The sequence below is a fragment of the Streptomyces sp. Root1304 genome (genome assembly GCF_001426405.1).
Lineage (GTDB): Bacteria > Actinomycetota > Actinomycetes > Streptomycetales > Streptomycetaceae > Streptomyces.
Window position 1 is genome coordinate 575,834 of sequence record NZ_LMEP01000012.1, and the last position, 57,511, is coordinate 633,344.

A 57,511-nucleotide genomic window follows, 5' to 3' on the forward strand; every position below is an offset into this window, starting at 1 on the left:
ACCGGGTCCGTTCGGTGCAACGCAGCAATCCCCTGTAGCTCAATTGGCAGAGCAGCCGGCTGTTAACCGGCAGGTTACTGGTTCGAGTCCAGTCGGGGGAGCGCGATCCCCTGTAGCTCAATTGGCAGAGCATTCGGCTGTTAACCGGAGGGTTGCTGGTTCGAGTCCAGCCGGGGGAGCGGAACGAAAGAGGACCCTTCGGGGTCCTTTTTCGCGTCTCCGGGAACCATGCGCGGCGCGGCGAGGTCTTCATGGTCAGCAGAGCCGATCTTCCGGAGCAGGAGATCGTATGAGCGGCTATGCTGCGGCAGACGGCGCGCACACATGTACGCGCCTCACCGTTCGGGGCGGTAGCTCAGCCGGTTAGAGCAGCGGACTCATAATCCGTCGGCCGTGGGTTCGAGTCCCACCCGCCCCACCGAAGAAAAACGTTCTGACCTGCGAGAACACCCCTGAAGGGGCGCTTTCGCGTGCGGCGAACGCCTCCCATCGGTGCGGCGAAACGCGCGCCCCTGGCCTGCCTCACCGGGCCCTGACCTTCTTGACCTGGGGTTCTGGGCGGAATGTGGGTGTGAGGTCATGACGATGATCCCACGGCGATCCCACGGCCCCTGCGTGTGACACGCCGCACACTCCCGAATCTTCTGCGCCTCTGCGATGGTCGGATTCGGGAAGAGCGGATGCCAAATCGCTGGTCTCCGGTTGCCGGCGACGATCTGAGGCCACAGGGGCAGCCGGGGACGTGCCCGGTGCGTCCGTTCCCGGCCGCCGATGACGTGGGAGACGCCGAGAGCGTCGGCCGGTCATCGGCACCGACCACGTTGTCGGCGTCGCCGGTCACACGGTCGCGGGCATCGTCTTCGTCGAGGTGAAGCTGTGCGCGAGGTGCGCGGTCGACGTGGCGACGTCGACCGTGTACGCGTCGAACCCGACCGTGGTCGCCGACACCTTCATGATCATGAAGCCGCGCTGGGAGAAGTTCTGCCACCGCGCCGGGTGACTGCCGTGCTGCTGCCCGTCGCCCGCCTTGCCCGCCGCGCCGCAGACGATCTGGCGCGTGCCCCGGCTGCGGGTGTTCGGCTCCAGGATCTGCTGCGTGTGGTCGTGCCCGGAGAGGATCAGGTCGGCGCGGCCGCAGACGACCTCCTCGTACAGCTCCTTGAGGTGGATTCCGCTGGTGTAGTCGCCGGTGGTGAAGCCGTCGAACGATCCCGCGCTGCCGTGGTGACCGTTGTTGATGTACGGATGGTGACCGAGGGCGATCTTCCACGTCGCGCGCGAGGTGGTCAGCCCTTTCTCCAGCCAGGCGCGCTGCTCCCGCATGTACTGGCCGTTCCACCAGTAGTACGGGGCGACCTGGGCCGTCATCGAGGCGACCGGGTTGGTGTCCATCGCGAAGAACTCCACCAGCGGCACGGTCGGGTCCGCCCCGGACGGCAACGTGGCACCGTAATAGCGCCAGGGCATGTACCAGCGGGGCGAGGTGGCGGCGTACGCGACCTCGAAGTCCCCGCGCTCCGGCATTCCGCCGGAGCCGAGGATCAGGCCCGAGCAGTCGTGGTTGCCCAGGACCATCAGCCAGGGCACGTCGATCCCGGCGTTCGGGGTCTCGAACTTGGTCGCGAACTCCGAATCGTCGCTGCTCTCGGGGCCGTTCTCGTAGAGGTTGTCGCCGAGGCCCACGGCCAGACCTACACCCTCCGCGGCGCAGATCTTGCGGGCCGCCGCGGCCACCGCGTACTGCTCCGCGGCGCCGGTGCCGGCGTCCCCGGTGATCAGTACGCGGTACTCGCTGGCGCTGTTCGGCCCGGAGGGGAAGGGGAACTTGGCGGCTCCGGCGGTCGTCGCCCGCTCGGCGGCCTGCGCGCGGCCCGCGGCGGGCGGAAGTACGGCGAGCGCCGCCCCGGCCGCCGCGACACCCAGTACGGCGCGTCGGCTGAATCCGGCGGTGGCTGCGGGGAGTTCGGTCGGCAGCGCGGCGGCACGCGTGACGGACGGATCCAGTTTCGTCCACTGGTCGTCGGTCAGGTCGGGGCGAGGGGGAATGAGGTCCTGATCGCACATGCCGTGATTTCTAAGGGAGTTGAGCCACATGGCGGTGACGGGGCGGTGAATCACGCATGCACATGACACGTGTAACCGATCGCTTCGGAATGAGGCTCGCAGGCGGCGGAGGCATACGAGGTCGTGGCCCCCTCGATGCGCAGCAGGTCGCAGTCCCCGATCGCCCGACGCGGCCGTGCCCGGTCCTGCCGCGCTGCGGATTTCGCGGCACCCGTTCGGCTCCGGGCGAGACCCCCGGCACTCCCGCCCGACCGGCAGGGGGCACGGCTGCGCGGGGCGGCGGCGCCACGTCGCCCGCGTGCGGAGCCGTGCCGTGCCGGGCGGAACCGGATATGCGGAATCTATTCTCCGCTTCTGTTAGCCTCAGATGCGGAACTTAATCTCCGCTTACGTTGCTTTCCGCTGGAGCCCGCACCCATGCCCCGAACAAGCCCCCGCCCCCACTACAACCGGACCTTCGCCGTGCTGCTGCTCGGCGTCGGCGCGTTCTCGCTGCTGCAATCGCTGGTGGTCCCGGTCCTGCCGACCCTCACGGAGCACCTGCACACCACCCAGGACACCGCGACCTGGCTGATGACCGGCTACCTGCTGTCCGCGTCCGTGGCCACCCCGATCCTGGGCCGGATCGGGGACAAGGCAGGCAAGAAGCGGATGCTGATCGTCACGCTCGTCGCCCTCGCCGCCGGATCCGCACTGGCCGGCTTCTCCGACTCCATCGGACCGATGATCGTCGCGCGGGTCATCCAGGGCATGGGCGGCGCCGTGGTGCCGCTGGCCTTCGGCATCATCCGTGACGAGTTCCCCGCCGCGAAGGTCCGCAGCGCCGTCGGCGTCACCGCGGCCCTGACCGCGGTCGGCGCCGGGCTCGGGCTGATCCTGGCCGGGCCGATCGTGGACCACCTGGACTACCACTGGCTGTTCTGGGCCCCGATGATCCTCATCTGTGCCGCCGCCATCGCGACCTACCTGTTCGTCCCCGAGTCGCCCGTGCGCACCCCGGGACCGATCAACTGGGGTGCCGCGCTGCTGCTCTCCATCTGGCTGGTGGCCCTCCTGCTGGGCGTCAGCAAGGGGTCGACCTGGGGCTGGGGCTCGCTGCGGACCGCGGGTCTGTTCGCGACCGCCCTGTTCTTCTTCGGCTACTGGTTCCTGGTCGAGGCGCGCTCGAAGGCTCCGCTGATCGACATGGCCATGATGCGCATCCCGGCCGTGTGGACCGCCAACCTGGTCGCGCTGCTCCTCGGCATCGGGATGTACACCTCGATGACCTTCCTGCCGCAGCTGGTCCAGACGCCCGAGCGCCTAGCCGGCTACGGCTTCAGCGCGAGCGTGACCCAGTCCGGTATCTACATGCTGCCGATGACGGCCGGCATGTTCGTCCTCGGCGTGCTGGCAGGCCCTCTGGCCGCCCGCTTCGGCTCCAAGCGCGTACTGATCACCGGCAGCCTGATCACCATCGCCCCGTTCGCGATGCTGGTCGCCGGCCACGACCAGGCCTGGCAGATCTACACCGCTTCCGCCCTGATCGGCCTCGGCCTCGGCCTCGCCTTCTCCGCCATGTCCGCCATCGTCGTCGAGGCCGTCCCCCCGGCCCAGACCGGGGCCGCCAGCGGCATGAACGCCAACATCCGCACCATCGGCGGCGCCATCGGCAGCGCGATGGCGGCCAGTATCCTGTCCTCCGGGGTCACGGCCGCCCACCCGTTCCCCCAGGACTCCGGTTACACCAACACTTTCTGGTTCCTGACCGGCAGCGCCGTGCTCGCCGCCGCCGCGGCCTTCGCCATCCCGGCGGTCAAGCGCGGCCGGAGCGACCAGAGCGTGGGATCGCCCCGGCACGCCATGGCCAGCCGGTGACCGAGCGCAAGGACCCGACCCTCGCATGACCACACCCCACCGGCCCGCACCGAACCAGCCCAGGACCATGCGCCGCGACGCGGCACAGAACCGGGAGCGGCTGCTGCGGGCCGCGTGGGAGGTCTTCGCCGAACTCGGCCCCGACGCGGGCGTCGAGGTGATCGCTGCCCGCGCCGGCGTCGGCATGGGAACCCTCTACCGCCGCTTCCCCACCAAGGAAGACCTGCTCGCCGCACTCAGCGACGAGATCCTCGACTCGATCCTCGCCGCGGTCCGCCGCGCCGCCGCAGAGCCGCCCGTCGCCCGCGGCCTGGAACGGGCCCTGTGGGACACCGGCACGGTGCTGGCCGCCCACCACGGCTGGCTCACCCGCCTGTGGGCGGCCATCCCGCCCGAGGCCGACGAACGCCGCGCCGAACTCCTCTCCCTCCTCGACGGACTCCTCATCCGCGCCCAGGACGCCGGCGAGGTCCGCGAAGAGATCACCCTCAGCGACGTGTACGCCAGCCTTCTCGCGCTGCGCGTCCTGATCGACGACACCGAAGGCCGCACCCCCGACGTCTGGCGCCGCCATCTCGCCATCGTCCTCGCCGGCTTCCGCCCGGCCACCGAACCCCTGGCCCACCCCGCGACCGACGACACCCTGATCCGCGCCAACACGCCCAAGCCCCTCGCGGAGTGATGCGGCACCACACCAGGTGATCTCGACGCGTCGCGAAGGTGAAGCCCCCCACCCGACCAGCATGCGCCGCTGGCGCTGGTCGGGTGGGGGGAGTGGAGGTTTCTGTCAGCCGATGCGCGGGATCTGCTGGGTGACGCAGTGCAGTTGGCCGCCGTTCCAGGCGAGGGTGCGGGCCGATACGCCCACCACCTCGCGGTCGGGGTACAGACTGCCGATGAGGCTCAGCGCCGTGCTGTCCTCGGGCACCCCGGCGAGCGGGACGATCACTCCGCCGTTGACGGGGTAGTAGTTGGTGTAGCTGAAGATGACGACGTCCCGGCCCGACTCGAACCATCGGGGCTGGGCATGGATCTCGGTGAGTTCGAATCTGCGGCCCCGGGCGTCCGTGCTTGCCTGGAGCACCGCTTTGTTGGCTGCCATGCGCTGCTCGTTCGGGCTGCCGGTGCCGGGCTGGGTGAGGATCAGCAGTTTGGCCGGTCCGATGTACGAGGCGCACAGGTCGACGTGTCCGTCGGTGTCGTAGTCCCCGTCGAGGCCGTAGGGGAGCCAGATCACCTTCTGTGCTCCGTACGTGTCGAGCAGGGTGCTCTCGATCTGGGCCTTGCTCATGGTGGGGTTGCGGTTGGGGTTGAGCAGGCATTCCTCGGTGACGATGAGGGTGCCTTGCCCGTCCTGGATGACCGAGCCGCCTTCCAGCACCATGTCGATCGGCTTGCGGGGGACTCCCAGATAGTCGCAGGCACCGGTGGGCAGGTGGTCGTCGTTGCCGTAGGCGTACTTGTTGCCCCACCCGTTGAAGACGAAGTCGAGCCCGATCATCGCGGTGCGTGAGGTGTTGACGGTGAAGACCGGGCCGTTGTCCCGGGTCCAGCAGTCCCAGACGTCGTACTCGGTGACCTCGACGGTCGGCCCGCAGTGTGCCCGGGCGTCGTCGGCCGTGCCGGGGTGGGCGACCATGATGACGCGTTCGAACCGGGCGATTGCCCTGGCGAGTCCGGCTATCTCGGCCTGGGCCTCGAGCATGTGCCCGCTCCAGCCGGCGCCGCCGGTCTCGTGCGGCCAGGCCATGAGGGTGCCGGCGTGCGGTTCGAACTCGCCGGGTACCGCGTAGCGTTGCGCGGCGGGCGCCGCGCCGGTCGCGGCGGCCGCGCGGCCGCCGAGCGCGACGGCCGATGCGGCCATCAGGGCGGCGGCGCCGAAGCCGCGCCTGGACATCGATGATGTGGGCATCTGATCGATCCTCTTCCGAAGTGTGGACATGACGCGCGTGCTCCGTGGCCGTTACAGGTCGGATCGGGCCGCGGCAAGTTGGGTCGCGTACAGCCGCTTGAACAACACCGCGTACAGACCCGCGCCGATGACGGGACCGACGAGTGCGGACAGGTCCGCTCCCCCGAGTGCGACGGCGAGGGGTCCCTGGAAGTCCGTGGAGTTGATGAACAGCAGCGCGGTGGTGGTGCCGAGGATCTGCGCGGTGATGCCGGCCATGTTGACGCCCCCGTGGTACCAGTAGGCACTGGTGGGGGTCTCGTTGTGCAGTCCGGGGCCGCTGTAGCGGTTGCGGCGCAGGATGAGGTCCGTGACGCTGATGGCCAGGCCGGGGCCGAGTATGGCGACGGTGATCTCGAGGATCTGGCCGAGGGCGTCGATGAAGTCGGTGACGAACAGGGCGTACGCGGCGATGGCGACGCTGGCGACGCCGTCGAGCAGGACGGCGGCCCACTGCTTGATCGGCAGGCCGACGGCCTGCAGGGCCAGGCCGGAGCTGTACATGGTGAGGATGTTGCCGGCGATCGAGCCGATGACGATGGCCAGCAGGAAGAGCGGGTAGAACCAGCCCGGCACGATCTCGCTCAGGGAGACCTGGGGGTCGGTCATGTCGACGGCGGTGCCGGCGAGGACGCCGACCGCGCCGAGCAGGACCGAGGGGATGAAGCCGCCGAGTGCCGTCCATCCGGCCACCGCGCGAGGTGAGGAGTCGGCGGGCAGGTAGCGGGAGTAGTCGGATCCGGTGCCCCAGGACAGCGGGTTGGAGGCGATGATGGTGAAGCCGAGCAGCGCCATCGCGAGCAGGCCGTCGCCCTGCGGGGCGTCGACGGGCTGCTTTCCGGGCTCGGCGTCGGCGACGACGAATCCGGCGAGCACGGTCAGGGTGATGGTCAGCATCCAGGTGAATGCCGGGCTCAGGCGCAGGATGAGGGCGTGACCGAAGACGCTGACGACGATGGTGAGGATCGCCAGGACCAGGACGACGGCCCAGCGGGTCGCGGTGGTGACGGTGACGCCTAGCTGGTCGAGGAGCGCGAAGCTGGCGAGTGCGCCCATGGCGAGGTTGATGGCCCCGTACGCCACGCACACCGACCAGTTCGTGAGCACCGTCGATACGCGGTTTCCGCGGATGCCGAAGATGGCGCGGGTCTGAACGCTGGAGGGGGTGCCGGCGACCGGGCCGCTGACGGCGAGGATGCCGTTGAACACCCAGAACAGGTTGCCCAGGACGACGACGAGCAGTGCTTGCCAGGTGTTGAGCCCGAGGAGGACCAGGGTGCCGCCCAGGACGACGGACAGGTAGTTCACGTTGGCTGCGGCCCAGACGAAGAGCAGGTCGCGGGGGCGGCCGTGGCGCTCGTCGTCGGGGATGTGGTCGATGCCGCGGGTCTCGATGTGCACCGCGTCGGGAGAGGTGGGGGGCGGCGCCTGGTCGGTCGCGGTTCTGGTGGGTTCAGCGGGGGTCACGGGGTTCTCCGGTTCATACGGGTCGAACGGGCCGAGAAGCGTCGCGGTCCAGGAGGGCGTTGCGGTGCTGGTGGTGCGGTCGGGCCGTACCCGGGGGCCGGCATGGATATGGATGCGGGAGCTGGAGGGCGGTCGCTGTCGCGGTGCGACGTCCGCCGCCGCCGCGACGGCGCGAGGCCATGCCGGACAGGACTGCGAGGGTGAAGCGGCCGCCCAGGAAGCGATGTGGTCGCCGCGCGGCGTGATCGGGACCGCGCCGGACGCCGCGATCGTCGCGACGGGTCTTCGATCGTCTCGACATCACCCGCGGACATCTCGACGTCACCCGTGTCCCGTGCACGCCGCCGGGCTGAGCGTCACGCCATGGTGATTCATGAGTGTTGCCCTCCCGGCGTTCCCTGATGTTAAAGTCAGTGGCAGGTGGCTGACTTTAAGGTCAGCTAGAGACCGAGGACAAGACCTGTGACAGGATCGATGCCGTGACCGAGCAGGAAACCAGGACCGACGACGTGGCACCGGACTCCGTCGGCGGCGCGCGGGAGGGCATCCTGCAGGCCGCCGTCGAGCTGATCGCCCGGGACGGCTTCGACGGCGTCCGCATCGCCGACATCGCCGCCCGCGCCGGTGTTTCCAGCGCGCTGGTGCATTACCACTTCACCGGCCGCGACCGGCTGCTGACCGGCGCGCTCGCGTACTCCCTCACCCGAGCCGAAGCCCGCCTCCCGGGCCGCACCCGACACGCCGACCGCGACACCCCGCCGCAGCGGCTGGCCGACCTCATCGACTTCGGACTCCCGCTCACCCATGACGACGTCCTCGAATGCCGTCTGTGGGCCGAGCTGGAGATCCGCTCCTCCGGATCACCCGAACTCGCGGCCACACTCACGGAGTTCCGCGCACGCATGCTGCGCCCGCTCGTCGCTGTGGTCGAGGACGGGCTGCGCTCGGGAGACTTCCGCGACTGCGACCCCACTGACGTGGCCACCGTCGCCCTCGCACTGCTCGACGGCCTCACCACCCGGCTGATCACCGAGACGGCCACATCCACGCTCGGCCTGGCCGACGCCCGCCGCCTCGCCGCCGGACAGCTCACTCTCGCCGTCCACTACGACGGCGACCTGCCCTTCCGCCCCCTGCCCGACCCCGGCCTCCCGTCCGTCGATCTGACACCACAGCGCGCCACCCCCCGCCGCCGCCGCGCACCGCGCGCCCCGGCCCGCCCCTGAACGGCGCCTGACTCGGCGGGGCGCTCGCCTTGCCCGCGCTCCGACGTGATCGGTTGGATCCACGACGAGACCGGTCACACCGGGAGGGCCGACGGGGCGAACCCGCCGTCGAACCTGCCCTGGCCCCGGCCGCCGATGGGGCGTGCGTCGGAGCCCAGTCGTCGCCCTGGTGATCGACGGCGGCCTCGATCGTAGTGAGTCGCCCCGAGGCATCACGCGCGCTGTCGCGCCGCCGGGAACCCCGAATACATGCGGCGCACCTCCTTCTACGTCAACGGCGTTGATGTTTCTTCGCGACGCCCTCTTGCCTTGACCGGCGCACCAACCGGAGGTTCCATGCGACTCACCCCGACCGAGCGCGACCGGCTGCTGATCTTCACAGCAGCCGAGCTCGCGCGTGCCCGCCGCGCCCGCGGCCTGCGGCTCAACGTCCCCGAAGCCCACGCGCTGATCGCCGACACCGTCTGCGAGGCGGCCCGCGACGGCAGGCGCCTCGTCGAGGCCATCGACCTCGCACGCAGCGTGCTCGGCCCCCACGACGTGTTGCCCGGGGTCGTCGACATCGTCGGCGACATCCAGGTCGAGGCGGTCTTCGACGACGCCACCCGGCTCGCCGTCGTCACCGACCCGTTCCGGTCAGCCGAAGAAGCGGGTACGCCGCCCACGCCGATCGACCGGGCCTGCCACACCGGCGGTTCGCGTACCGGCGGCTTCGCCACAGCCCTGCCCGACGGGGCCGGGCCCGGCTCGCTGGGTGACGAGGCGCCTGGCACGGTGCTGTTCGGGGAGGCCCCGAACGATCCGTTCGCCGGCGCCGACGTGGTGAGCGTCGAGGTGCGCAACACCGCGGAGGTGCCGGTCAGCGTCACGTCGCACTTCCACTTCTTCGAAGCCAACCCCCGGCTGCTGTTCGACCGTTCGGCCGCCTACGGGCGTCGCGCCGCGATCCCGGCCGGCGCCACGGTGCGCTTCGACGCGGGCGCGACGGTCTCGGTCGGCCTGGTCCCGATCGGCGGGACGCGCATCGCGATCGGTTTCGCCGGACTGGTCGACGGGCCGTTGGACGCGCCCGGCACGAAGAGCGAGGCACTGCGCCGCGCGCACGCCTGCGGCTACCTCGACACCGGCACCGACGTGCCGGCAGAGCCCCGGATCTACAAGGAAGGTGCGGTCTGATGACTGCCGCGACCGGGGGATTCCTCGATCCCCGCGACTACGCCTCGACGTACGGCCCGCGCGCCGGCGACCGGATCCGGCTCGGCGACTCCGGGCTGATCATCGAGATCGAGTCGGACGCGCAACAGCACGGCGAGGAGTTCCTGGCCGGGTTCGGCAAGACCGCACGCGACGGGCTGCACTTGAAGGCGGAGACCGTCCGCGAGACGTGCGACGTCGTGATCAGCAACGTCGTCGTCATCGACGCCGTGCAGGGCATCCGCAAGGTGTCCATCGGCATCCGCGAAGGCCGCATCGCCTCGATCGGCAGGGCCGGAAACCCCGACACGCTCGACGGCGTGGACGTGGTGGTCGGCACCGGCACGACGATCGTCTCCGGCGAGGGCCTGATCGCCACGGCGGGCGCCATCGACACGCATGTCCACCTGATGAGCCCGCGGATCATGGAGGCGTCGCTCGCCGCGGGCGTGACGACGATCGTCGGGCAGGAGTTCGGGCCCGTGTGGGGCGTCGGCGTCAACTCGCCATGGGCGCTGCGGCACGCCTTCTCCGCGTTCGACGCGTGGCCGGTCAACATCGCCTTCCTGGCCCGCGGTTCATCCTCCGACCGCGGCCCGCTCGACGAGGCGCTCATCGAGGGCGGCGCGTCCGGCTTCAAGGTCCACGAGGACATGGGCGCACACGCGAGGGCACTGGACACCGCGCTCCGCGTCGCCGAGGACCACGACGTGCAAGTGGCCCTGCACACCGACGGGTTGAACGAATGCCTGTCGGTCGAGGACACCCTCGCGGTGCTCGAAGGCCGCACCATCCACGCGTACCACATCGAGGGCTGCGGTGGCGGGCACGTACCCAACGTCATGCGCATGGCCGGGGTCGCGAACGTCATCGGCTCGTCGACGAACCCGACGCTGCCGTTCGGACGCGACGCGCTCGCCGAGCACTTCGGCATGATCGTGTCCGCGCACGACCTCAAGCCGGACCTGCCCGGCGACGCCGCGATGGCGCGTGACCGCATCCGGGCCGGGACGATGGGCGCCGAGGATGTACTGCACGACCTCGGCGTCATCCCCATCACGTCGTCCGACGCCCAGGGCATGGGCCGCGCGGGCGAGACCGTCCGCCGTACGTTCGCCATGGCAGGCAAGATGAAGGCCGAACTCGGGCCCCTGGCAGGCGACCCCGCCGACGGACGGCACGACAACGCCCGAGTGCTGCGCTACATCGCCAAGCTCACCATCAACCCGGCGATCGCGCACGGACTCTCGCACGAGGTCGGGTCGATCGAGCCCGGCAAGATGGCCGACCTCGTGCTGTGGCGGCCGGACCACTTCGGAGCCAAGCCGGAGCTCGTCCTCAAGGCCGGGTTCCCCGCGTACGGCGTCGTCGGCGACCCCAACGCCTCCACCGACACATGTGAACCACTGGTACTCGGACCGCAGTTCGGCGCACACGGCGGAGCCCCGGCGGAACTGTCGGTCGCGTTCACCAGCCAGGCAGCCGCCGAGACCGGCGGCGACCTGATGCCCACCAAGCGGCGCCGCGTCGGAGTACGCGGCACGCGCGGGATCGGGCCCGCGGCGATGCACTTCAACAACCGCACCGCCGAGGTCCGGGTCGCCGCCGACACCGGGCTGGTCACCCTCGACGGCGACCCGGTCATGTCGGAGCCGGCCGACTCGGTCTCCCTCAACCGCCTGTACTTCCTCTGACCCACGACCCCCGCCCTCACCGAGCACCGGACAAGGAACTCCCGACATGACGAACACCCCGGCCGCAGACGGCTTCTCGATGCCCGCCGAATGGGTCGAGCACGAACGGACCTGGATGGCGTGGCCCACGTCCAACGCGACGTTCGAGGGCGCCAACCACGACCTGCACCACGCCCGCGTCGCCTGGGGCAAGGTCGCCGAGACCATAGCCCACTACGAACCGGTCACCATGGTCGTCAACGTCGGCGAGGCCGACACCATCGCGCCATACGTCGACACGCCGCTCACCGTCGTCGAACGCCCGCTCGACGACGCATGGATCCGCGACAGCGGCCCGACCTTCCTCACCGACGGCGCGGGCAACCTGGCCGCCGCGGACTGGATCTTCAACGGCTGGGGCGCCCAGGACTGGGCCACCTGGGAGCGTGACCAGCACACCGCCGAGCAGGTCATCGAACTGTCCGGCGCCAAGCGCTACGCGTCGCGCATGGTCAACGAGGGCGGCGGCATCCACGTCGACGGCGAGGGCACCGTCATGATCACCGAGACCGTGCAGCTCGACAAGGGACGCAACCCCGACTGGACCAAGGATGACGTAGAGGCCGAACTGCGCGCGTACCTCGGAATCGAGAAGGTCATCTGGCTGCCGCGCGGCCTCACCCGCGACTACGACGTCAACGGGACCCGCGGACACGTCGACATCATCGCCTCCTTCGCCCGCCCCGGCGTGGTCCTGTGCCACACCCAGCCCGACCCGGCGCACCCGGACCACGAGGTCGGCAAGGAGAACCTCAAACTGCTGCGCTCCGCCACCGACGCGCGTGGGCGTGCCCTCGAGGTCGTCGAGATCCCCGCGCCGACCGTACTGGAGGACGACGGCCACGGCTGGGTCGACTACAGCTACATCAACCACTACGTCGCCAACGGCGCGGTCGTGCTGTGCGGCTTCGACGACCCGCGCGACGAGGAGAACGCCGCGACCTTCGCGAAGCTCTTCCCCGGCCGCAAGATCGAACTCGTCGACGCCCGCGAGATCTTCGCGAACGGCGGCGGCATCCACTGCATCACGCAGCAGCAGCCGCGCGTCTGACGGCACGCGCGCGAGTGTCGAACTTCCCCCCATCTCCCGCGGGAGCTTCCACTCGTGCGAAGCGTGATCGCGGGGAGCACCCGCGATCCACTGCTCGGCAAAGCAGCGTTCGCGGTGTGCTCGGCCTGCCCATCACACCGCGAGCGCGGCCCCCGCTCCGGGGCTGGCCGGCGAGGGCGATTCGATGTCGGCGGCCGCCCGCAGGACCGGCCCGCCTGTCCGACCGGACAGCGGAGGTCTTCATGCCGCCCACCCGCCGGCCGGGAGCCGCAGCCCCGTACGGGCCTGAGGCGGGGGCTGTGACTGTACGGCCTCCGGCCCGGTCGCGCCGCAGCCGGCGGCGGGTATGAGGACGTCCTCACCATCGACGTGTTGGACGCCCGAGCCCACAGACTCGGCACTACGCGCCGTAACTGCACGCAGGGTGTGAACGTAGGCCAGGGCGTGGGGAGCCCATGGCAACCTGCGCAGTGATGAGGGGATGCTGATGGGTAGAGGTTTCCCCAAGCTTCTCGGGTGCGACAGGGCGCCGGGACGCAGAGGAAGCGGTGCAGCGAACGCTGCACGGTCCCTCGATCGAGCAGGATCGAGGGGGATGCAGCCGGATGGAAACGGATAGATATGTCCGGCTCTTTTGCATCGTCGCAGGTGAGACGCGTCACTGAAATGGGTTCGAGTCCCACCCGCCCCACCATAGAAAAACGTTCTGACCTGCGGAAGCGCCCTCGGAAGGGCCTTCACGGACAGTGCTTCTCCGGTCTGCCATGCCACATGCACAGCGCTTTGACCTGGGGCTTCGGGCGGAACGTGAGGGTGGAGACGCCATGATGGTCCCACGGTGACCCTGCGACCCCTGGGTGTGACACGCCGCACACGGTGCCGAATTCCTCGGTTCGCCGACAGCCCTCCGCCCGCCGCCGCTCGCGAGACCCACCCCATCGGGATGTGCCGGTGATCACAGCGCGGACCCGTGATGATCCGGGGCCCGGTTCCGCTGAGCCGGACGTCGGCGGCTGACCGCCGGCGAAGGCCCGGAAGGACTGGAAGTGGGCAGCGTGAAGTTCGACGTACGTCGTATCGGTGCGGGTCTCGCGACTGCCGGCCTGACGGTGGTCGCCTCGACCGCCTGCGGGACGAGCGGACCCCCCGTCGTCACTCCGAAGGCCGTGCGCCATTCCGAGCTGGTCGGCCGATGGGACGGGACGGGGGAGTGCGGATCGCCGGTCATCCGGCTGCGTGACGACTACACCTTTTCCGCCAGGGACGTTCCGGTCGCTTGGGACGGCCCCGGTCCGGACTCGGAGGTGACGCGCGGTTCGGGCGACGGGGAATGGCACGGGGTCAACAAGGACCCCGGCCTGACTCCCTACCTGGTGCTCAGTTTCGGGGATCGGAACGACATCCAGACGCTCCCGTTCGTCCTGAAGCAGGGAGAGCTGTGGATGAGTGGGGACATCGCGGCGGACGGAGGGGATCCCTACATCCTCGACTGCGCCTATCGACGCACCTCCGCCGACCCCGGCTTCGGCCGGTAGCGGCTCCGCCGCTGTCACAGGGGAAGGCCGGCCGTCGGAACGGACGCATCGGTGTGCTCGTCCGTCCCGGCGGCCGGGTCGCGTCAGTACGTCAGGATGCCCGGGTCCGAGACGTCCGGGGTGCCCGTCTCGATGTGGCCCGCGAGGCGGCGGAGGTAGTCCGTGGACGTGGACGAGGTGATCGTCACGTCGTACCAGCGGTGGCCCGCGGTCGGGGCGACGGTGTGGGTGGCCGTGGCGCCCTTCGCGACGGTGAGGGTCTGGGTGGTGCCGTAGGCGTTGGCGACCGTGAGGGTCGCCGCGGCCGCCGTCGGGTTGGTGAACGTCAGGTCCAGGCTGCCCGTGCCCGCGTTGTGCCGGGCGGTCACCTCCGGGGCGGCCGTCTTGCCGGGGGAGCGGAAGCGGCGGAGGAAGCCGTTCGGGCCGTGGACGGTGAGGTCGGTGAGGCCCTTGGAGTACTTCGTGTTCCAGGTGTCGGCGATCGACTTGTTCGCCTCGGCGGTGTAGGTCCACGGGACGTCGGTGCGGTTGGCCGAGGTCACGTAGAACTGGGCGCCGGCCACCGGGCCGCCGCTGAACGTGAGGCGGTAGGTGCCCGCCGCCACGTCCGCCGTGCCGTCCACGTACGGGGCGTACCTCAGCGGGCGGGTGGGCTTGGAGCCCGGCTCCTGGCGGGGCATCGTCCCGACGGCCGGGGCGGTGGCCGGGAAGTCGGGGTGGCGGTTCCGGTCCGGCGGGTAGTAGCCGGCCGTCGGCGGCAGCGGGGCCGCCGAGGTGTCCGCGCGCGTGAAGTCGAAGGCGGAGGTCAGGTCGCCGCAGACCGCACGCCGCCAGGGCGAGATCTGCGGCTCGCGGACGCCGAAGCGGCTCTCCATGAAGCGGATGACCGAGGTGTGGTCGAAGGTCTCCGAGCAGGTGTAGCCGCCCTTGGACCAGGGCGAGACGACGATCATCGGGACGCGCGGCCCCAGGCCGTAGGGGCCGGCCGCGTAGCCGACCTTGCCGGGGAACCAGTCCAGGGTCGTGGCGGTCGTGGACTTGCCCCATGAGGCGTCGCCCGGGACGAACGGCGGGACGACGTGGTCGAAGAAGCCGTCGTTCTCGTCGTACGTGATGAACAGCGCCGTCTTCGCCCACACGTCCGGGTTCGAGGTCAGCGCGTCGAGGGCCTGCGCGATGTACCAGGCGCCGTAGTTGGAGGGCCAGTTGGCGTGCTCCGAGAAGGCCTCCGGGGCGGCTATCCAGGAGATCTTCGGCAGTGTGCCGCCCTGGACGTCGGCGCGGAGCTTGTCGAAGAGGCCCTCGCCCGCCTTCGCGTTCGTCCCCGTGCGCGCCTTGTCGTACAGCGGGTTGCCGGGCTGGGCGTTGCGGTAGTTGTTGAAGTAGAGCAGCGAGTTGTCGCCGTAGTTGCCGCGGAAGGCGTCGTTGATCCAGCCCCAGGAACCGGACGCGTTCAGGCCGTCGCCGATGTCCTGGTAGATCTTCCAGGAGACGCCCGCCGCCTCCAGGCGCTCGGGGTACGTGGTCCAGCCGTAGCCCGCCTCGGCGTTGTTGAGGACGGGGCCGCCGCCCGTGCCGTCGTTGCCGACGTAGCCGGTCCACATGTAGTAGCGGTTGGGGTCGGTCGCGCCGATGAACGAGCAGTGGTACGCGTCGCAGACGGTGAAGGCGTCGGCGAGCGCGTAGTGGAAGGGGATGTCCTCGCGGGTGAGGTGCGCCATGGTGGCCTTGGTCTTGGCCGGGATCCAGTTGTTGTACTTGGCCTTGTTGAAGGCGCTCTGGCCGCCCTGCCAGTCGTGGTTCAGGCCCTGGAGGTACTCCATGCCCAGCTTGTCGCTGGTCGGCCGGAAGGGGAGCGTGACGTTCCCGAAGTTGTCCTCCTGGTTCCAGACCGACTTTCCGCTGGGCAGGGTGACCGGGCGGGGGTCGCCGAAGCCGCGTACGCCCTTCATCGCCCCGAAGTAGTGGTCGAAGGAACGGTTCTCCTGCATCAGGACGACGATGTGCTCGATGTCCTGGATCGTGCCGGTGGAGCCTTGCGCCGGGATCGCGGCGGCGCGGGCGATGCTCTCCGAGAGCATCGTGAACGCGGCGGTGCCGCCCGCCAGTTGAAGGAAACGGCGACGGTCGAGATCGGCCATGGGGGGAGTTCCTCCGGTGTGAGTGCGAGCGCGGGGGCGCGGGCGCGACGGTGGGGGGTGCTGTGGTGCGGCGGCCTGGCGTACCGGCCGACGGGCGCCCCAAGGAGAGCGCCCGTGGGCCACGGCCCGGCGGCCGTCCCATGACTGCCCGCCGTACGGTAGACGAATCCCCCGTGCTCGAACGTGAAAACTCACAACTCAACGCACCCGGTGGCCAGATGGCCACCGGGTGCGGGCAGAAACCAACAGAAAACTACTCGACGACGAGGTCGACCGTGATGTTGCCGCGGGTCGCCTTCGAGTAGGGGCAGAAGGCGTGGGTCTTCTCCAGGAGGGCCCGGCCGGCCTCGCCCTGGAGGTGGTCGGGGAACTCGGCGCGCATCACGACCGCGAGGCCGAAGCCGCCGTCCGCCGCGTCCTTGCCGATCGAGACCTCGGCGGTGACCGAGGCCTCGGAGATGTCGATCTTCTCCTGGCGGGCGACCAGGTTCATCGCGCTCGCGAAGCAGGCCGCGTATCCGGCAGCGAAGAGCTGCTCCGGGTTGGTGCCCCGACCGTTGCCGCCGAGGGCCTGGGGGTGGGCGAGGGGGAGGTCGATGTGGCCGTCGGAGCTGACGGCGCGGCCCTCGCGGCCGTTGGCGGTGGCGACGGCGGTGTAGATGGCGTCCATGGGTCTTCCGTTCCTGTCCTCGGGGGGTGGTGCTGCGGGTGGGGAGTCTGTGGGTGGTGCTGCGGGTGGGGCGTCCGTGAGCGGCGCCCTTCCATTAATAGCGCACGATTAAGTTGTGTACAACTCAATCGCGTGTGAGCTGTCCTCGCGTATCCTGGTCCCATGGAGACGCTCGACACCGTCCCGGAAGAGGACTTCCTCCGGCTCGACCACCAGATCTGCTTCTCGCTGCACGCGGCGACCCGCGCGTTCAACGGCGTGTACCGCGAGGCCCTCAAGGACCTCGGCCTCACCTACCCCCAGTACCTCGTCATGCTGGTGCTCTGGGAGCACGGCGAGCTGCCCGTGAAGGGGATCGGGGAGCGGCTGCGGCTCGACTCCGGCACCCTGTCGCCGCTGCTCAAGCGGCTGGAGGCGGCCGGATACGTCGAGCGGCGGCGCAGTCCCGAGGACGAGCGGTCCGTCACCGTGCGCCCCACCGCCGAGGGGGCCGCCCTGAAGGGGCGGGCGCGCGGCGTCCCGCGCCGGATCGCCGCCGCGACCGGTCTCGGCCTCGACGAGATCCGCGAGCTGCGGGAGCGGCTCGACGCGCTGGCCGCCCGGCTCGACCGCGTCGACCCGGACGACCTCGCCGCCTGCGCGAGCGTCTAGGCGCGCCTTGCGGGGTGCGCGCCGCGCGCGTGGTTCAGGCCCAGCAGGACGCACACGTCCGTGAGGAGCGGTACGTGGTACGGGAGCGGCCTCGGGCCCGCCTGGTCCGGGCGGGAGACGAAGCCCCCGTCCGGGAGCTGCCGCTCCAGGAGGTGGCGCACCGCGCGTTCCCTCGCGCCCACGGCCGACGGCACCTCCGGTGTCCTGGCCACCGCGATCAGTGCGTACGCGGTGCTGATCGGGTCGCTCGCGTCGCTCGGCACGTGCCCCCAGCCGCCGTCCGCGTTCTGGGTGTCGATCAGCCGCGCGACGGCGCGGGCGCGGGCCCGCGCGACCGCCGTGCCCGCCGGATGGCCGGGCGCGGCCGCCCGGAAGGAGTCGTAGGCGAGGACCGTGCGGAACAGGGCGTTGCTCTCGTTGAGGCTCCAGCTGCGTTCGAAGGGTCCGGCCGCCTCCTGCCGTGCCACCAGGAGGCGGACCGCGTCGGTCACCGCGGGCAGATGGACGGGCTCGGGAGCCAGGGCGTTCACGGCCGCCGCCGTTATCGCCACCTCGGAGGCCGTGCCCGGCTCGAAGGTGGGGAAGCCGCCGTCCTCGCCGCGCCGGGCGAGCAGATAGCGCTCACCGGCCGCCACCTCGGCGCCGAGTCGTTCGGGCGCGACCGCCCGCAGGAATTCCACGCAGTACGAGGTGTCGTCCACGTCGCTCTGGGTGACGTGACGGTCGAAACCCCAGCCCCCGTCCGGGTTCTGGCGATCCGTCAGTGCCGTGGCGAGGGCCCTCAGGGTGTGCGCCGGGGCCCCCGCGCCCGTCAGGGCGAGGCCGCCGGTCGCCGTGGCGAACACGCCCAGGCCGGTGATGAACGGGAGTCCGCCGTCCTCGCGGAGCATCGTGCGCAGCTCCCGGGCCCGCGCGGTCACGGCCGTCGCGGAACCCGGCCGGTGCCGCAGCGCCAACAGGGCCAGGATCCGGGCCAGATGGGAGCCGTCCGGGGGCGGTCCCGGCAGTGCGCAGGGGGTCAGGGCGTGCCAGTCGTCGTCGGTGACGAGCCGGGGCGAGCCGGTGCCGAAGGCGTACAGGACCTTCAGGGCGGCCATCTCCGTGATCAGCCACCGCTGTTGGCCGCGCGCCTCGAAAACCGTGCCGGGGGAGGGGAGTTCGGGGAATTCGTGGGCGCCCAGCTCCGCCAGGACGGTCTGGAACATCAGCCGCTTGCGGCCCGCGGTGAAGTGGTCGAAGCCGCCGAGCAGCCGGGTCAGCGCGGCCGGGCCGTCCACGTACTCACCCAGCGCGGCACGGGCCGCCGCCTCCTGTACGGGGTCGGGGGCGCCCTCGTCCAGGGCGGTCTTCAGGCGGCGCGTCAGCCGTTCCTGCGCGTCCGGGTCGACCCCGGTCACCGTGAGCAGCCGCAGCGCCAGGGCGGATTCCAGGACGCGACTGTCGCAGGGCGCGCGGAGAAGACCGTCCGGTCCGGCCGCCGACAGCAGCCGGGTGGCGAGCCGGGCGCGGGCGCGGTCGAGGGGGCCGGCGGCGGGCGCGGGGGCCGGCCTGGGGCCGGGGACGGCGAGGGAGACGCCCGGTAAGGGCAGCGCGCAGTACGTCATGGGGGAGGTGACTTTCGTGAGGTGCGGAGGGGTGGAACCGGGGCTGGGTGGGCCGCCGGAACGAGGGATCAGGGGGGATCAGAAGGGGAAGAGGCGCCGTACGGCGTCCGCGCCGGCCGGGACCAGTGGGGTGTAGCCGCCGGTCGCGACCGTGAGCGGCGCGACGAAGGCGCACCAGGCGATCTCCTCCGGATCGGGCCGGGGCGGCCGGTCGGCCACCCAGCTGTGGACCGTCAGGAAGCAGGCGCCGCTCGGGTCGTCGACCCGGAGCCGGTACGCCTCCACGAGCCCGGTCGCCGTCTCCCAGCCCAGCTCCTCGCGGAGTTCCCGCAGGGCGGCCGCGCGGTACGCCTCGCCGGTCCGCACCGCCCCGCCGATCAGCACGTCGTAGTGGTCGGGGTAGACCGGGGCCGAGGGCGTCCGCCGGTAGAGCAGGACCCGGCCGGCGTGGTCGGTGCAGACGGTGGCGGCGTAACGCCGGAGCAGGCCGGCGGGGGGCCCGGCGGACCGCCGCCCCTGGGCGACGACCCGGTCCCGGGGGTCGACGAAGTCGATGCGCTCGTGCGCGTGGGCGCTCATGTCCGCTCCCGCACGCGCGGGTGCGACGGGCGGGCCGTACGCGGGCCGAGGTCGACGCAGTCGTCGAGCTGACCGAGGAGACCGAGAGGACCGAGCGGACGGAGAGGGCCGAGAGGACCGAGGGGGCTGAGAAGGTCGAGGCCGAGAAGATCGTGAGAGGTATGACCTGTCACGCATTGCGATTGCATGATGACACATCGTAGCCGCCCGTGCGATCTTCAGATCCCACCCGCCCCCTCGGCCTCACTCGCCTCCCTAGTCCCACCCGCCTCAGGGCTTTAGGTCCCGGAGGCCCCTCAGGCGCTCACGGCGGCGAACGTCCCGGTGATCCGGGCGGCGACCTCGCGGACCTCGGGAGCGGCCGACGTGGCGGTGAGTTCGACCGGTTCGTGCGGACAGGCCAAGGTGGTTTCGGTGCGCGGGTCGGCCCGCCTTCACTGAAACGTAAGGATCGAACACTGAGTCCGCCCCTATACTCGCCCCATGTCCGAGTTCACTGTCCGGCGTGCCACCGCCGATGACTCCAAGCGGCTCACCCGGCTCGTCCGGGATTCCGGGGCCTATCGGGGTGACTACGCCGGCATGGTCGAGGGGTACCAGGTCGGTGGTGCGTACATCGAGCACCATTCCGTCTTCGTCGCCGTCGACCCGGGCGGCCGGGTGCTCGGGTTCTACGCGCTCGTCGTCGAGGACGCCGAGCTCGATCTCGCCTTCGTCGCCGACAGCGCCCAGGGGCTCGGCGTCGGGCGGCTGCTCATGGAGCACATGACCGGGCAGGCCAGGGCCGCCGGACTCCGCTCCGTGCGGGTCGTCGCCCATCCGCCCGCAGAGGAGTTCTACCTGCGCACCGGCGCCGTCCGCACCGGCACCGTCCCGGCCGCCGGGCACGTCCACTGGGACCGCCCCGAGCTCCGGTACGAGCTCGCGTGACCGCCGCCCCCGACACCCGGGAGCGCCGCAGGGTCTTCGCCGACCTCACCCCGCTGCGGACCTCCGTGCACTACCGCCGGCTCTGGTTCGGCAACACCGTCTCCTGGGTCGGGCAGGGCATGACCGCCCTCACCATCTCCCTCCAGGTGTACGACATCACCCGCTCGCCCTTCTCCGTCGGGCTCGTCGGGCTGTTCTCCCTCGTGCCCCTCGTCGTCTTCGGGCTCTACGGCGGCGCCATCGCCGACACAGTCGACCGCCGCAAGCTCGGCCTCCTCAGCGCCTCCGGCTCCGCCGTGCTGTCGATCGCGCTCGCCGCCGCCGCGCTCGCCGGCTTCCACCGGGTCTGGTTCCTCTACGGGATCGTCGCCCTGCAGTCCGTCTGCGCCGCGCTCAACGCGCCCGCCCGCTCCTCGATGATCCCCCGGCTCCTGCCGCCCGAGCAGCTGCGCGCCGCCAACGCGCTGAACTCGATGGTCACCACCTTCGGCACCCTCGTCGGCCCCAGCCTCGGCGGCCTGATCGTCGGACTCGCCGGCTACCAGACCGCGTACCTCGTCGACGCCGTCGCCTTCTCCGCGAGCCTGTACGCGATGTGGCGGCTGCCGTCGATGCTCCCGGAGCGGACCGGGAGCAAGAGGGCCTCGGTCCTCGACGGGCTGCGCTTCCTCGCCACCCGCCCGAACCTCCGCATGACGTTCTTCTCGGACTTCTGCGCGATGATCCTCGCCCACCCCCGCGCCCTGTTCCCCGCCGTCGCCGTCCTCTGGTACGGCGGCGACGCGAAGACCACCGGACTCCTCGTCGCCGCACCCGCGTTCGGCGCGCTGCTCGGCGGCGTCCTCTCCGGCTGGCAGGGCCGCATCCGCCACCACGGGCAGGCGATCCTGATCGCCGTCGCCTGCTGGGGCACCGCCATCGCCGTCTTCGGGCTCACCAGGAACCTCTGGCTGGGGCTGCTGCTGCTCGCCCTCGCCGGGTACTCCGACACCGTCTCGATGATCTTCCGGAACACGATGATGCAGGTCGCCGCCCCGGACGAGATGCGCGGCCGGCTCCAGGGCGTGTTCATCGTGGTCGTCGCGGGCGGGCCCCGGCTCGGGGACTTCCTGGCCGGATCGGTGGCCGATCTGACCTCGCCCGCCGTCGCCGTGACCGGCGGCGGCATCGCCTGTGTCCTCGCGGTCGGCGCGCTCGCCCTGTACGCGCGGGGCTTCCGCCGGTACGACGCCCTCGACCCGACACCCTGAGCTGGGTGACGCACTGAGCCCGGGTGGCGCCCGAGCCCGGGGGACGGCCCCGAGCCCGGGGCCCCGCCCCGTACCCCGCCCGCCCCCGCTCCCGTACCCCGCCCCGAGCGATTCGCCCCGAACCGACCGTCCTGGGCTGGCGGTTGACCGCCACGGCACATAACCGCCAGGAGCGACAGGAGTCAACTCCCGTCCCTCCGGCCAAGACTCCTCGCGGCACCCGGAAACACCCCCGACCCCGGGTCCGCGAGGAGTTCCAACGATGACGTCGAGGAACGCACCCTTCGACAGAGGCAGAGCCGCGCTGATCGCCGCGGGCATCTCCCTCGTGATGCTCTCGGCCGGGCAGACCGCCGCCGCCGGGACCACCGCCCCCGCCGTACCCGACACCTTCAGGGCGGCGGCCGCCACCGGGGCGAGCACCACCGTCACCCTCGTCACCGGCGACCGCGTCACCCTCACCGGCCTCGGCGGCGGCAAGAGCACCGTCACCGTCGACCGGGCGAAGGGCGCCACCGGCGCGATACGCACCCGGACCGCGAACGGCCGGGTCACCGTGATCCCCGACGAGGCCCGCCCCTACCTGGACTCCGGCGCGCTCGACCCGCGCCTCTTCGACGTCACCGGCCTCGTCGAGCAGGGCGTCACCGGCGACCTGCCGCTGATCGTCACGTACGGCGCGAAGGGCGCCCGCACCGCCGCCGCCCCGCGCGGCACCGAGACCGTCCGGGCCCTGCCCAGCATCGGCGGCGCCGCCGTCACCGCCACCGACCCCGCCGCCTTCTGGCAGGGCTTCACCGCGCGCGGTGCCGCCCGCGCCGCCGCCCCCGGCAAGGTGTGGCTCGACGGCCGCGTCAAGGCCGCCATGGCCGAGTCCAACGCCCAGATCGGCACCCCGAAGGCCTGGGAGGCCGGGCTCACCGGCAAGGGCGTGAAGGTCGCCGTCCTCGACACCGGCGCCGACCTCGCCCACCCCGACCTCGCGGGCCGGGTCGCCGAGACCAAGTCCTTCATCGTCGGCCAGGAGGTCGCCGACCGCAACGGCCACGGCACCCACGTCTCCTCCACCGTCGGCGGCAGCGGCGCCGGTTCGGACGGCAAGGAGAAGGGCGTCGCCCCCGGCGCCACCCTCGCCGTCGGCAAGGTCCTCAGCGACGAGGGCTACGGCTCCGAGTCGGAGATCATCGCCGGCATGGAGTGGGCCGCCAAGGACATCGACGCGAAGATCGTCTCGATGAGCCTCGGCTCCAGCGAACCCAGCGACGGCACCGACCCGATGGCCCAGGCCGTCAACACGCTCTCCGCCGAGACCGGCGCCCTCTTCGTCATCGCCGCCGGGAACTCCGGCTACCCCGGCTCCATCGGCTCGCCCGGCGCCGCCGACTCCGCGCTGACCGTCGGCGCCGTCGACTCCGCCGACGAGGCCGCGTACTTCACCAGCCAGGGCCCCCGCTACGGCGACCAGGCCCTCAAGCCCGACCTGTCGGCGCCCGGCGTGGACATCCTCGCCGCCCGCTCCCAGCTCGTCGGCGGCAGCGGCCTCTACACGAGCATGAGCGGTACGTCGATGGCGACCCCGCACATCGCCGGCGTCGCCGCGCTGCTCGCCGAACAGCACCCCGACTGGACCGGCGCCCGCCTCAAGGACGCGCTGATGTCCTCGTCGAAGACGCTCGACGCCTCCGCGTACGCCCTCGGCTCCGGGCGCGTCGACGTGGCCGCCGCGGTCTCCGCGAACGTCACCGCGACCGGCTCCGCCGACCTCGGCTTCACCGCCTGGCCGTACGAGGACAGCAAGCCGGTCACCCGGACCGTGACCTACACCAACTCCTCCGACGCCCCGGTCGAGCTGAACCTCTCCGTCGACGGCATGGCGGCCGGTGTCGCCACCCTCGCCGACACCGCCCTCACCGTCCCCGCCCACGGCTCCGCCGGCACCACCGTCACCGGCGACGGCACCAAGGCCCCCGTAGGGCAGTCCTCCGGCCGGATCACCGCCACCGCCGGCGGCGTCCCCGTCGCGCACACCGCGCTCGGCCTGGTGAAGGAGGAGGAGCGCTACACCCTCACCGTCCACGTCAAGGACCGCGACGGCGCCCCCGCCCCCGCCCGCCTCGGCGTCCAGAAGCTCGCCGAGGGCGAGGACCCCTTCCCGGTGACGGTCGGCGGGTCCGGCACCCTCGAACTCCGCCTCAAGCCCGGCACGTACACCGTCGACACCTTCCTCGACGTGCGCGGCGCCCACGGCAAGGACTCCCTCGGCCTCGGCTTCCTCACCGCGCCGGAGGTCACCCTCGACCGCGACCGCGAGATCACCCTCGACGGAAGGCAGCTGCGCGAGATCCGCGCCGAGGTCGAGAAGCGCACCGAGACCCGCCAGCTCCTCATGGAGTTCGACCGGGACGCCGACGGCGCCTCGTACGGGGGAGCCGTCCAGGTCCCGCCGAAGTACGACTCGGTCTTCGCGGCGCCCACGCCGAAGCCCGCCACCGGCACCTTCGAGTACCGGACCGTCTGGCGCCTCGGCAAGCCGCTCCTGGAGGCGGCCGTCGACGGCGTCCGGCTCTCCGACGCCACCCCGCAGGCCGGAGCCACCCTCCTGGAGGGCGGACACCGCCTCGGCCTCGCCGACGCGGGCACCGGCACCCCCGCCGAGTACACCGGCAAGGACGTCACCGGCAAGGCCGTCCTCGTGCGCCTGACCGAGGGCGCCGACCCGGTGCGGCTCGCACAGAACGCCCAGGACGCGGGCGCCAAGGCCCTGTTCGTCACCGACGACCAGCCGGGCCGGCTGATGAAGTGGTTCGGCACCGCCGACTACGCGGACCGGCCGCTCGCCGTCGCCACCGTGAACACCGCCGACGCGAACCGCCTCGCGGCCGCCGCCGCCCGCGGCAAGCGCGTCGACCTGACCGGCACCCGCTTCACCCCGTACACCTACGACCTCTCCGAGGGGCACCCCGGCGCCATCGGCACCGACCTGGTCTTCCGCCCCGGCAAGGACGAACTCGCCACCATCCGCTCCACCTTCTACGCGCCGACCGGGCGCGCGGAACTCGGCGGCGAGTTCCGCTACTCGATCACCGACACCTTCCCCGTGGGCTTCGGCTTCAAGGAGTGGATCGCCTTCCCGGCCCGGCGCACCGAGTACGTCTCCACCGGCACCGGCCAGCGCTGGCACGAGTCCGTCGACCTCGGCGACTCCCTGGAGGAGCGCGGCGGCACCCCGTCCTACCGGGGCGGCAGCCGCGTCGACCTCGACTGGTTCGGCCCCGTCTGGCACCCCTGGCTGGGCACCGGCCTCGGCTGGGGCCAGCAGCGCACCGGCAACGACCTGCGCTTCAACACCCCCGGCTGGGGCGACTCCGGCAGGGACCACACCGGCTTCGGCAACGTGTGGAACGACGACTCGATGACCCAGTACACCGAGGTGTACGTCAACGGCGTCCGCGTCGACCGCAAGAAGAGCTCCGGCGCCTACGCCTGGGACGCCCCGGCCGAGGAGGCCTCCTACAAGGTGGTCACCGACACCACGCTCGACCCGGCGCGCTGGCGGCTCGCGGGCAAGGGCCACAGCGAGTGGACCTTCCGCTCCGCGGAGACCCCGTCGGACCGCTCCACCTTCCTGCCGATGCTCAACCTCGGCTTCGACGTGGACACCGACCTCGACGGTGACGTCCGCGCCGGGAGCAGGCTGCCCGTCGGGATCTCCGCCGAGTACGTGAAGGGCGCCACCGGCACCGGCACCATCACCGGCGGCACCCTGGAGGTCTCCTACGACGAGGGCGCCACCTGGACCGGGGTCGCCCTCAAGCCCGCCCGCCAGGGCGCCGCCTGGACCGGCGAGCTGCGCATCCCGGCCGGCGCGACGTCCGTCTCGCTGCGGGCCGGGGCGAGCGACGACCGGGGCGGCTCGGTGAAGCAGGAACTGATCCGCGCGGTCGGCGTGAAGTAGTCACCCGAAGCACTCAGGACCGGGCCCCCGCCGTCGGCGGGGGCCCGGCTCCGTCCCCTCAGCCGTCCTCGCGCAGCGCCTTCTTCAGGATCTTGCCCATGTCGTTGCGGGGGAGCGCGTCGAGGTGGCGCACCACCCGGGGCCGCTTGTGCGGCGCGAGCTGCGCGGCCACGTGGGCGGCGAGCTCCGCCTCCGACGGCGGCCTCTCCGCGTCCCGCGGCACCACCCACGCCACGATCCGCTCGCCCAGGTCCGGGTCGGGCTCGCCCGTGACCGCCGCCTCGCGCACGCCCGGGTGGTCGAGCAGGGCGTTCTCGATCTCACCCGCCCCGATCTTGTAGCCGCCGCTCTTGATCAGGTCCGTCGCCTTCCGCCCCACCAGACGCACCGCGCCGTCCGCCTCCCGGACCGCCATGTCGCCGGTGCGGAACCAGTCGCCGTCGAAGGCCGCCGCCGTCGCCTCGGGCCGCCCCAGATAGCCGGAGAACAGGTTCGGGCCGCGCACCTGCACCTCGCCGACCGTCTCCCCGTCGTACGCCCCGAGCACCGCACCGTCCTCGTCGACCAGCCGCAGCCCCACCCCGGCGAGCGGCACCCCCACGGTCCCGGGGCGCGGCCCGGCGCCCGGCAGGACGCTGGTGTTCATGAGCGTCTCGGTCATCCCGTACCGCTCCACGACCGTCCGGCCCGTCGCCGCCGCGATCCGCTCGTGGTCGTGGACCGGCAGCGCCGCCGAACCGGAGACCAGGAGCCGCGCCCCGGCCATCGCCCGGACCAGGTCCGCGTCCCCGGCCAGCGCGTCCGCGAGCCGGTGGTACGTCGTCGGCACCCCGAACAGCATCGTGCCGCCGCCGGCCCCCAGCTCCCGCGCCACGCCCGCCACCGAGAACGCGCCCAGGTGCCGGACCTCGCCACCCCGCCGCAACGGGCCCAGGACCCCCAGGACCAGACCGTGCACATGGAACAGCGGCAGCGCGTGCACCAGGACGTCGTCCGCCGTCCACGCCCAGGCCTCGGCGAGCGCGTCGAGGGAGGCGGCGACCGCGCGGCGGGAGAGCACGACACCCTTCGGGGGACCCGTGGTGCCGGAGGTGTAGACGATCAGGGCGGGGGCCTCCGGGTCGTCCGGCTCGACGGCCGCGGGACCGCGCGCGGCGAGGTCCACATCGATCCGGGGGAGCCCGGCGAGCCCGGCCGGCAGCTCGTCCGCCGGTCCCGCGAGGACCGCCGCGGGCGCGCTGTCGCCGAGGATGTGCGCCAGCTCGCGTTCGCCCGTGCGCGGGTTCAGCGGTACGGCGGGCACGCCCGCGAGCAGCGCCCCGACCACGGCGACCGCCGTGTGCGCGGTGGGGGTGGCCCAGACGGCGACCCGCCCGGCGCCCCCGAGCCGCCCCGCCAGGGCTCCGGCCGCGCGGGCCAGCTCCTCGTACGTCAGCGTGTCCTGGCCGCAGCGCAGCGCGGGCCTGTCGGACGGGTCCGCCAGGGCCGGGAAGAAGGCACTCACCGGTCGTACTCCTCGGGTCGTCGAGGGCGAGGGTCGCCGGGGTCATTCTGCCGGGGCGTCAGGGCCGGCCGGCCGTGACCTTCGCCGTCTCCGGCGCCTCCTCCCCGCCGTCCGGCCGGATTCCGCGCATCCGCCCGTACGCGTACACACAGCCCGCGAGCGCCAGGTCGGACAGCAGCATGAAACCGATCGAGTACGAGCCCTTCGCGCTGTAGATCGCGCCCATCACCAGCGGTGGCAGGAAGCCGCCGAGCCCGCCCATCGCACCGACGATGCCGGTCACGCTGCCGACCTTGGCCTGCGGGGTGACCTGCGAGACCAGGGCGAAGACGGAGCCGCTCGCCGTGCCGAGACCGGCCGCCATGAGGAGCAGGGCGACCGTGCCGCCCGGGTTCAGCGGCGGGTCGAAGGCCTGGACGATCGCGAGCAGGGCGACCACCGCCAGCGCGACGGCCGTGACGAGCGCCGGGTGCACCCGGTCCGACAGCCAGCCGCCGATCGGCCGGAAGACGACCGTGACCAGCGCGAACCCGGCGGCCTTGGTGCCCGCGTCCGTCGGGTCGAGCTCGTACCAGGTCTTCAGGTACGTCGGCAGATAGACGCCGAAGGCGACGATGCCGCCGAAGCCGATCGCGTACAGCGCCGACAGCTCCCAGGTGACCCGCAGCCGGCCCGCCGAGCGGAGCCGGGCCGTCAGCGGGGCGGTCGGCACCGGCCGGTCGGGCCGGTCCGTGATGAGGAACGTGGCGAGCACCGCGTACACCGCGAGCGCGACGGCCACCACGATGAACGGCAGGTTCTCGCCGTGCTTCGCGATGCGCGGGGTGAAGTAGCCGGAGAGCGCCACACCGCCCATGCCCATGCCGAACACGCCCAGCGCCAGACCGCGCTTCGCGGGCGGGAACCAGGAGTTGACCAGCGGGATGCCGATCGCGAAGGTCGTGCCGCCGAGACCGAGCAGGAAGCCGACGGCCAGCATCAGGCCGTAACTGTCCTTGACCACGATCAGCAGCAGCACGGGGACGATCGTCAGCGCCGAGACCAGCGGGAACATCAGCTTCGCGCCGTACCGGTCGGTCAGCGCCCCGGCCGGGATGCGGCCGACCGAGCCCACCAGGACCGGCACCGCGACCAGCAGCGACTGCTGGAAGGAGCTGAGGTCGAGCCGGTCGCCGTACCAGCTCGCGATCGGCGCGATCAGGTCCCAGGCCCAGAAGGTGAGCGTGAAGCCGATGGTCGCCATCACCAGGTTGCGGTAGGCCGCCGCGGTCGGGGCCTCGGTGTCGGTGGTCACCCCTCCAGTCAAGATCGGGGCGGGGGCGGCGGCGCGCCGGGCTGCTCCGTACGGGTGCCCGCGCGGGGGACCCCTAGGGCCTGTCGTCACACTCCCGTCGTTGCCCGAAGGGCGGCCCCGCGGCGTCTGGTGCGTGCTCTCGGCGTGCCGGGTGGAAGCCCTCGTACTGGACCGTACTTGGGCTTTCGCCCGGTGCGGCGAGAGTGCGTGCCAGGCGTCGTGGGGCAGACGGGAGTGTGACGACAGGCCCTACGGCCAGGTCACCGTCGTCGGCGGTGTGCCGTCGTCCTCGACGCGCAGCCGGGCGCCCTCGTCGCCCACCGACACCTCCACCGTGATCGCGCCGGTCCCGGACCGCCGGTGGGCCGCCGCGAGCGCGCCGCGCAGGGTGGCCAGGATCCTCCCCGCCTCCTCCTCGTCGACGAGGGTGTCGACGGCGCCGGAGAAGTGCACGGACGGCTGGAAACCGAGCAGCACCGCCGCCCCGCCGGTCTCCCGCAGCACCTTTCCCCGGAAGGAGGTCGGCGCGTCCGCGGGCGGCTGCTGGAGCGCGAAGATGGTCGTACGGACCTCCTGGATCGTCGAGTCCAGCTCGTCCACCGCCCGCCCGAGCAGCGCGTCGTCGTCGGCGGACGACCCGGCCGCCCGCCGCCGGGTCGACTCCAGCATCATCTCCGTGGCGAACAGCCGCTGGACCACCAGGTCGTGGAGGTCCCGGGCGATCCGGTCCCGGTCCTCGTACACCGCGAGCCGCTCCCGGTCGTGCCGGGCGTCCGCGAGGACCAGTGCGAGCGCCGCCTGCGAGGCGAACTGCGAGGCGAGCAGCCGGTCCACCGCCGAATAGGGCGCCGCGCCGCGCCGCCGGGGGAGCGCGAGGGTGCCGATGAGCTTCCCGCCGCTCTGCAGCGGCAGCATCATCGACGGGCCGAACCGTGACCGCACGGGGGTGGTCATCCGGGCGTCGGTCGCCGAGTCCTCGATGAACACCGGCTCACCGCCGAGGAGTTGGACGAGTACGGGGGAGCCGGGCGCGATCGTCGTACCGACCAGGTCGCCCGGGTCGTCGGTGGTGGAGGCGGCCACGATCTCCATGCCGCCCTCCTGCGTGGGCTGGAGGACCACCCCGGCGGAGGCGCCGGAGAGGATGCGGGCCTGCTCGGCGACGGCCATCAGGGCGTTCTCCGCGGACTGGCCGGTCAGCAGGGCCGTGGTCACCGCGGCGGCCCCCTCGATCCAGCGCTCCCGCTGCCGTGCCGTCTCGTACAGGCGGGCGTTGCCGATCGCGATCCCCGCCTGCGAGGCGAGGACCCGGAGCAGGGTGAGGTCCTCCTCAGTGAAGCCGCCGACACGCTTCTCCGTGAGGTACAGATTGCCGAAGACCTCGGTGTGGACCCGGATCGGGACGCCGAGGAAGGAGTGCATCTCCGGATGCCCCAGGGGGACGCCGACGGAGCGCGGGTCGTCCGTCAGCTCGTCGAGGCGCAGCGGCCGGGGGTCCTGGATGAGGACACCGAGCAGCCCGGTGCGGCCGTCGGGGAGGGAGCCGCACCGCAGCCGCTCCTCGTCCGTCATGCCGGAGGTGAAGAACTCGGTGATGCGGCCGCGCTCGGGGTCGACGACCCCGAGCGCGCCGTAGCGGGCCCCGGTCAGCTCGGCGGCGGAGTCCACGATGTGCTGGAGCGTGGTGCGGAGTTCGAGGTCCGTTCCGACGCCGAGGACGGCTTCGAGCAGCACCGGCAGACGGGGTGCGTCCTCGTCCGTGTCCTCATCCATGATCGTCATGGTCCCATTGTCGTACGAATCATGAGCTTTCGCCGGAGGTGTCCGGCGTGGCTCGGGTGGGCGCCGGGTCACGTCGGCGGGCGTCGGTTCCGTGTCGGCCCGGGTCGGCCCGCGTCGGGTCGGTGTGCCGGTCCGGTCCGCGCTCAGTCCTCGTCGGCCAGCGGGTCGCGCTCCGCCAGCGGGTCGAGGACCATCGGCTGGACCTTGCCCTCCAGCATCGCGCCGAGGCCCAGGACCGCGCACACGTCCGGGCGTTCGGCGATGTGCACCGGCATCCCTGTCGCCTCGCGGAGCATCTGGTCGAGCCCCGGCAGCAGCGCGGAGCCGCCGACCATCATGATCCCGCGGTCCGCGAGGTCGGCCACCAGGTCCGGCGGGCAGTCCCGCAGCACCTTCCCGATGCCGTCGAGCACCGCCGTCAGGGGGGTGTGGATGGCCTCGCGCACGGCGGCGGTGTCGACGGTCACCGACCGGGCCAGGCCGGTGGCGACGTCCCGGCCGTGGATCTCGGTCCACGCCGGGCCGTGCGGGGTCAGGCCGTTCCCGCTGAGGGCCAGCTGGAGCGGGCGCACCGACTGGCTCGGCAGCATCAGCTCGTGGTGGTGGCGCAGGTGCTGGATGACGGCGTGGTCGATGGCGTCGCCGCCGACGGGCATCCGCTCCGCCGTGACGATCGCGCCGAGCGACAGCACCGCGACCTGCGTGGTCGCCGCCCCGCACACCATGATCATGGTCGCCGTCGGCTGCTCGACCGGAAGCCCGCAGCCCACCGCCGCCGCGATCAGCGTGTCGACCAGCTCGACCCGGCGGGCCCCGAGACCGACGAGGGTCTCCACGGCGGCGCGCTGGGCGAGCGGGTCGCTGTCGTGCGGGGTGCAGGCCGCGGCGCGCAGCCGGGGCTTGCGGCGCAGCTGGCGGCGGAGCTTCTCGCCGAGGAGGTGGCGGAGCATCCGCTGCGCCATCTCGATGTCGACGACGGTCCCGCCCGAGACGGGGCGGACGACCCGGATGTAGTCGGGGGTGCGGCCCGTCATCTTCTCGGCCAGCGCGCCGACGGCGATCAGCGCTCCGGTCCGGGTGTTGACGGCGGCGACGCTCGGCTCGTCGACGACGAGTCCGGCGCCCTTGACGAAGACCCGGGTGCGGGCGGCACCCAGGTCGACGGCGACATGGCAACGACGCAGCTGCTCAAGGCTGACGGTCACGGCGGATCCTCCGGAGTGCGGTGCTGGCACGGGCGAGGTGTTTCGCGTTACGCGATCCTGTTGGCATCGTCCGGCCGTCCGGGGCGCGGCGCGCGCTGGGCTGCGCCGCCCGGGGCCGGGGAAGACCCGCCCGCCCGTACGCCCCGAAGCGGGAGAATCACGGCGCACCGCCGCCGACCTGGGGTTTCCTCACAGAATCCTCACGTCCGTGCCTACCTGCGGCCGTACCGGGCCGCATAGCCTGCGGGCCCCATGGACTACTGCCACGCGTGCCGGCGGCACCTCAACGGGGCCCTCGCCTGTGCCGGGTGCGGGACTCCGGTCGAGGAACTGCGGTACGAGACCCCCCACATACCCGTCCAGCGGACGGCGCCTCCGGTCCACACCCCGGACCGGGCGTACGCGGCACCGGACGGGGCCTACGCGGCGCCGGACCGGCCGTACACCGAACCGGACCGGGCCTACGCGGCGCCGGACCGGGCCTACGGAGAGCCCGAGCGGGCGTACGCCGAGCCCGAGCGGCCCGCGCCCGAGCACGTCTACGAGCTCGACGTCCTGGAGCCGCCGCGCCCGGCCGCCGGCGGCCGGCGTGCCGTCCGGGGCCGCGCCGCCGCGCGCAGGGGCAGACGCTCGCGGAGCCGCCGGGGCCGTACGGTCCTGGTCGGCACCCTCGGCCTGGTGCTGGCGGCCGGGACGCTGAGCCTGCTGCGGCTGGCGACGGCGGAACCGGAGGCGGCGGGCGCCGCCACGGCCGTCGAGGAACAGGACGTCACCGAGGAGACCCTGTCCCCGGACCCGGTGGAGACCACGGAGCCCCCGGACGTCGGGTCCCCGTCCCCGGCGCGGCCCACGCCGACGCGCCCGCGCCAGGTGAGCGCGGGCACGGGACAGGGCGGGAACACGGGGAAGGAGTCGGGCGAGGGTACGGGTACGGAAGACGGCTCGGGTACGGGGAGCGGGGGCGACGCCCCGAAGGGGCCACCGCGCCCCACCGATCCGACGACCGGGCCCACGAGCCCCACGCCGACCTCACCGAGCCCGTCGACGACGGCGTCGTCGGGAACGCCCGCGCCCCCGACGACGACGGGGCCCCCGCCGCCCGGCGGCCAGGCCCCGAGCACCGGCCCGACCCCGACGCCGACCCCCACGCCCTCCCCGACGTGCACCCGCTTCCTGTGGTGGTGCGTGTAGGGGCCGCCCGGCTCAGCCGGGGAAGGCCAGGGCGGCGAGCGACGCGCCCACGACACAGACGACGAGGAAGAAGAGGCGCCCGCGCGGCCAGTCGTACTGCTCGCGCGTGACTCCCCGGTTGGTCTCCTCGGCCCACTCCGCGAGGAGCCGCCGCATCGGGAGGAGCCCGATCGTCAGCCCGAACAGGGCGAAGGCGTACAGGGGCAGGCCGGCCATCGCGACGGCGACGGCTCCGCACCCGACGATGATGAAGGGGTAGACGAGCCGGAAGTTCCGTACGGGGATCCACACCGCCATGGCGGAGCAGTGGATGACCGTCGCGAGGGCGGCCAGGATCCACCACCATCCGTCGCTGGTGGACGCGTGCATGAGCGAGTCTCCTTCCGGGCTGCCGGGGGCGGGGCGCGGGGGCCGGACGCGGACGACCGGCCCCCGCGCCCGTCCGGGCGCCGCTCCGGGTCAGAACCAGGTCGACAGGGTACCGATGATGGGCGACACGAGGTCGTGGCCGAACTGGGTGATCTTGGTGATGGCCTTGGTGCCTCCGAGCGCCCCGATCCACTTGGACTGGCCGAACGTCACCAGGCCGAGGAGGGCGCTTCCGGCGGAAGCGGCGAACTCACCGCTGGTGAAGCCGTATTCGATGCCGGTGAAGACGGCGCTCAGCGCGCCGGTGCCGAGGGACACGAGGCCGAACACGCCGGCGGCGGCGGCCAGCGGGGGGAAGGCCAGGCTCGCGATGCCGAGGCCGGCGGCGATGAACCCGGTGCCGATGCTCACGTAGTTGGCCGCGTCCGCCCACCACTTGGCGTCCTCGTACCACTTCTCGCCGCCGGTGTCGCTGCCGTTGGGGTTGACCTGGTCGTGCGTCGGACCGTCGGCCGGGTTGGTGTTGCTGTCCCGGTCCCGCTGGGCCTGCACGGCGGCCACCCGGGCGGCCTCCGCGATCTCGGCCTGCCGCTTCTGGCTCGCGATGCGGCGGGCGTCGGTCGCGGCGGCGGCGGCCGTCTGCGCGTTCTGGCCGGCGACCAGCGCGGACTGGCGGGCGTTCGCCGCCGAGGCCTGGGCGCTGTAGGAGGAGCTCAGCGCCCTGCGGGCCGCGTCGACGGCCTTGTTCGCCGAGTAGTTGGCCGAGCGGGCGGCGCCGCGCGCGGTCTGCGCGGCGGCCTTCGCCGTCGCCGCCGACGCCTTCGCGTCGGCGGCGGACTTGTCGGCTGCGTCGGCGTACTGCTTGGCCTCCGCCGCGTGCGCGTCGGCGGTCTCCTTGGCGATCTGCGCCTTGTCGGCCCACTGGGACGCCTCCTGCGCCGCCTTGCGGGCGTCCGCGGCCACCTTCGAGGCCAGCGCGGCGTTCTCCTGCGCCTTGTAGGCGATCTTCGCGGCCGCCGCGATGGCCCCGCGGATGGCGGAGACATGGGTCACGGAGTCGTGGTCGAGCTGCGCGGCCTTGTGCCGCTGGAGGTCGGTGAAGTTCCGGCGCATCCAGGTGGGGCCTTCGAGCGCCACCTCGGCGTAGGCCTTGGTGTACTGGCCACCGGTGCTGAGCAGGGTCGCGGCGGTGACCGCGTCGTCCTCCCGTACGGCGGCGGGGTAGGCGCTCTCGAAGAAGTTCTGGAGCGCCGTCGCGGTCTCGGCGTTGATCGCGGCCTCGGCCGCCGCCCTGACGGACTTGCCGGGGTCGTGGTCGAGGAGCCGGAAGATCTGGACCCGGTTGTCGGTCGCCGCGGCTTCGACCAGGCCCGCCGTGAGGAAGTCGCGGGTCGCCTGGGTGTCGGTGCTCGCCAGTGCCTGGTGCGCCGCCGTGCCGATGGCGGGGGCGGACACCTGGGCGATGTAGAGGGCGGTCTCCCGGTCGTCCTGGCCCTGGGCGAGGGCCCGGTCGGTGTCGATCCAGGCGCGGACGTCCGCCTCCGTGCCGCACAGGGCGAACCTGGCGGCCTCACGGGTCCAGGAACCCCGGGCCTCCAGCAGTCCGATGGCGGCCTTGCGGCCCAGGGTGACGGCCAGCGCCAGGTCGTTGTTCGCGAGGGCCTGTTCCGCCTGGGCGATCAGGGTCTGGAGCGCCTGCTCGGTCTGCTGGGCCTGCGTCCGCTTCCGCGCGAGTTCGGCCTGTTCGTCGGCCTCGATCTGGGCGAGCAGCTTCGCCTCCTCCAGGCCCTGCTGCTTCTGCTCGTTGAGCCGGGCGGTCTCCGCGTTCCGCGCGGCCAGTTCGACCGCGACCGCTTGCGCGACCGCCGCGGTGGCGGTGTCGGCGGCCTTGACCGCGGCCGCGGCGTGGGCCGTGGACCTGTTGGCGAAGTCGATGGCCTGGCCGGCGTACTTCGCGGCCTCCTCGGCGGCCGCCGCGGCGTTCTCGGCGTGGGTGGCGGCCGAGTTGGCGGCGTCGCGCGAGGTCCGGGCGGCGGAGGCGGCGGAGTCGGCGAGGGCCTTGGAGGTGGAGGCGGCGTTGGTGGCCAGGTTCGCGGCGTTGCTCGCGATCTGGGCCTGGCGCTTCGCCTCGGCGGCCTCCTTCTGGGCCACGCCCGACGCCGCGGCGGCCTGGGCGGAGGCGTTGGCGGCGGCGGCGGCGTTGCGCGCGGCGGAGGCCGCGGCGGAGCCCGCTCCGGCGGCCTGCGCCGACGCGGTCGCGGCGTAGTCGGCGGCCTGGGCGGCGGACCGGGCCTGGCCCGCGGCGTTGCGCGCGGCGACCGCGGCGTCCTTCGCGGCCTGCGACTTGGTGGCGTCCTGCGAGGCGGCGATGGCCGAGCTGTAGGCCACCGAGGCGGCGTGGCCCGCGCTCGCGGCCGCCTGGGAGGCGGCGGTGGCGGCCCAGGCGGCGCGGCGGGACGCCGTCACCGCGGCGTGGGAGGCCCTGATGGCGTTGCGGGCGGCGTCGGCGGCGCCGGACGCGGCCTTGGCCGCCTTGGTGGCGGCGGACTTGGCCTTGGTGACGTCCGCTCCGGCCGCGAGGGCTTCGGCGGCCGCGTCCTCGGCGGCGGTCTTCGCCTTGTCGGCCGCGGTCTGGGCGCGCTCGGAGGCCTCCACGGCGAGGTTGGTCTCGGCCTGGGCGCGCTTGCCCTCCCGCTGGACCACGGCGACGAGTTCCTCGATGGTCGCCGACTCCTGGTCGCGGGCGCGCGCGATGTGCTGGCCGGTGTCGAGGAACCAGCGGACGTCCGACTCGGTGCCGCTGAGGGCGCGGTCCGCGTACTTCCGCACCTCCGGACCGGCGTTGACCATCATGGTGGACACCTGGACGCGCATGTCCTCCAGCTGGGCCGCGTACTGCCCGTCGGTGAGGAAGGCCTCCAGCGCGGTCTGGGTGCCGGCGTCCAGGGCCCTGGATGCCTCCCTCTTGACCGCCCGGCCGCCCGTGGTCGACACGGTGGACGTCGCGACCCGGAGGTCCTCCAGGACCGCGGTCCTGAACCCTCCCGCGACGAAGGCGTTGATGGCGCTGTCGCCGCCCCCGATGGCGGCGGTCGCCTCACGGCGCATGCCCTTGCCGGAGTTGGCGAGGTACGTGAAGAGGGCGACGTAGTTGTCCTGCTGCGTCGCCTTCGGCAGGGTCTGGAGCAGGAAGGTCTGGACCTCGGCGTCCGAGCCCTGGAGGGCGTCGGCCGCCGCGGCCTTGACGGCCCGTCCGCCCAGCATCCAGGCCTTGACGACCTTGGCGCGCTCGGTCTCCGGCAGCGCGAACGGCTCCGGCGGCGTGGTGCTTCCGCCGTCCCCCTCGACCGCGCCGCTGATGTGCGCGAGCGGTAGCGGAGTGGCCGCGGCGGCGGCCACGGCGGTCGCGACGGTGACAAAGCGACGCCGGCTCCAAAACGTGTTCTGCATATGAATGATGCCCCCCTGGCCCGCACTGCGGGCCAATGACAATGACCGCCACTTGTCTGGCGATTCGGCGCCACCAACCTACGTTCGACGACCCGTCATTTCAATGAATTGTCGCCACATCAGAAGTGCACACTTCTGGCGCTCGTGATCTTCACGAGTTCTTCACGCAGCGGCCTACAACCAGACGGCCTCTGTGGCGAAGACCACACTGAACTTGCCATTTCAGGGCTCGACTTGACGAACTATCAGTAGACGGAACCGGAATGTGGAGCTTGTATGAGCGAGCCGTCGCAGGGTTGATTCCGGTGCCGGGGGATTTCCTGCACCCCGGATTCCGGAGGAATTCCACCGCGTTGGGGCGCGGATGTGAGGGCTTATTCGTAGAGACACCGGGGGGAGATTTCGGCTTGTTCTTTTCTGTGCAGATCCCTCCGGCATTCAATGGGAATCAAGAAACGAGACAGCCATGAAGTTCATTCCTCGCGTAATGGTCGCGACCGCGGCCGTGGGAGCCGTTCTCGGCCTGTTCGCGACCGGTGCCGTGGGCAGCCCGGAGGCCGCGGACGGCCCCCGGGTCGCGGCGGTGGCCGACGAGGCTCCGGGGTACGCGGTCGAGGACTTCGCCTACCCCGACGCCGCCAAGATCCTCGCCGAGCGCGGCATCGTCCTGAAGCGCGGCGACGGCCACATCGTCCTCGCCACCTGCGGCAGCGAGGCAGGCCTCCTCGAGGTGTGGGCGCGCGACCTCGACAAGGCCTGCTTCAAGGTGACCGGCAGCAGCGGCTACCTCAGCCTGGACATCCCGGCCGTCTTCGCCATCAAGGGCAACGACTACAGCACCTCCGTCGACATGACGGTCGGCGCCGAGCAGAAGTCCTTCGACGTCACCAAGAACGCCTGGACCTCCGTCGGCGAGGCCGCCGACCCCGAGGGCCGCGACCACGCGCTCGTGGAGATCACCACCCAGCGCTGACGCCGGCCCCCGACGGGGAGGCCGCGTCCGCGGCCCGGCGCCCGGCGCCGGCTCCCCGACCACCGGACCACTCGACCCATCTGGCGAGACGTTCCCCCTCGTGGGACGCCTCATCGCAAAGGAACCTCACACATGACCAAGCGCTCGCACCTCCTGTGGGCCACCAGCGCGGCGGCGGCGGTCGCCGCCGCCACGCTCACCGCGGCTCCCGCGCAGGCCCTCAACGGCGCCGACGCCCCGGCGCAGCTGAGCTTCGTCGCGAAGATCAACGTCGGTGACACCGCGCGCGCCTGCACCGGCACCCTCGTCGCCCCGCGCTGGGTGCTGGCCGCCGGCTCCTGCTTCTCGCCGGACGGCAAGCCCGCGGCGGGCAAGCCCGCCGTCGCCACCACCGTCGTGGTCGGCCGCACCGATCTGACGCAGACTTCGGCCGGGGCGACCCGTACCGCGGCGGAACTCGTCCCCCACCCCACCAGGGACCTGGTCCTGATCAAGCTCAACGCCGGTGTCGCCGGCGTGAAGCCGGTCGCCCTGGCCTCCACCGCGGTCGCCGCGGGGGAGAGCGTCCAGGCGGCCGGGTTCGGCCGTACGAAGACCGAGTGGGTCCCGGACAAGCTGCACACCGCCTCGTTCACCGCGACCGGTGACAGCTCGGCGGACGTCGCGCTGGCCGCCACGGGCGACGCGGTCATCTGTCAGGGCGACGCCGGCGGGCCCGTCCTGCGCACGGTCGGCGGCGTCCAGCAGCTGGTCGCCGTCGCCAGCCGGTCCTGGCAGGGCGGATGCCTCGGCATGCCCGCCACGGAGACCCGGACGGGCGCCGTCGCGACGCGCGTGGACGACGTGCGCAGCTGGATCACCGGCACCACGTTCGCCCGCCCCGGTGACATGAACGGCGACAACAAGCCCGACCTCGTCGCGATCGAGGACACCGGCAAGCTGTGGCTGTACCCCGGCACGGGCACCGGCGGGCTCGGCACGCGGGTCCTGATCGGCAGCGGCGGCTGGGGCGGCGCCTCGGTGACGCACCGCGGCGACTGGACCGGGGACGGCATGGAGGACATCGTCGCCGTCGTCGGCGGCGAGCTGCGGGTCTACCCCAACCGCGGTGACGGCACCCTCGCGCCGTGGATCAAGATCGGCACCATGTCCACCGCCTCCCGGATCGTCAGCGTCGGGGACACCGACCACGACGGACAGCCCGACCTGGTCGCCGGCTACGACAACAAGCTGTACCGGTACAAGGGCACCAGCGCCGTCACCCCGGCCGTGGCCGCCCCGGTCCTCATCGGCAGCGGCGGCTGGGACCAGATGACCCTGACCGCTCCCGGCGACGCCGACCACGACGGACAGGTCGACCTGCTGGCCCGGGACACCGCCGACGGCATCCTGCGCCACTACATGGGACAGCCCAACGGTACGTTCGCCAGCTGGACCGAGTACGGGGTCGGCTACACCACGACCTTCCGTCCCCTGATCGCCGGTGCCGCCGACGCCAACCTCGACGGCGTCGCCGACATGTGGGCCACCGCCTCCGACGGCAGCCTGAAGTTCTACAAGGGCGGAACCTCGATCCACGGCCCGATCGACGGCCCGAGCGTCGAGGTCGGCAGCGGCGGCTGGCAGACGATCAAGTCCATCAGCTGACCTGACGACACCGGGGCGCCGTCGGAAGGACGGCGCCCACGGGTGACGCGCGGAACCTGAAGACGGGCGTGTCCGAGCCGAAGGGCTCCGGACGCGCCCGTTTCGCGATGCGTGACGGGCTGACGGGCCCCGGGCGGCCCGGCTCGCCGATCCGCGGGGCGGGCGGTTCTCCGTCATCGAGGTGGGCTGACGCAGGCGCGGCCGCTCACAGCCTTGACACGATCGCGCGGGCCAGCGTTTCGAGGCGGTCGCGGATCTGACTGGAGGGCTGGGCGGGGATTCCCGGGGCAAGGGGATCAAAGGCGTAGTTGACGGCGAAGTTGACCGAGCCCTTGCGCACGTACAGATGGCCACCGATCGAGGCTTCGTCGTACAGGGCCACGTCGCCCACTCCGGCCACCGGTAGGGTGCCGGGCTTGGTCTGCCGGTTGACCTCGAAGGGCAGCAGGGCGATGAAGACGATGCGGCCCTTGGCAGCGGCGTTCACGTAGGTGCACTGCGTGCGGCCGGGCAGGGCGCTGTCGTCCCGCCTTCCCTTTGCCGGTTGGCCGAGGACCGCCCCGACCTCCTCCTCGGTCGCCAGAGCGCAGACGTCCAGCGCCGGTTTCGTGGGTGCGGCGTGCGCGGAGTCGTCGGAGTCGGTTGCGCAGCCACTCTGTGTGAACAGGATCACCAGGCCCAGAACTCCCGGTAAGAAGCTGAACCGTGCCGGCCTTCGGGAACGCGTCATGTCCGGCCCCCTCTCGTCGAGTCGGTCGTCGGGGCGTCGTCGGCCCGAGGCGCGCCGGGCGCAGCGGACCGCTACAGACGTCGATGTGACGATGCGTCATTTTCTGGTGGCGGTCAGCCTAGTGCGGCCTTCATGAGGATTTCTCTCGATCGGCCGGGATTCCCCGCAGTCACAGGAGCAGGCCGAAGGGTGAACCGGACATCAGGTTACGTACCGCCCCCTCAGGCCACATCCGTGCCCAGCATGCGCTTCAGCAGGTCCCTGAGCAGGGTGCGCTCGGTCTCGGTCAGCTGGTTCAGGGGTTCGCGGGCGAAGTCCAGGGACTCGCGGAGGCGGCGGGCCGTGTCACGGCCCTCCTCTGTGGGGACGGCCAGCTTCACGCGGCGGTCGGCCGGGTCCGGGCGGCGCTCCACCAGACCCCGGGCCTCCAGGCGGTCCACGATGCCGGTGATGTTGGACGGCTCGCACTTCAGCTTCTGGGCGATCCGCCGCATCGGCAGCGGGTCCAGCGAGAGCAGGCCGAGGACGCGCGCCTGCGCGCCGGTCAGGGCGTGCTGCGCGGCCGCCTGCTCGTACTCCTCGTAGTAGCGCGCCACGACCGTACCGATCAGCTCGACGACTTCGAGGGTCAGGGGGTCCGTGCGTGAGGTGGCCATGGGCGACATCCTACCCGGATACTTGACAACATGAAATATCCAGGCGCATGGTTGTTTCAGGCAGTGAACCTTTATTGATCTCAAGTTTTCCCGAGCGTTCCCCTGGAGGCCGTGCTCATGTCCGTTCTTCCCGCGTCCAGCCGTGAGTGGCACCTCGTCGCCCGCCCGCACGGCTGGCCCACCCCGGCGGACTTCGCCCTGCGCGAGACCCCGGTCACCGAGCCCGCCGAGGGCCGCGTCCTCGTGCGCAACCTGCACTTCTCCGTCGACCCGTACATGCGCGGCCGCATGAACGACGTGAAGTCCTACATCCCGCCGTTCCAGCTGGACCGGCCCATGGACGGCGGCGCCGTCGGCGAGGTCATCGCCTCCAACGCCGAGGGCTTCGCCGTCGGCGACCACGTCCTGCACGGCCTCGGCTGGCGCGAGTACGCCGACGTGCCCGCCCAGCACGCCACCAAGGTCGACCCCGCGCTCGCGCCGCTCTCCGCCTACCTCGGCGTCCTCGGCATGACCGGCCTCACGGCCTACGCCGGCCTCTTCGACGTCGCCTCCTTCAAGGAGGGCGACGCGGTCTTCGTCTCCGGCGCCGCCGGTGCCGTCGGCAGCCAGGTCGGCCAGATGGCCCGCCTCCGGGGCGCCTCCCGCGTCATCGGCTCCGCCGGCTCCGACGAGAAGGTCAAGTTCCTCGTCGAGGAGCTCGGCTTCGACGCCGCCTTCAACTACAAGAACGGCCCGGTCAAGGACCAGCTCCGCGAGGCCGCCCCGGACGGCATCGACGTCTACTTCGACAACGTCGGCGGCGACCACCTCGAAGCCGCGATCTCCTCGCTCAACGTGCACGGCCGCGCCACCATCTGCGGCATGATCGCCCAGTACAACGACACCGAGCCGGTCGCGGGCCCGCGCAACATGGCGATGATCATCGGCAAGCGGCTGCGCCTCCAGGGCGTCCTCGTCGGCGACCACTACGGCCTCCAGCAGCAGTTCGTCCAGGAGGTCGGCGGCTGGCTCGGCTCCGGCGAGCTGAAGCACCGCGAGACCTTCGTCGACGGCATCGAGAACGGCGTGGACGCCTTCCTCGGACTGCTCCGCGGCGACAACACCGGAAAGATGATCGTCTCGGTGACCCGTTAGTCTTCCCTCAGCCGCCGCGATCGTGGGCGCGAGTCGCGGCGAACCCATGAAGGAAGTACCTCGCATGTCGATCCAGCACTCCGACGTCCTCTACACCGCCGTCGCCACCGCCGAGAACGGCCGTGACGGCCGGGTCGCCACCGACGACGGTCAGCTCGACGTCGTCGTGAACCCGCCCAAGGCCATGGGCGGCTCCGGCGCGGGCACCAACCCCGAGCAGCTCTTCGCGGCGGGCTACAGCGCCTGCTTCCAGGGCGCGCTCGGCGTCGTCGCCCGTAACGAGAACGCCGACGTTTCCGGCTCGACGGTCACCGCCGAGGTCGGCATCGGCAAGAACGACGACGGCTTCGGCATCATCGTGAAGATCTCGGCGACCATCCCGAACGTGGACGCCGAGACCGCCAAGAGCCTGATCGAGAAGGCCCACCAGGTCTGCCCGTACTCCAAGGCGACCCGCGGCAACATCACGGTCGAGCTCGCCGTCTGAGTCAGGACGTGGCCGAACGAGGGCCGTACTCCCCCCGCGGGAGTACGGCCCTCGCCGCGTCCCGGCGTCCGGACCGTGTCGGGCGTCACGGACCGGGCGGGACCTTCCCGGTACGGCCTGCGGCATCATGTCCCTGTCCGGCGGACAGGGGGAGTCGAGTGGCGTCGTACAACGGGTCGGAACCCACCGGCCAGGAGCTGATCGGCGGGCGCTACCGCCTGGGCGAGCGCCTCGGCCGGGGCGGCAACGGTGTCGTCCGCCGGGCCACCGACGAACTCCTCGGGCGTTCCGTCGCGGTCAAGACCCTCACGCTCGACACCGACGCCGACCCGGCGGGCGCCCTGCGCGAGGCCAGGGTCGTCGCCCGCGTCCGCCACCCGCACGTGATCGTCGTCCACGACGTCGTCGAGCACGAGGGGCGGCCCGCCCTCGTGATGGAGCTGGTCGACGGCGGCTCGCTCGCCGACCGGCTCGCCGGCCCCGGCGGCGCCCTCTCCGTACGGGAGACCGCCCGCCTCGGGCTCGCCCTCCTCGACGCGCTGTCCGCCGCCCACGCCCACGACGTGCTGCACCGGGACGTGAAACCGGCCAACGTCCTCCTGGAGAAGGGCACCGGCCGCGCCGTCCTCACCGACTTCGGCATCGCCAGCCTCCCCGGGGCGACCACGCTCAGCGGGACCGGGGTCTTCGTCGGCACCCCCGAGTACACCGCGCCGGAACGGATGCGGGGCGAGGAGGCGGGACCCGCCGCCGACCTGTGGTCCCTCGGCGCGCTCCTGTGCGCGGCGGCGACCGGCACCTCGCCCTTCCGCCGGGAATCGATCGGCGCCGTCCTGCACGCCGTCGTCTACGGGGAGATCCGCCCGCCCGAGCGCCTCGGACCCCTCCTGCCCGTCGTCCACGGCCTGCTCGAACGCGATCCCGCCCGGCGCCTGTCCGCCGAGGCGGCCCGCCGCCTGCTCACGGCGTGCGCCGCGGGGGAGGAAGGCGCCCAGGCACCGCCGTCGTCCGGCGCCCCGGACCACGACACTCCCCGGCTCGACACTCCCCGGCTAGACACCCCCGGGCCCGACGGCCCCCGGTTCGACACCCCCCGGCTCGACACCCCGGAGGTACGGGACCCCGAGGGTGGTACGCCCGCCGCGCTCGACATGGCCCGGACCCCGTCCGCCGTCCCGGCCCCGGCCCGTGACACCCCCGCGCGCCGGGGCGCCCTCGCGCTGCCCCTCGTGGCGGCGGCCGTCGCCGCCTGCGTCGCCGCCGTGACCGTCGCCGTCCTGCTCGCCGTCCGCGACGAGGGCGACCCGGAGGCGGGCCCGGCCGCGCCCGCCCCCACCCGTACGACCACCCCGGCGACCACCGCCCCGGCGACCACCGCCCCCGCGCCGCTGCCCGCCGGTTACACCTCCGTCACCGACGAGCGCGGCTTCACCCTGGCCGTACCCGCGGGAGCGACCCGCTCCACCGACGGCGAGCGGGTCTTCTACACGACGGGGGACGGGGCCGTCTGGGTCGGGATCCGGATCAGGGCGATCCCGTCCGGTGGTGCGATCGGGCTGATGCGTGCCTCCGACGCGAGCGGCCCGCGCACCAACCCGGGCTACCGCGACGGCACGGTGGAGGAGACCCGGCACTCCGGACTGCCCGCCGCCCGCTGGGAGTTCACCTGGAACGGCTTCACCGCCGCCGAGGGGCCCCGGCACACCGCCGACGTCTGCTGGGAGCAGGCGGGGACCCTGTACGACGTGTGGGCCTCGGCCCCGGTGGGCCGCGCCGCCGAGGCCCGCGCCCACCTCGACACGGCGCTCGGCACCTTCCGTACGTCGGGCCGGACCCCGGACAGTACGCCTGGCGGCTGACCTGCGCCCCACCGATAAAGTGGCCCCCATGCGTGATCTCGGGGTGGGTTTCAGACATCTGGTCCAGGGCCAGAAGTGGGTGTTCCAGCACGGACGGTGGTTCGGTTTCGGGCTGTTGCCCGGACTCGTGACCCTCGTGCTGTACGTGGGCGCGCTCGTCGGTCTCGGCTACGGCGCCGACGACCTGGCCGCCTGGGCGACCCCCTTCGCCGACGACTGGACCTCGCCCTGGCTCGGCCTCCTCCGGGGGACGATGACCGCGCTGGTCTTCGCCTTCGGGCTGTTCCTCGCGGTGATCACCTTCACCGCCGTGACCCTGCTCGTCGGGCAGCCCTTCTACGAGTCCCTCTCCGAGGAGGTCGACCGGGGCGAGGGCGGCGAGGTGCCCGAGTCCGGGCTGCCGCTCTGGCGCGAGCTGTGGATCTCGGCCCGGGACAGCGTGCGGGTGCTGCTGAGGGTCGCGTTCTACGGCGTCCTCCTCTTCGCCTGCGGCTTCATCCCGGTGGTCGGCCAGACCGTCGTCCCCGCCGTCGGCTTCTGCGTCTCCGGCTTCTTCCTCACGGAGGAACTGACCGCCGTCGCGCTCCAGCGCCGCGGTGTCGAGCTGAAGGAGCGACTGCGGCTGCTGCGGGGGCGCCGGATGGTCGCCCTCGGCTTCGGAGTCCCGCTGACGCTCGCCTTCCTGGTGCCCTTCGTCGCCGTCTTCCTGATGCCGGGCGCCGTCGCCGGAGCCACCCTGATGGCCCGTGACCTGCGGGGCGAGCCGAGCGGGGAGGACCGTGACGACGAGGACCGGGACGAAGCCGACCGGGACGCCCACGGCCGGAACGACCAGCAGGTGCACCCCTTCCCCCGCTGAGCCCGAGCCCTGGACCGGGCCCGAGCCCGGGACCGCGACTGGCACCTGAGTCGGCACCTGAGTCGGCGCCGCTCCCGAGGCCCTCAGATCTCGAGCACCGGATGCAGCTCCGGTCGCGCGTCCCACCACGTCCGGTAGAACGCGTTGTTGTCGACGTTCGCCAGATAGGCGTGCACCGCCGCCCGGTACAGCAGCTCCGCGTGCCGGGCGGACACCGCCGCCTTGTTCCAGGCCAGCCTGATCCGCCCGAGCACCGGATCGCCCTCCAGCGGGCGCAGGACCGTGCCCGCCGCCGGCGGGGCCGTCGGCTGGCTCATCGAGATGGCCCGGCCCGCGGCGATCAGCCCGTAGTGCATCTGGCGGTCGGGGACCCGGTGCCGCAGCACCGGGGTGAACCCGGCCTTCGCGCAGGCCGCGACCAGCGCCTCGGGGCCGCCGTCGTCGTCCTCCACCAGCGTCATCCATGACTCGCCGGCCAGCTCCGCGAGCGCGATCCGCTCCTTGCCCGCCAGCGGATGCTCCGCCGAGAGCCGTACGCAGAACGGCTCCTTGGGCACCACGGTCCTCGCGGTCGTGCCCTCGGGCAGGGCCACCTCGTGGTCGTTGACCTCCCCGTACAACACGGCGTCGTACCGTCCCGCGCCCAGCTGCCGGGTCAGCGTGGTGGCCGAGTGCTCCACGGTCACCGCGATGTCCTGCCCCGCCATGATCCCCTCCAGCTCCCCGAGCAGCCCGTCGACGAGCACGAGCAGGATGCAGCCCAGGCGCAGCGGGGTGTGCGGGGCGGCGGCCCGCGCCCCGGCGGCCAGCGCGTCCATCTCACCGAGCACGAGCCGCGCCTTGGCGAGGACGAACTCGCCCAGCGGGGTGGGTTCCACACCGTGCCGGCCACGGAGGAACAGCTCGCCTCCCGCGACCCGTTCGATGCGGCGGAGCTGCGCGGAGAGGGCCGGCTGCGAGACCCCGAGCCGCCCGGCGGCACGCCCCAGACTGCCCGCTTCCGCTATCCGGCAGACGGCCTCAAGATGCCTCAACTCCAGCTGCATTTCAGCAGCGTACGCAGCACCGCGCGGCCGCACCATAACCCGCGTCTTATGCCGGATGAGATGTCCCGAACTAGGCATGTCCACGCTCATACTCGGCGCGACGACCCGTCTCCCCCACCACGATCCACACCCCGATCGGAGCAGACGTTGCACCCCACCAGACTCACGGCGGCCGTGGCCGCCCTGGCGCTCTCGGCGAGCCTCGCGACCGCCCTCGCCGGCACCGCCGCCGCGGCCCCGCAGGCGCAGCCCGTCCCCCCGGGCCACGGCAAGTCCCTCGCGCTCGCCGCCGCCGACGGCGCCGCCGCGAGCGGCCTCGACGAGCTGCGGCACGGTGCGGACGAGGACCTCGTCCGCACGTCCGTCACCCCCTGGGCGAACGGTCTGTACTACGCCGCCTACGAGCGCACCTACCGCGGCCTCCCGGTCGTCGGCGGCGACGCGGTCGTCGTCTCCGACAGCACCGGCAAGGTCCGCGAGGTCACCGGCGAGCGGGCGCCCGCCATCAAGGTCTCCACGCAGGCCAGGGTGACCGCGGCCGCGGCCCTCGCCACCGCCCGGAAGCAGCTCGCCTCCGTCGAGTCCGCGAGCGCCCCCGAACTGACCGTGCTCCTCAAGGGCGGCAAGGCCGTCCTCACCTGGCACACCCTGGTCATCGGCCGGACCGCGCAGGACGCCCCGAGCTCCCTCGACACCTTCGTCGACGCCCGCACCGGATCGGTCACCCGCGCCACCGACAAGATCCTGCACGCCGACGGCCGCGGCTACCACAACGGCAACGTCACCATCGACACCGCCGCGAGCTCCATGACGGACACCACCCGCGGGGCCTTCAAGTGCGGCGGCCAGAACGGCAGCGCGTACACGGGCTCCTCGCCCTGGGGCAACAACGGCGCCAACGACCTGGTGACCGCCTGCGTCGACATCATGTACGCGGCGCAGAAGGAACACTCCATGCTCAAGGAGTGGTTCGGCTACAACGGCCAGAACGGCCAGGGCGGCATGGTCCCGGCCCGCGCCGGACTGAGCGAGGTCAACGCGTACTACGACGGTACGAAGACGACCTACGGGCGAGCCCAGACCGGCTCCAACCAGCTCACCGGCATCGACGTCGTGGCGCACGAGTACGGCCACGAGATCTTCGACCGGACGCCGGGCAGCTCGGGCTCGTCCAACGAGAACGGCGGCATGAACGAGTCGACGGGCGACATCTTCGGCGCGCTCACCGAGCACTACGCCAACAACCCGAACGACACCCCGGACTACACGGTCGGCGAGAAGGTCAACTTCTTCGGCGACGGCAAGCCGATCCGGAACATGTACAACCCCTCGCTCGTCGGCAACGACCCCAACTGCTACCCGCAGTTGACCTCCGGCACCGAGGTCCACGCGGCGGCCGGCCCGCAGAACCACTGGTTCTACCTGCTCGCCGAGGGCTCCAACCCGGGCGGCGGCAAGCCCAGCAGCCCGATATGTTCCGGCGGTCCGTCCTCGGTGACCGGCGTCGGCATCCAGAAGGCCGGCAAGATCTTCATGGGCGCCCTGCTCATGAAGACCTCCTCCTGGAACCACCTCGCCGCCCGCAAGGCGACGCTGACCAGCGCCAAGAACACCTACGGCAGCGTCGAGTGCAACGCGGTGAAGGCGGCCTGGAACGCGATCGGCGTCCCCGCCCAGTCCGGTGAGACCGACTGCGGCGGCACCACCACCCCGGACTTCACGCTCGCCCTGAACCCGTCCTCGGGCTCGGTCCAGGCCGGCGGCACCGCCACCTCCACGGTGAACACCTCAACCACCGGCGGCAGCGCGCAGACCGTCCAGCTCTCCGCGAGCGGCGTCCCGGCCGGCGTCAAGGTCTCCTTCAGCCCCGCCTCGGTGACCTCGGGCTCCTCGTCCACGATGACCGTCCAGGTCGACGCGACCGCGGCCGACGGCACGTACCCGATCACCGTCACCGGTACGGGCTCCGCCACCCACACCGTCACCTACCAGCTGTCGGTCGGCACCTCGACCCCGCCCACCGGCTGTGACAACACCGAGTACAGCTACGAGGGCTCCCTGTCCTCCGGTCAGGCCGAGGCCCAGCCGGACGGCTCGTACTACTACTCGGCGACCTCGGGCACCCACGTGGGCTGCCTGCGCGGCCCGGCCGGCACCGACTTCGACCTGTACCTGCAGAAGTGGAACGGGTCGACCTGGGTGGACGTGGCCGTCGGCGGCACGGCGGGCGCCGACGAGGACACCAGCTACTACGGCTCCGCGGGCTACTACCGGTACGTGGTCCACGCGTACAGCGGCTCCGGCGCGTACACGCTGGGCCTGAGCGCCCCGTAAGGGGATGAGCGCCCCGTAACGGGGGCGGGGCGCCGCCACGGACCGGGGGTTCCGTGACGGCCTCCCCGGAGCCGGGCGGCCGAATGTCCCACGGCCGCCCGGCTTCTCCGTGCTCCTGGCCCGGCCGGCCTCGGCCGGGACGTCCGGCTCAGCCGACCTCCGCCAGCACGAACCCGGGTTCCGTCCCGCCCGCGTCCGCGACGCGTTCGCCGTCCGGGCCCCAGGCGCCCGCCGCGCCGACCCCCACGCCGTCCTCGTTGGGCCCCAGGACGTTGCCGAGCACCACGTACAGACCGAAGTCCCTGGCCCGTACCGGGTACACCTCCTCGAACGAGTCGTTGTCGGCGCCGAGCACCGAACTCGCCAGATACACCGCGCAGCCGTCGGCGGCCGCCCGCCCGGCCAGTTCGGGGAAGCGGTTGTCGTAGCAGGTGGCCAGGGCGAACCGGACCCCGTCGAGCGCGAACCGCCCGTCGGCGGCGCCCGGTTCGAAGACCTCCGCCTCGACCCCGTACAGGTGCAGCTTGTCGTAGCGGGCGAGGAGCGCGCCGTCCGGGCCGATCACCAGCGTGGTGATCCCGGGCCGTGAACCACCGCCCCGCACGGGCCCGTTGACCACGGCCGCCGTACCGGCCGCCCGGCAGGCCTCCCGTACGGGAGCGAGCCGGGGGTCGTCCTCGTCGAGGACCAGGCCGGGGGTGTCCCGGATCAGCGACGGCTCGTACCCGGTGAGCGAGAGCTCGGCGAAGACCACGACCCGGGCCCCCTCCGCCCCGGCGGCCCGGACGAGCCCGGCGATCGTACGGACGTTGGCGTCGATGTCCCCGGCGACCGGGGCGAACTGGGTGGCTGCGACGATCATGACCCCCATCATCCCGCGCGCCCGCCGCGCGGGAACGCGCGGGACCGGCGCAGCGCCTCCGCCGTCTCCCGCAGCAGTCCGAGGAAGGCGGTCGCCGCCACGGTCGGGACCGGCGGGGTCGCGGCGCGGACGCTGCGGTACGGGACGTCGTCGGGGTGGATCGTGACGAGCGTGACGTCCCGGCGCACGGACGCCGCCGCGAGCGCCGGAACGAGGGTGACGCCCAGTCCCGCGGCCACCGCGCCGAGCTTGGCGATCCAGTCCTGCGCCAGCAGCCCGGTGCGCGGCCGGAACCCGGCGGCGACGGCCGGCCCGAACAGGGTGTCCGCCGGCTGCTCGGCGCCGACGATCCACTCCTCGTCGGCCAGTTCGGCCAGCCGCACCGCCCGCCGCCCCGCGTAGGGGTGACCGCGCTCCAGGGCCACCAGCATCGGTTCGTCGAGGAGGTGGTGGAGCGTCACGCCCTCCACCGGGGGAGCGCCGGGGGCCGGGCAGACCACCGCGAGATCCTGTTCCCCGGCGGCGAGCCGGGCCAGGTGCTTCACCGAGGGGCCCTCGGCGCGGGTGACGGTCACGCCCGGATGCCGGGTGCGGAACGCGGCCTGGGCGCGGGGGACGAGAGCCGCGTTGGCGCTGGAGAACGAGCCGAGCCGGAGCAGCCCGCCCTCCAGGGTGCGCAGCGCGGCCAGTTCGGTCCGGGCGGCGGCCAGCCGGTCGCGTACCGCCTCGGCGTGCGGCAGCAGCACCCGGCCCGCCTCGGTCAGCCGCACCCCGCGCGGCAGCCGCTCGAACAGCACCGCGCCGGTCTCGTCCTCCAGGGACTGGACCTGGCGCGAGACGGCGGACTGGGTGTAGCCGAGGGCGCGGGCGGCGGAGGTGAAGGAGCCCTCGCGGGCCACGGCGAGGAAGGCCTCGTACAGTCCATGCGTGGTGGGCATGGCAGTCATGCTAGACACTCGCTTGTCGCATGGGTGACCCGGTCCTAGCGTCGAGGTCATGAACGCCACGAACGCCCTGAGCACCACGGACACGGACCCCGCCGTCGAGACCGCCCCCGCCCCGCAGCGGACCGCCTTCCTCGGCCTCGGCTCCATGGGACTCCCCATGGCCCGCCGGCTGCTGGACGCCGGACACCCGCTGACCGTCTGGAACCGCACGCCCGCCAAGGCCGACGCCCTGGTCGCGGCAGGCGCCGTGCGCGCCGCGACCCCCGCCGAGGCCGTCCGGGACGCCGAGGTCGTCGTCACGATGCTCGCGGACCCGGCCGCCGCGCTCGCCGTCGCGGACGAGCTGATCCCCGCGCTGCGTCCGGGTACCCACTGGGTCGACACCTCGACGGTCGGCCCGGACACCGTCGCGGCCCTGGCCGCCCGGCTCCCCGCCGGGGTCACCCTGATCGACGCGCCCGTCATGGGCAGCGTCGACCGGGCCGCCACCGGTGAGCTGCTGATCTTCGCGGGCGGTGACACCGCGCCCGTCGCCGCGCTCCTCGGCCGGCTCGGGACGGTGACCTCCTGCGGGGGCCCGGGGACGGGCGCCGCGCTCAAGCTGGTGCTCATCAACGCCGCCATCGGCGGGGTCGCCCTGGTCGCGGAGGCCCTCACGCTGGCCGACTCCCTCGGCCTGCCCCGGGAACCGGCGCTGCGCATGCTCGGCGCGGGTCCGCTCGCGGGCGCCGTCGGCCGGGCCACCGCCACCGGCTCGTACTTCCCGGTCGCCCTCGCCGCGAAGGACGTCGCCCTGGCCACGGCGGTGACGGAACTCCCCGTCCTGGAGGCCGTCCACGGCCTCCTGACCGCCGACCCGTCCCTCCTGGGCGAGGACCTGGCGGCGGTCGTCCGCCAGGGACCGTCCCCCTCGAACTAGGGCCTGTTCTCCCCGTCGTCCCCCGACAGCAGCCGCAGGAAGTCCCGGAAGGCGCCCGGCATGTCGACCGCCGAGGGGTCCAGGAGCCACTGGTACTGGAGTCCGTCCATCACGGCGGTGAGCAGGGGCGCCGCCCGCTCCGGGGTGAGTCCGCCCGGCAGCCGGTCGCCGAACTCGGTGCGCAGCACGTCCGCCATGTTCGCCCGGACCTGCGCGTACCGCTCGGTGAAGAACTCCCGCGCCGGGTGCCCGTCCGTCACGCTCTCGCCGAGCAGCGCGGAGAAGGTCTGCACGATGCCGGGCCGCATGGCGTTGTACTCGACGAGGGATTCGATCAGGTCGAGCCGCCAGCCCTCGCGGTCCCGGCCGCCGCTCGTGTCCCAGCGGTCGCGCTCCTCCAGGACGGCGACGAGCAGCGCCTCCTTCGTCGGGAAGTAGTGCAGCAGCCCCTGCTGGGTCAGCCCGACCCGCTCGGCGACCGAGCCGAGGGTGGCGCCCCGGTAGCCGCGCTCGGCGATCACTTCGAGGGCGGCGCGGAGGATGTCCGCACGCCGTTCCTCACTCCTGGCCCGCACCATCGCCGTGGCCCCCTTCCGCGTCGTCGTTCCCGCCGTCGCTTCCGATCATCGCTTCCGACAGGACCGTATCCCCTCCAGGAGAGTAACAAACAGATAACATCACCTACCGCGCTACAGGTAAATGGGTGCAGGATGGACGCATCGGGGTCATCGGTACGTCAACGAGGAGGTACGGCCATGACGGAGACCAGCGCCGACACGGCACGGGAAGCGATCGTCGAGGCGGCACTCGCCAAGCTCGACCTGGACACCAAGACCCGGCTGCTCGGCGGCCAGGACATGTGGTCCCTGCCCGCCCTGCCGGAGATCGGCCTGAAGTCCCTGGTCATGTCCGACGGCCCGATCGGCGTCCGCGGCGTCCGCTGGACCGCCGACGACCCGTCCGTCGCCCTGCCGTCCCCGACCGCGCTCGCCGCCACCTGGGACCCGGCCCTCGCCCGCCGCGCCGGCCACCTCCTCGCCCAGGAAGCCCGCCGCAAGAGCGTCCACGTGCTCCTCGCGCCGACCGTCAACCTGCACCGCACCCCGCTCGGCGGCCGCCACTTCGAGGCCTACAGCGAGGACCCCTACCTGACCGGCGCCGTCGCGACCGGCTACGTCCAGGGCGTCCAGGAGGGCGGCGTCGGCACCACCGTCAAGCACTTCGTCGCCAACGACGCCGAGACCGACCGCTTCACCGTCGACAACCGGATCGCCCCGCGGCCGCTCCGCGAGCTCTACCTCGCCCCCTTCGAGGCCATCGTCAAGAACGCCCACCCCTGGGGCATCATGACGGCCTACAACCAGGTCAACGGCGTGACCATGACCGAGCACCGCCACCTGGTCAACGAGGTCCTCCGCGGCGAGTGGGGCTTCGACGGCTACAACGTCTCCGACTGGATGGCCGCCCGCTCCACCACCGGCGACATCGAGGGCGGCCTCGACGTCGCCATGCCCGGCCCCGAGACCGTCTACGGCGAGCACCTCGCCGCCGCCGTCCGCGCCGGCGAGGTCGCCGAGTCCACCGTCGACACCGCCGTCCGCAACGTCCTGCGGCTCGCCGCCCGCGTCGGCGCCCTCGAAGGCGCCCCGCCGGCCGTCACCGAGCACCCCGCCACGATCGACGGCGACGCCCTCGCCCGCGAGATCGCCCGCCGCGGCTTCGTCCTCGTACGGAACGAGAACGGCGCGCTCCCGCTGGCCGCCGGCACCACCGTCGCCCTCTCCGGCGCCGCCGCCCGCGACGCCCGCGTCCTCGGCGGCGGCTCCGCCCAGGTCTTCCCCGAGCACGTCGTCTCCCCGCTCGACGGCCTCACCGCCGCCCTCCACGAGGGTGCGCTGACCTTCAGCATCGGCGCCGACCCCAGCGAGGAACTCGTCCCCGCCGACCAGGGCTTCAGCATCCGCGCCCGCTGCCGCGACGCCGAGGGCCGCCTCCTCGGCGAGGGCTCCCTGCCCAACGGCCAGGTCCAGTGGATCGGCGACGACCTCCCGGCCGGCGTCAGCCACGACGAGCTCGCCTCCGTCGAGGTCGTCGGCACCTTCACCCCGCGCGAGTCCGGCGAGCACGCCTTCGGCACCCGCGGCCTGGGCTCCTACCTCCTCACCGTCGCCGGGGAGACCGTCTTCGACGGCGTCCAGGAACTGGGCCCCGAGGCCGACCCCTTCGAGGCCTTCTTCGGCTCCCCGGTCGAGCGCGGCAAGGTCACGCTCACCGCCGGCGAGACCGTCGAGGTCTCCCTGCTCCACACCCTGGAGAAGGACCCCGAGGAGGCGATGCGGGCCGTCATGTTCTCCTTCGTCCACCTCGGTCCCCGCCGTGACCCCGACGAACTGATCGCCGAGGCCGTCGAGGCCGCCCGCACCGCGGACACCGCCGTCGTGGTCGTCGCCACCACCGAGCGCGTCGAGTCCGAGGGCTTCGACCGCCAGGACCTCGCGCTCCCCGGCCGCCAGGACGACCTCGTACGGGCCGTCGCCGCCGTCAACCCGAACACCGTCGTCGTGGTCAACGCCGGCTCCCCGGTCGAACTGCCCTGGCGCGAGGACGTGGCCGCGATCCTGCTCAGCTGGTTCCCCGGCCAGGAGGGCGGCGCCGCCCTCGCCGACGTCCTCACCGGCGCCGAGGAGCCCGGCGGGCGCCTCCCCACCACCTGGCCCGTCGCCCTCGCCGACGTCCCGGTCACCGAGGTCACCCCCACCGGGGGCCGACTCGACTACGCCGAGGGCGTGTTCATCGGCTACCGCGCCTGGGACAGGGCCGGCGCCGTCCCCGCGTACGCCTTCGGCCACGGCCTCGGCTACACCACCTGGTCGTACGAGACCCTCACGGCCGGCCCTGACACCGCCACCGTCCGGCTCACCAACACCGGCGACCGCACCGGCCGCGAGATCGTCCAGCTCTACCTGGCGCCCGTCGACGACTCCGTCGAGCGCCCGGCCCGCTGGCTCGCCGCCTTCGCGAGCGTCGAGGCGGGCCCCGGCGAGACCGTCGAGGCCGAGATCGCGCTGCCCCGCCGCGCCTTCGAGATCTGGGACGAGGACAAGAACGACTGGACCTTCGTCCACGGCCGTTACGAGGTCCTTGCCGCGCACTCCCTGACGGACGCCCGGCTGAGCGCGACACTGGAGGTCTGACCCCTCCGGGGGTCATCCCCGAGGACCCTCCGAGGGTCCCCGAGAACGGCCCCGGGGCGGAACCTGACAACCGCCCCGGGGTCCCTCACTCCTTCGTGATCCGCCGGTACGCCAGCTCCGCGAGCCGTGCCTGCCCGTCCCGGCTCGGATGGAACCAGTCCCAGGGGCTCAACTGCCCGCCGTCGAACCGGAATCCGAAGACCGCCCCGCCGTCGTACCGGCAGCGCTCGTCCTTCGCGCACACCTCGGCGAGCACCCGGTTGTACGCGACCACCCGGTCCCGTACCCCGGCGCGCCGCCGCTCCGCCGCCGGACCCAGGTCCTCCGGGTCCGCCAGCATCGCGCCGCAGATCCCCAGCTTCCACACCTCCCGGCCCATCGGGCTCACCCGTCCGGTCGACCACAGGTGCATCAGGTCCGGCACGCTCGCCACGTACACCTGCGCCTTCGGCGCGCCCTTCCTGAGCCGGGCCATGGCCGTCTCGAAGGAGGACCGGAAATCGGCGACCGGTGTCATCAGGTCCGGGGTCGCCCGGCAGGCGTCGTTGGCGCCCATCATCACCGTGACCAGCGCGGGGCGTTCGGCCGCCGCCCCCGCCATCTGCTCGGGGAGCTCCGCCATCCGCGCGCCCGTCCGGGCCAGGTTCCAGCTGTGGGTGGCCACCTTCGCCGGGCCGAGGAGGCGCAGGGCGAGGCTGTTCACGGCGGTGTCCGTGCCCGTCGCCCAGGAGACCGCGGGGCAGTCCGACAGGACCGAACAGGCGTCGAAGGCGCGGGTGACCGAGTCCCCGACGGCGGCGACGGAGGCGGGGGAGACGTCCCAGAGCGGCTCCGGCGGCTTCGGCTTCGGCTCAGGGCTCGCCTTCGAGGTCGCTCTCGCGGCCGGATCCGTCCCGTCCGGCTCCCCGGCGGTGCAGCCGGACAGTGCCCCGGCGCACAGCAGTGCGGCCGTCGCGGCGGCGACAGCGGTACGGAATCGGCGTCGGCCGCGCATCCTCGGCCCCTCCTTCGGCGTCCTGGCGGGTGAAAGCTTCGTGTTCACCCGCCCCCGGACCGACCGTACGTCACACCGATGACGGTGCGGCACGGTAGCTTTTCCCCCGTCGAACCAGAGGCACCTTTGCCGAACGGCTCCGGTAAATTACATCACGTCACATGCTGTCCCCTTTTTGAGGGTTTGCCATGTTCTGCTCCTGATGCTGTTTACTGAGGCCGCTGGGAAAGGCGAACTCGTCCCACACTGGAGGTCCCGGTGACGACACGTGGAGTCCTGTACGTACACTCCGCACCGCGCGCGCTGTGCCCGCACGTCGAATGGGCGGTCGCGGGTGTCCTCGGTGCGAGGGTCCAGCTCGACTGGATCCGCCAGCCGGCGTCGCCCGGCACCTGGAGAGCCGAGTTCTCCTGGCAGGGCCGCACCGGCACCGCCTCCGAGCTCGCCTCCGCCCTGCGCGGCTGGCAGATGCTCCGCTTCGAGGTCACCGCGGAGCCCTGCCCCACCGCCGAGGGCGAGCGCTACAGCGCCACCCCCGACCTCGGCATCTTCCATGCCGTGACCGGCCTGCACGGGGACATCCTGGTCCCCGAGGACCGGCTGAGAGCCGCCCTCGCGCGCTCCGCGCAGGGCGAGACCCAGCTGGAGGCGGAGCTCGCCAGGCTCCTCGGCAAGCCCTGGGACGACGAACTCGAACCCTTCCGGTACGCGGGCGAGGGCGCCCCGGTGCGCTGGCTCCACCAGGTCGTCTGACGGCCCGCTCCGCCCACCCCCGACCCACGAGAAGGGCCCCACCCCCGAGCGGGGGGTGGGGCCCTTCTCGAACCGGACGGACGCCGGGCGCGGATCAGACCGTGCGGAACGCCAGCACCACGTTGTGGCCGCCGAAGCCGAACGAGTTGTTGATCGCGGCGATCGTGCCCTGCGGGAGTTCGCGGGGCTCGTCGCGGACGATGTCCGCGTCGACGTCCGGGTCCAGGTCGTCGATGTTGATCGTCGGCGGGGCCAGGCGGTGGTGGAGCGCCAGGACCGTCGCGACGGTCTCGATGCCGCCCGCGCCGCCGAGGAGGTGGCCGGTCATCGACTTCGTCGCGGAGATCGCGACGTGGTCCAGGTCGTCGCCCAGGACCTTCCGCAGCGCCTTGATCTCGGCGACGTCACCCTGCGGCGTCGACGTGGCGTGCGCGTTGAGGTGGACGACCTCGGACGGCTTGAGGTCCGTGGAGTCCAGCAGGTTCTGCATCGCGGCGGCGATGCCCCGGCCGGTCGGCTCGGGCTGCGCGATGTGGTGGCTGTCGGCCGACAGCCCCTGGCCGAGGACCTCGCAGTAGATCCGCGCGCCGCGCGCCTTCGCGTGCTCCTCGGACTCCAGGATCACGACGCCCGCGCCCTCGCCGAGCACGAAGCCGTCACGGCCCGTGTCGTACGGACGGGAGGCCTTCGTCGGCTCGTCGTTGCTCTTGGACATCGCCATCATGTTGGCGAACGCGGCGATCGGCAGCGGGTGGATCGCGGCCTCGGTACCGCCGGCGACGACCACGTCGGCACGGCCGGTACGGATCATCTCGACGGCGTAGCCGATCGCCTCGGCGCCCGACGCGCACGCGGAGACGGGGGTGTGGACGCCCGCGCGGGCGTTCACCTCCAGGCCCACGTTGGCGGAGGGTCCGTTCGGCATCAGCATCGGCACGGTGTGCGGGGAGACGCGGCGGACGCCCTTCTCCTTCAGCACGTCGTACTGGTCGAGCAGCGTGGTGACACCGCCGATGCCGGAGGCGATGACGGAACCGAGCCGCTCGGGCGCGATTTTCTCGTCCTCGCCGGCGGGGGCGGTGTAGCCCGCGTCGGCCCAGGCCTCGCGGGCCGCGATCAGCGCGAACTGCGCCGAGCGGTCCAGCTTGCGGGCGAGCGGGCGGGGCAGGACGTCACCGGGGTCGACGGCGGCGGTCGCGGCGATCTGGACGGGCAGCTCCGCGAAGCGCTCACCCTCCAGGGGCCTGACGCCGGAGCGGCCCGCGAGAAGACCTTCCCAGGTCGACGCGGAGTCGCCACCCAGCGGTGTGGTTGCGCCGATACCGGTGACGACCACGGTGCGATTGGTCGAGCTCACAGGAATTCGTTCTCCATGTGTGTGATGGTCGGAATACGGCGCCACCGCCGGGTGGCGGACCGAGTCAGTGTGGACCGAGTCGGCAGGGGCCGAATCAGGCCTGG

At 72.5% G+C, this 57,511-nt stretch carries 44 protein-coding genes and 3 tRNA genes (1 of these 47 only partly in view); 25 read left to right on the plus strand and 22 right to left on the minus strand.

What is annotated here, in order from left to right; genetic code table 11:
• The first annotated feature begins 28 nt into the window (after positions 1–28).
• The 3 genes from ASD33_RS15470 to ASD33_RS15480 all read left to right on the plus strand — a co-directional run bounded on the left by ASD33_RS15470 (position 29) and on the right by ASD33_RS15480 (position 418).
• Positions 29–101, plus strand: a tRNA-Asn gene (locus ASD33_RS15470).
• Positions 102–106: 5 nt separating this feature from the next.
• Positions 107–179, plus strand: a tRNA-Asn gene (locus ASD33_RS15475).
• A gap of 165 nt (positions 180–344) precedes the next feature.
• A tRNA-Ile gene (locus ASD33_RS15480) sits at positions 345–418 on the plus strand.
• A 419-nt stretch (positions 419–837) separates the two neighbouring features.
• Here ASD33_RS15480 and ASD33_RS15485 read toward each other — a convergent pair.
• Entirely contained in the window at positions 838–2,064 is a 1,227-nt protein-coding gene (locus ASD33_RS15485) for a metallophosphoesterase (protein ID WP_056559274.1), read from the minus strand.
• 417 nt (positions 2,065–2,481) lie between these two features.
• Here ASD33_RS15485 and ASD33_RS15490 point away from each other — a divergent pair, with 417 nt between their 5' ends.
• A complete protein-coding gene (locus ASD33_RS15490; RefSeq protein WP_056559277.1) occupies positions 2,482–3,921 on the plus strand; it encodes an MFS transporter in 1,440 nt (479 codons plus the stop codon).
• Positions 3,922–3,946: 25 nt separating this feature from the next.
• Positions 3,947–4,603, plus strand: a complete 657-nt coding sequence (locus ASD33_RS15495; RefSeq protein ID WP_056559280.1) for a TetR/AcrR family transcriptional regulator — start codon at positions 3,947–3,949, stop codon at positions 4,601–4,603.
• A 105-nt stretch (positions 4,604–4,708) separates the two neighbouring features.
• Here the strand turns inward: ASD33_RS15495 and ASD33_RS15500 are convergent, their stop codons facing one another.
• Together ASD33_RS15500 and ASD33_RS15505 are read right to left on the minus strand one after the other, a co-directional pair.
• The gene (locus tag ASD33_RS15500; RefSeq protein ID WP_079044788.1) at positions 4,709–5,833 is read right to left on the minus strand and encodes an agmatine deiminase family protein; all 1,125 of its coding nucleotides are present in this window, start codon (positions 5,831–5,833) and stop codon (positions 4,709–4,711) included.
• A gap of 51 nt (positions 5,834–5,884) precedes the next feature.
• Positions 5,885–7,339, minus strand: coding sequence for a cytosine permease (locus ASD33_RS15505; protein ID WP_056559283.1), 1,455 nt, complete (start codon positions 7,337–7,339; stop codon positions 5,885–5,887).
• A gap of 479 nt (positions 7,340–7,818) precedes the next feature.
• Here ASD33_RS15505 and ASD33_RS15510 point away from each other — a divergent pair, with 479 nt between their 5' ends.
• From ASD33_RS15510 to ASD33_RS15530, 5 genes are all read left to right on the plus strand, one after another.
• Complete coding sequence (locus ASD33_RS15510; protein ID WP_056559287.1) at positions 7,819–8,565, plus strand: TetR family transcriptional regulator C-terminal domain-containing protein; 747 nt, start codon at positions 7,819–7,821, stop codon at positions 8,563–8,565.
• A gap of 336 nt (positions 8,566–8,901) precedes the next feature.
• Positions 8,902–9,741, plus strand: coding sequence for an urease subunit gamma (gene ureA, locus ASD33_RS15515; protein ID WP_056559290.1), 840 nt, complete (start codon positions 8,902–8,904; stop codon positions 9,739–9,741).
• Positions 9,741–11,453: an urease subunit alpha gene (locus ASD33_RS15520; protein WP_056559294.1), complete on the plus strand. Its 1,713-nt coding sequence runs from the start codon at positions 9,741–9,743 to the stop codon at positions 11,451–11,453. Before ureA ends, ASD33_RS15520 begins: the two co-directional genes overlap by 1 nt.
• A gap of 46 nt (positions 11,454–11,499) precedes the next feature.
• Positions 11,500–12,543, plus strand: a complete 1,044-nt coding sequence (locus ASD33_RS15525) for an agmatine deiminase family protein (protein ID WP_056559297.1) — start codon at positions 11,500–11,502, stop codon at positions 12,541–12,543.
• Between the two features lie 1,046 nt (positions 12,544–13,589).
• A complete protein-coding gene (locus tag ASD33_RS15530; RefSeq protein WP_056559300.1) occupies positions 13,590–14,078 on the plus strand; it encodes a hypothetical protein in 489 nt (162 codons plus the stop codon).
• An 83-nt stretch (positions 14,079–14,161) separates the two neighbouring features.
• On the opposite strand, the gene ASD33_RS15535 is transcribed toward ASD33_RS15530, so the two are convergent.
• Positions 14,162–16,219: a phospholipase C, phosphocholine-specific gene (locus tag ASD33_RS15535; protein WP_056559303.1), complete on the minus strand. Its 2,058-nt coding sequence runs from the start codon at positions 16,217–16,219 to the stop codon at positions 14,162–14,164.
• A gap of 253 nt (positions 16,220–16,472) precedes the next feature.
• The gene (locus ASD33_RS15540; protein WP_056559305.1) at positions 16,473–16,889 is read right to left on the minus strand and encodes an organic hydroperoxide resistance protein; all 417 of its coding nucleotides are present in this window, start codon (positions 16,887–16,889) and stop codon (positions 16,473–16,475) included.
• Between the two features lie 162 nt (positions 16,890–17,051).
• On the opposite strand from ASD33_RS15540, the gene ASD33_RS15545 reads away from it, so the two are divergent.
• Complete coding sequence (locus tag ASD33_RS15545; RefSeq protein WP_056559309.1) at positions 17,052–17,540, plus strand: MarR family transcriptional regulator; 489 nt, start codon at positions 17,052–17,054, stop codon at positions 17,538–17,540.
• On the opposite strand, the gene ASD33_RS15550 is transcribed toward ASD33_RS15545, so the two are convergent.
• On the minus strand, positions 17,537–19,144 hold the full coding sequence (locus ASD33_RS15550; RefSeq protein ID WP_056559311.1) for a prenyltransferase/squalene oxidase repeat-containing protein: 1,608 nt from the start codon (positions 19,142–19,144) through the stop codon (positions 17,537–17,539). The two genes, ASD33_RS15545 and ASD33_RS15550, sit on opposite strands and share 4 nt — an antisense overlap.
• A gap of 78 nt (positions 19,145–19,222) precedes the next feature.
• A complete protein-coding gene (locus ASD33_RS15555) occupies positions 19,223–19,723 on the minus strand; it encodes an NUDIX domain-containing protein (protein WP_056559316.1) in 501 nt (166 codons plus the stop codon).
• Positions 19,724–20,206: 483 nt separating this feature from the next.
• On the opposite strand from ASD33_RS15555, the gene ASD33_RS15565 reads away from it, so the two are divergent.
• The 3 genes from ASD33_RS15565 (at position 20,207) to ASD33_RS15575 (ending at position 25,858) form a co-directional block, all read left to right on the plus strand.
• Positions 20,207–20,653: a GNAT family N-acetyltransferase gene (locus ASD33_RS15565; protein ID WP_056559322.1), complete on the plus strand. Its 447-nt coding sequence runs from the start codon at positions 20,207–20,209 to the stop codon at positions 20,651–20,653.
• A complete protein-coding gene (locus tag ASD33_RS15570; protein ID WP_107103724.1) occupies positions 20,650–21,903 on the plus strand; it encodes an MFS transporter in 1,254 nt (417 codons plus the stop codon). The genes ASD33_RS15565 and ASD33_RS15570 overlap by 4 nt, the downstream gene beginning before the upstream one ends.
• A 262-nt stretch (positions 21,904–22,165) precedes the next feature.
• Positions 22,166–25,858 (plus strand): S8 family serine peptidase, encoded by a 3,693-nt coding sequence (locus ASD33_RS15575; RefSeq protein ID WP_056559328.1) that lies wholly within the window; start codon positions 22,166–22,168, stop codon positions 25,856–25,858.
• Between the two features lie 58 nt (positions 25,859–25,916).
• Here ASD33_RS15575 and ASD33_RS15580 read toward each other — a convergent pair whose 3' ends face one another.
• The 4 genes from ASD33_RS15580 to ASD33_RS15595 all read right to left on the minus strand — a co-directional run bounded on the left by ASD33_RS15580 (position 25,917) and on the right by ASD33_RS15595 (position 31,643).
• Positions 25,917–27,362, minus strand: coding sequence for an acyl-CoA synthetase (locus tag ASD33_RS15580; RefSeq protein ID WP_056559330.1), 1,446 nt, complete (start codon positions 27,360–27,362; stop codon positions 25,917–25,919).
• Positions 27,363–27,420: 58 nt separating this feature from the next.
• Positions 27,421–28,605 (minus strand): MFS transporter, encoded by a 1,185-nt coding sequence (locus ASD33_RS15585; RefSeq protein ID WP_056561455.1) that lies wholly within the window; start codon positions 28,603–28,605, stop codon positions 27,421–27,423.
• 300 nt (positions 28,606–28,905) lie between these two features.
• Positions 28,906–30,438 (minus strand): GAF domain-containing protein, encoded by a 1,533-nt coding sequence (locus ASD33_RS15590; protein WP_056559333.1) that lies wholly within the window; start codon positions 30,436–30,438, stop codon positions 28,906–28,908.
• Between the two features lie 143 nt (positions 30,439–30,581).
• Positions 30,582–31,643 (minus strand): rod shape-determining protein, encoded by a 1,062-nt coding sequence (locus ASD33_RS15595; protein ID WP_056559336.1) that lies wholly within the window; start codon positions 31,641–31,643, stop codon positions 30,582–30,584.
• 252 nt (positions 31,644–31,895) lie between these two features.
• On the opposite strand from ASD33_RS15595, the gene ASD33_RS35475 reads away from it, so the two are divergent.
• Positions 31,896–32,834: a hypothetical protein gene (locus ASD33_RS35475; protein WP_056559338.1), complete on the plus strand. Its 939-nt coding sequence runs from the start codon at positions 31,896–31,898 to the stop codon at positions 32,832–32,834.
• A 12-nt stretch (positions 32,835–32,846) separates the two neighbouring features.
• On the opposite strand, the gene ASD33_RS36300 is transcribed toward ASD33_RS35475, so the two are convergent.
• Positions 32,847–33,203 (minus strand): hypothetical protein, encoded by a 357-nt coding sequence (locus ASD33_RS36300; protein ID WP_242426996.1) that lies wholly within the window; start codon positions 33,201–33,203, stop codon positions 32,847–32,849.
• Between the two features lie 90 nt (positions 33,204–33,293).
• On the minus strand, positions 33,294–36,653 hold the full coding sequence (locus ASD33_RS15610) for an ALF repeat-containing protein (RefSeq protein ID WP_079044792.1): 3,360 nt from the start codon (positions 36,651–36,653) through the stop codon (positions 33,294–33,296).
• Positions 36,654–37,119: 466 nt separating this feature from the next.
• Here ASD33_RS15610 and ASD33_RS15615 point away from each other — a divergent pair, with 466 nt between their 5' ends.
• Both ASD33_RS15615 and ASD33_RS15620 read left to right on the plus strand, forming a co-directional pair.
• Positions 37,120–37,626, plus strand: coding sequence for a hypothetical protein (locus ASD33_RS15615; protein ID WP_242426997.1), 507 nt, complete (start codon positions 37,120–37,122; stop codon positions 37,624–37,626).
• A 132-nt stretch (positions 37,627–37,758) separates the two neighbouring features.
• Positions 37,759–39,273 (plus strand): FG-GAP-like repeat-containing protein, encoded by a 1,515-nt coding sequence (locus ASD33_RS15620; protein ID WP_056559340.1) that lies wholly within the window; start codon positions 37,759–37,761, stop codon positions 39,271–39,273.
• 205 nt (positions 39,274–39,478) lie between these two features.
• Here ASD33_RS15620 and ASD33_RS15625 read toward each other — a convergent pair whose 3' ends face one another.
• Together ASD33_RS15625 and ASD33_RS15630 are read right to left on the minus strand one after the other, a co-directional pair.
• Complete coding sequence (locus tag ASD33_RS15625; RefSeq protein WP_056559343.1) at positions 39,479–39,946, minus strand: hypothetical protein; 468 nt, start codon at positions 39,944–39,946, stop codon at positions 39,479–39,481.
• Positions 39,947–40,224: 278 nt separating this feature from the next.
• Positions 40,225–40,659, minus strand: coding sequence for a MarR family transcriptional regulator (locus tag ASD33_RS15630; protein WP_056559346.1), 435 nt, complete (start codon positions 40,657–40,659; stop codon positions 40,225–40,227).
• 117 nt (positions 40,660–40,776) lie between these two features.
• Here ASD33_RS15630 and ASD33_RS15635 point away from each other — a divergent pair, with 117 nt between their 5' ends.
• The 4 genes from ASD33_RS15635 (at position 40,777) to ASD33_RS15650 (ending at position 45,001) form a co-directional block, all read left to right on the plus strand.
• Positions 40,777–41,796, plus strand: coding sequence for an NADP-dependent oxidoreductase (locus tag ASD33_RS15635; protein WP_056559349.1), 1,020 nt, complete (start codon positions 40,777–40,779; stop codon positions 41,794–41,796).
• 64 nt (positions 41,797–41,860) lie between these two features.
• Positions 41,861–42,283 (plus strand): organic hydroperoxide resistance protein, encoded by a 423-nt coding sequence (locus ASD33_RS15640; protein ID WP_030693363.1) that lies wholly within the window; start codon positions 41,861–41,863, stop codon positions 42,281–42,283.
• Between the two features lie 158 nt (positions 42,284–42,441).
• On the plus strand, positions 42,442–44,142 hold the full coding sequence (locus ASD33_RS15645; RefSeq protein WP_242426999.1) for a serine/threonine-protein kinase: 1,701 nt from the start codon (positions 42,442–42,444) through the stop codon (positions 44,140–44,142).
• A 28-nt stretch (positions 44,143–44,170) separates the two neighbouring features.
• Positions 44,171–45,001, plus strand: a complete 831-nt coding sequence (locus ASD33_RS15650; protein ID WP_079044793.1) for an EI24 domain-containing protein — start codon at positions 44,171–44,173, stop codon at positions 44,999–45,001.
• A gap of 83 nt (positions 45,002–45,084) precedes the next feature.
• Here the strand turns inward: ASD33_RS15650 and ASD33_RS15655 are convergent, their stop codons facing one another.
• A complete protein-coding gene (locus tag ASD33_RS15655) occupies positions 45,085–46,047 on the minus strand; it encodes a LysR family transcriptional regulator (RefSeq protein ID WP_056559351.1) in 963 nt (320 codons plus the stop codon).
• 147 nt (positions 46,048–46,194) lie between these two features.
• Here ASD33_RS15655 and ASD33_RS15660 point away from each other — a divergent pair, with 147 nt between their 5' ends.
• Positions 46,195–48,381, plus strand: a complete 2,187-nt coding sequence (locus ASD33_RS15660) for a M4 family metallopeptidase (protein ID WP_242427000.1) — start codon at positions 46,195–46,197, stop codon at positions 48,379–48,381.
• A gap of 148 nt (positions 48,382–48,529) precedes the next feature.
• Here the strand turns inward: ASD33_RS15660 and ASD33_RS15665 are convergent, their stop codons facing one another.
• Complete coding sequence (locus ASD33_RS15665) at positions 48,530–49,243, minus strand: carbon-nitrogen hydrolase family protein (RefSeq protein ID WP_056559356.1); 714 nt, start codon at positions 49,241–49,243, stop codon at positions 48,530–48,532.
• Positions 49,244–49,251: 8 nt separating this feature from the next.
• The gene (locus tag ASD33_RS15670; RefSeq protein WP_242427001.1) at positions 49,252–50,181 is read right to left on the minus strand and encodes a LysR family transcriptional regulator; all 930 of its coding nucleotides are present in this window, start codon (positions 50,179–50,181) and stop codon (positions 49,252–49,254) included.
• Between the two features lie 58 nt (positions 50,182–50,239).
• Between ASD33_RS15670 and ASD33_RS15675 the strand changes: the two genes are divergently transcribed.
• Entirely contained in the window at positions 50,240–51,109 is an 870-nt protein-coding gene (locus ASD33_RS15675) for an NAD(P)-dependent oxidoreductase (RefSeq protein ID WP_079044794.1), read from the plus strand.
• On the opposite strand, the gene ASD33_RS15680 is transcribed toward ASD33_RS15675, so the two are convergent.
• Positions 51,106–51,687 (minus strand): TetR/AcrR family transcriptional regulator, encoded by a 582-nt coding sequence (locus ASD33_RS15680; RefSeq protein WP_056559361.1) that lies wholly within the window; start codon positions 51,685–51,687, stop codon positions 51,106–51,108. The two genes, ASD33_RS15675 and ASD33_RS15680, sit on opposite strands and share 4 nt — an antisense overlap.
• 177 nt (positions 51,688–51,864) lie before the next feature.
• On the opposite strand from ASD33_RS15680, the gene ASD33_RS15685 reads away from it, so the two are divergent.
• Positions 51,865–54,303: a glycoside hydrolase family 3 C-terminal domain-containing protein gene (locus ASD33_RS15685; RefSeq protein WP_056559364.1), complete on the plus strand. Its 2,439-nt coding sequence runs from the start codon at positions 51,865–51,867 to the stop codon at positions 54,301–54,303.
• An 85-nt stretch (positions 54,304–54,388) separates the two neighbouring features.
• Here the strand turns inward: ASD33_RS15685 and ASD33_RS15690 are convergent, their stop codons facing one another.
• Positions 54,389–55,297, minus strand: a complete 909-nt coding sequence (locus ASD33_RS15690) for an SGNH/GDSL hydrolase family protein (protein ID WP_056559367.1) — start codon at positions 55,295–55,297, stop codon at positions 54,389–54,391.
• Positions 55,298–55,555: 258 nt separating this feature from the next.
• Here ASD33_RS15690 and ASD33_RS15695 point away from each other — a divergent pair, with 258 nt between their 5' ends.
• Positions 55,556–56,050, plus strand: a complete 495-nt coding sequence (locus tag ASD33_RS15695; RefSeq protein WP_056559370.1) for a DUF3145 domain-containing protein — start codon at positions 55,556–55,558, stop codon at positions 56,048–56,050.
• Between the two features lie 94 nt (positions 56,051–56,144).
• On the opposite strand, the gene fabF is transcribed toward ASD33_RS15695, so the two are convergent.
• Both fabF and ASD33_RS15705 read right to left on the minus strand, forming a co-directional pair.
• On the minus strand, positions 56,145–57,407 hold the full coding sequence (fabF, locus tag ASD33_RS15700) for a beta-ketoacyl-ACP synthase II (RefSeq protein ID WP_056559374.1): 1,263 nt from the start codon (positions 57,405–57,407) through the stop codon (positions 56,145–56,147).
• Positions 57,408–57,501: 94 nt separating this feature from the next.
• Positions 57,502–57,511, minus strand: partial view of an acyl carrier protein gene (locus ASD33_RS15705; protein WP_030220891.1) — the 3' portion only. Its footprint extends 239 nt past the window's final position; the window shows 10 of its 249 coding nt (coding positions 240–249); the start codon falls outside the window, past its right edge; its stop codon occupies positions 57,502–57,504.

What these genes read in the sequence shown, in the direction of transcription:
- ASD33_RS15485 (WP_056559274.1), bottom strand. Translation starts at nt 2,064, where the DNA reads ATGTGCGATCAGGACCTCATTCCCCCTCGCCCCGACCTGACCGACGAC.
- ASD33_RS15490 (WP_056559277.1), top strand. Translation starts at nt 2,482, where the DNA reads ATGCCCCGAACAAGCCCCCGCCCCCACTACAACCGGACCTTCGCCGTG.
- ASD33_RS15495 (WP_056559280.1), top strand. Translation starts at nt 3,947, where the DNA reads ATGACCACACCCCACCGGCCCGCACCGAACCAGCCCAGGACCATGCGC.
- ASD33_RS15500 (WP_079044788.1), bottom strand. Translation starts at nt 5,833, where the DNA reads ATGCCCACATCATCGATGTCCAGGCGCGGCTTCGGCGCCGCCGCCCTG.
- ureA (WP_056559290.1), top strand. Translation starts at nt 8,902, where the DNA reads ATGCGACTCACCCCGACCGAGCGCGACCGGCTGCTGATCTTCACAGCA.
- ASD33_RS15520 (WP_056559294.1), top strand. Translation starts at nt 9,741, where the DNA reads ATGACTGCCGCGACCGGGGGATTCCTCGATCCCCGCGACTACGCCTCG.
- ASD33_RS15525 (WP_056559297.1), top strand. Translation starts at nt 11,500, where the DNA reads ATGACGAACACCCCGGCCGCAGACGGCTTCTCGATGCCCGCCGAATGG.
- ASD33_RS15535 (WP_056559303.1), bottom strand. Translation starts at nt 16,219, where the DNA reads ATGGCCGATCTCGACCGTCGCCGTTTCCTTCAACTGGCGGGCGGCACC.
- ASD33_RS15540 (WP_056559305.1), bottom strand. Translation starts at nt 16,889, where the DNA reads ATGGACGCCATCTACACCGCCGTCGCCACCGCCAACGGCCGCGAGGGC.
- ASD33_RS15545 (WP_056559309.1), top strand. Translation starts at nt 17,052, where the DNA reads ATGGAGACGCTCGACACCGTCCCGGAAGAGGACTTCCTCCGGCTCGAC.
- ASD33_RS15550 (WP_056559311.1), bottom strand. Translation starts at nt 19,144, where the DNA reads ATGACGTACTGCGCGCTGCCCTTACCGGGCGTCTCCCTCGCCGTCCCC.
- ASD33_RS15555 (WP_056559316.1), bottom strand. Translation starts at nt 19,723, where the DNA reads ATGAGCGCCCACGCGCACGAGCGCATCGACTTCGTCGACCCCCGGGAC.
- ASD33_RS15565 (WP_056559322.1), top strand. Translation starts at nt 20,207, where the DNA reads ATGTCCGAGTTCACTGTCCGGCGTGCCACCGCCGATGACTCCAAGCGG.
- ASD33_RS15575 (WP_056559328.1), top strand. Translation starts at nt 22,166, where the DNA reads ATGACGTCGAGGAACGCACCCTTCGACAGAGGCAGAGCCGCGCTGATC.
- ASD33_RS15585 (WP_056561455.1), bottom strand. Translation starts at nt 28,605, where the DNA reads ATGGCGACCATCGGCTTCACGCTCACCTTCTGGGCCTGGGACCTGATC.
- ASD33_RS15590 (WP_056559333.1), bottom strand. Translation starts at nt 30,438, where the DNA reads ATGACGATCATGGATGAGGACACGGACGAGGACGCACCCCGTCTGCCG.
- ASD33_RS35475 (WP_056559338.1), top strand. Translation starts at nt 31,896, where the DNA reads ATGGACTACTGCCACGCGTGCCGGCGGCACCTCAACGGGGCCCTCGCC.
- ASD33_RS36300 (WP_242426996.1), bottom strand. Translation starts at nt 33,203, where the DNA reads ATGCACGCGTCCACCAGCGACGGATGGTGGTGGATCCTGGCCGCCCTC.
- ASD33_RS15610 (WP_079044792.1), bottom strand. Translation starts at nt 36,653, where the DNA reads ATGCAGAACACGTTTTGGAGCCGGCGTCGCTTTGTCACCGTCGCGACC.
- ASD33_RS15615 (WP_242426997.1), top strand. Translation starts at nt 37,120, where the DNA reads ATGAAGTTCATTCCTCGCGTAATGGTCGCGACCGCGGCCGTGGGAGCC.
- ASD33_RS15620 (WP_056559340.1), top strand. Translation starts at nt 37,759, where the DNA reads ATGACCAAGCGCTCGCACCTCCTGTGGGCCACCAGCGCGGCGGCGGCG.
- ASD33_RS15630 (WP_056559346.1), bottom strand. Translation starts at nt 40,659, where the DNA reads ATGGCCACCTCACGCACGGACCCCCTGACCCTCGAAGTCGTCGAGCTG.
- ASD33_RS15635 (WP_056559349.1), top strand. Translation starts at nt 40,777, where the DNA reads ATGTCCGTTCTTCCCGCGTCCAGCCGTGAGTGGCACCTCGTCGCCCGC.
- ASD33_RS15640 (WP_030693363.1), top strand. Translation starts at nt 41,861, where the DNA reads ATGTCGATCCAGCACTCCGACGTCCTCTACACCGCCGTCGCCACCGCC.
- ASD33_RS15650 (WP_079044793.1), top strand. Translation starts at nt 44,171, where the DNA reads ATGCGTGATCTCGGGGTGGGTTTCAGACATCTGGTCCAGGGCCAGAAG.
- ASD33_RS15655 (WP_056559351.1), bottom strand. Translation starts at nt 46,047, where the DNA reads ATGCAGCTGGAGTTGAGGCATCTTGAGGCCGTCTGCCGGATAGCGGAA.
- ASD33_RS15665 (WP_056559356.1), bottom strand. Translation starts at nt 49,243, where the DNA reads ATGATCGTCGCAGCCACCCAGTTCGCCCCGGTCGCCGGGGACATCGAC.
- ASD33_RS15670 (WP_242427001.1), bottom strand. Translation starts at nt 50,181, where the DNA reads ATGCCCACCACGCATGGACTGTACGAGGCCTTCCTCGCCGTGGCCCGC.
- ASD33_RS15675 (WP_079044794.1), top strand. Translation starts at nt 50,240, where the DNA reads ATGAACGCCACGAACGCCCTGAGCACCACGGACACGGACCCCGCCGTC.
- ASD33_RS15680 (WP_056559361.1), bottom strand. Translation starts at nt 51,687, where the DNA reads ATGGTGCGGGCCAGGAGTGAGGAACGGCGTGCGGACATCCTCCGCGCC.
- ASD33_RS15685 (WP_056559364.1), top strand. Translation starts at nt 51,865, where the DNA reads ATGACGGAGACCAGCGCCGACACGGCACGGGAAGCGATCGTCGAGGCG.
- ASD33_RS15690 (WP_056559367.1), bottom strand. Translation starts at nt 55,297, where the DNA reads ATGCGCGGCCGACGCCGATTCCGTACCGCTGTCGCCGCCGCGACGGCC.